We start from the raw sequence: 57,671 nt of genomic DNA, 5'->3' as shown, positions 1-57,671 counted from the left end.
GGGAATACAAAAATCCGACAATCATCCGAAGCCAATGGCCGTAAAAAAAGAACAACCGGCTCCGGGCCGCATCTGTTTTGCTGTCCAGCCAATTACGCCACAAAGCGTGCTCTTCATTACCTTCATTGCTGGTGTCATCCGTCGCCATGGAAGGCTCCACCTTTGGCCTATCCGAGATTTCGCATCAACGTCTGGGCGATCAGGCCCCATCCATCGATCAACAGAAACAACATGATTTTCAATGGCAGAGAAATAGTAATGGGCGGCACCATGATCATCCCCAAGGACATCAGAATTGACGCGACGACCAGATCGATGATCAAGAACGGCAGGAAGATCATAAAGCCGATCTGAAAAGCTATTTTCAGTTCACTCAACATAAATGCCGGCACCAGTTTTACCGGGGATAGCCCTTCCGGCTCTTGCGGCAGCGGATCCTTGGCCAACTCATAAATCAGACGCAGATCTTCTTCATGGGTTTGCCTGATCATGAAATCACGGATCGGCACCCAACCCTGCAACGCTGCGCCGTCAAGTCCCACCTTGTTTGCAAGAAACGGCTTGATCCCAGCGTCATAGGCTTTTTCCAAGGTCGGAGCCATGGCGAATAGCGTCAGGAACATCGACAGCACAATCAACACGATATTCGGCGGCGTCTGTTGCAACCCCAATGCCTGCCTGGTCAGTGACAACACCACAATGTTGCGCGTGAACGTAGTCAGGGAAATGACCAAAAAAGGTAGAAACGAAAGCGCCGTCAGCAAGACAACGATGCTGACCGGTGATTGGATCTGGGTGATGTGCAGGCTGCCCCATTCGGAGAAGTCATCCGCTGCTGTGGCGAATGAGGCAAAGCAACTCAGCACTAGAAACAGCAAATGGCGAGTCATATCGAATACATCAAGAGCGAGCATCCAATGCAGAAGATGAGGAGTGTTGAGACAGAATGGTCACTGTGGTTCCGTTAGAGGATTCAGTGACCAGAACCTGCGACGTTTCTGTCTTGAGCAGATAAACCTTGGTCTTGGTCGACAGTCGCAACGCACGTACGCATTGCAACTCGGCCGGGCCGGGCGAAGCGCTGGCAATCCCCACGTGACTTCGCGCATACCAGCGCATCACGACGTAGACCACTGCCAACAACAAAGCCGTGACCAGCATCACCTTGATCATCAAAACAAATGACAACGGATCGTCCTGTCGCAACGGTAATCCGAGGGGTTGAGTTACGGTTTCGGACGTCACAATATTTCCGTCAACTGAATACCGAAATTATCGTCGACTGCCACCAGATTGCCCCGGGCAACCGGTTTGCCATCCAGGCACAGCGACGCCGGTTCATGGACCTGCTCCAACAACTTGACCACATCGCCAGCCTTCAGCGCGAACAACTCATCCACGCTCATCGATGCGTTTCCGATCTGGACCACCAACTCCACGACCACGTGTTTAATCAAATTCATGTCCCGCTTGATCAGCGGAGATAGCTCGTCATTGGCCACGACTCTGGCCTCTTCCAGTTCAATTGCATCTACCGTTGAGGTCACGCTTAAGCTCCAGGTTATTTGATAGAAATTAGTTGCACGGCTAAGTGGTCGTTCTGTCTGGCCAGGTATCCGCCAGCCACTACTGAGCCTTCGGTCAGTTGTAACGAGACTGGATCGGCTAACAATGCACTGGACCGCAACGTATCCCCCGGATGCAGGTCTCTGATCTCACCGATGGAGAGGCTTGCCAAGGGCAAACGCACGGACAACTTCACCCGGGCATTACCCAATGCCTGCTTGCGTTCAATCAACGGTTTGCGGGGAACGGAAGGTTCAAGCGCAACATTAAGCAATGCCGCATCCAGCAACAGATACAGTGTCGATTGACCAACGCTCAGCTGCAGCAGCACCTGAGCATTGAGAACATCTGAGAATGGCCTGGACGGTTCGGCCGCCAAGTGGGAGATAGCGCTTTGCCCAAGGGCCTCGAGTACATTGTTGATCAAGGCCAGTTGTGCTTCGCGCAATAGGTGTCTGGCCGTCTCGTCTTCAGGCGTTTCATGGGTGAAGGGCCCGAACACCATCGACCTCCAATCACCCGCCAGGCAAATCGAGCCATTGGCTGACTTGGCACGCAGCCATACCAGTGTCGCCGCCAACTCACTGGAATCGCCCAGGGCGGTACAGCTCATCTCGCACGTGTGGCGTCCGTCACTAAAACACCACTGCTCGTACCAGTGCCGAGCCACAGGTGGTAATCGATCACATGCCATCCGCAAGCGAGTCGTACCGACAAATCCCAACATCCGCATAGATCAGCCTCCTCTCGTTCCGTTGTACAACTGCTCCAGCATCTCATTGGAGACCGTCATGACTCTTGAGCTGGCCTGATATCCGCGCTGGATAATCAAAATGTCGCCGAACTCTTGCGCCAGATCGACGTTCGATAACTCCAGATAACCACCCTGAATACGACCAAACTGCTTCTCCCCTGCTCGACCAAATTGCGCTTGCATGGAAGAAGGCGAGTGGTAAAGCGAATTAGCTCCCGCGATCAATGCGCTTTCATCAGCGAAATCCGCCAGCGCGAGCTGGCTTCCATCACGTTTCTCACCGTTGGCGTAGGTAAACTTGAGAATGCCCTGCTCATCGAATGCGAAGGTATTCAGACCTGCGATCGCACTGCCGTCGACCACCCGTGCGCCCAGCGTGTGGCTTGGTCCGCTGGCGACCTGCGAGGCCAGGTTAAAGCTACCCGGCGTTCCGAAATCCAGCAGAATGCTTTGAACCGCGCCATTGGCTGTCAGAGGAACAGATAAGGTATTGAAACCGGCAATGGGGCTGCCATCTGCCCCGAAGGCAACGGTACCGGTCTGTAACTGTGCGCCGCTCGCTTCAGATACCGTGACTCTCCAGCTATTGAAGGGTGTCGTTTGCGGTTCGAATTTGACACTCAGGGTGTGGCTTGCACCGGTCGCATCAAAAACCTGTATTGAGCTGATTTGATGGGTCGCGTCCGTAGGACCGCTACGAGCCAATGCCCCAACCATCTCGACTCGGGTGGTCGCCTGCGGTGGCAGGGTACGCTGGCGCTGGATATTGATGTCGAACAGGTTTCCAGCCGAGTCGATACCCGCGGTACGATGCTGACTGATGGTATCGACCAGAAAGCCGTCCTTATCGACCTGGAATTGCCCGGCACGGGTATATGACAGAGCACCCTGCTCATCGCGCAGAACGAAATAACCGGCACCATTGATTGCCACATTGGTGTTATTTCCAGTCTGGCGATTCTCGCCCGGTTTGATACGAACTTCCGTACCGGCAATGCCCGATCCAAAGCTCTGGCCATCCTGTCCGTTGACAGCGCGATAAAAGGTATCGCTGCCCCTGTAGCCGGGTGTGTTCATGTTTGACACATTGTTGGAGACGTTATCCAACCCCTTGGCGAAGGAAAAAAGCCCACTCATTCCATTAAAGAAAGCTTGCAGCATTACGCCCCCTGCCTGACAAGTTTGATTTGCGACAAACGCACGTCTGTCAGGACTGAACCGTCGGTTCGTTTGACGGACAGCACTGGCCCGGTCGACGAAAATGCAATCGCCGACACCGAGCCAATCACTGTCCCACCGGTGGTGATGCTGACTTCAACTTCGCGCCCCAATAGCCCCAAGGACTGCGACGTGGCATTCATGGACACCAGGTTGTTGGTGTTTTCGTTGGTGACCCGGGTCTGCTCAAGATTGGCGAACTGCGCCATTTGCGCCAAAAACTCGCGGTTGTTGATCGGTTCCAACGGGTCTTGAAATGTCAGTTCGGTCAAAAACAACTTGATGAAATCTTCCTGCCCCAAACGGCTCTGGGCTAATTCCGAGGTGGTGGAACTCAGCTCATTACCAATCGCTTCAACGGCCATTGCGTTCACCTTTGTTATCGTTCGAATGGGACGATGCGCGCCAGATCTCCTCCCCATTGAGCCAGATCTGCTGCGGGCGCTCGGGCATCGATGAGGCCCGACGAGATAACTCGCCAATCAATTCATCGCACTCTTGCGGCGTCAGCCGGTAGTCCCGAACCAGCAGCTCTAACCCTTTGCCCCTGGGCAGAAATTGAAAGTGCCGATCCGGCCATTTCCAGGTGAAATAGCTCAGAAGCTGTCGACTGGCAGAATCCTCAACTTCCTGCCGCTCACACCCAACTGGTTCGAACCATGATCCGTCCGGGCTTTTTATCAGGACGGTACCAGGCGAGAGGGAAATCCTCGAGGCAATCGGCAGAGGGTTCAAAGATTCTGAATAACCAAGCTCCATACCTTCTAGCGCAACGCCTTGCAGGCCCTGCTCCGCCAGGAGTAATTGGGGGAGATAAGAAAGATGCTGCCCGGCGTATGCACCTAGCGCATAAAGCTCAAGCGCCCCTGTGGCCCTGGATTCTGACGCCCCCCCTGAGCCCGGCCGTACAGTCCGCACCAGATCCGCCTCAGGAAATTCGGAATACGGTAGCCGTTGTTCCGAGATGAAGTGTTCGTTGCGCTGCCGACCCGCGCTTTCGTTCGACGTTGGCGAATGATCACGCAGTCCTATCTTCCGCTCGAAGTCCCGGGTCTGCGTTTCGCGAACGGGAGCACGTTGCTGATCAGGCGTCGCGGTCCACAGCGACACTCCAACTTTAACGGCCATATCCCGCTCCCTGAACCAACTGCGCATCAAAAATGTCGATGGCTTCGTGCTCGCGCACAGCCTTCTCAAGCAGTACCTTTACCCGGTCTTTTGCCTTACCAATCAGGTCTTCGTTTACCTTGCACTTGAGTAATTGCGTCATGGCCGAATGCGACAGGCGTCGTGCTTCAACGACGGGCTGATGCGCAGCTTCAAGCCGCAGGAAGGCAGCTGTCTGCGCCAGTAACCGTTGTTCATGTTGGGAAGGATCTAGCGCGGTTCCAATGCGCCCCAACACCTCAAAGCACATTTGAACGCTGTCGTAGCGAACCTGTTCCTCGCTCAAAAGGTGCTCGGCTTTTGCCAACTCACGGCGACTACGGTTGTAAGCAAGCTCTGCCTTTTCCCGTTGCATGGCTCGCAAACGAGATGCTGCATCCAATTGTCGTAACTTGCGCCATTCATCCTGCATCACTCACCCCTTTGCCCAGTCGCTGGACCAATTGGAGAACGGATTGCCAGGTACCTGATGACGGGAAATGCTCTAGAGGGGTTTGCCGCAACAACGCGTCAAACTCAGGTTTCAACTCAATCATTGTGTCCAGCAGTGGCTGTGAACCCTTTTCATAAGCCCCCAACTCAACCAGGTCTAAGCTGTTCTGATAGCTGCCAAGTGCTGAACGAAGGCGCTCAACCTGAGCTTTCTGCTCTTGGGTGTGCAGGGTGCCGACCAGTCGACTGATGCTGTGCAAAACATCTATTGCCGGCCAGTGCCCACGCGTAGCGACACTGCGACTCAAAACAATATGCCCATCGAGAATGGCACGCATATGATCAGCCACTGGCTCATTCATATCGTCCCCCTCGACCAGTACGGTATAGACCCCTGTGATGGAGCCTTGTCCGTTCAACGCACCGGCACGCTCCATCAAGGGTGGCAACAGGGCAAATACCGAAGGCGTGTAACCCCGGCTGCCCATGGGCTCGCCCGTTGAAAGCCCGATTTCACGCTGCGCAAGGGCAAAACGGGTGATCGAGTCCATGATCAGCAGCACATGTTTGCCCTGAGCCCGGAACCACTCGGCGATGGTCGTTGCCGTGTAGGCCGCCTGACGCCGTAGAACCGCCGGTTGCTCAGCCGCTGCAGCAATCACCACGGCTTTTTTCAAACCTTCCGGCCCCAGACTATCGCGAATAAAATCACCTACCTCACGGCCGCGCTCACCAATCAAGGCAATCACGATCACATCCGCCTCTGCATACTTGCTCATCATTCCCAGCAATGTGCTTTTCCCCACACCACTGCCGGCAAAGATGCCGATTCGCTGGCCGCGTCCCAGAGGTGTGAACACATCGACAGCTTTCACGCCTGTGACCAGCGTGGTGTTGATCGGCGAACGGTGCAGAGGATTGATCGGCGCCACGAAACGAGGCATCCGCGTCAGCCCTCCAGGGGCAGGCAAGTCATCCAGCGGCTTGCAGGTCGCATCCAGGACGCGCCCCAAAAGACTCTCCCCCACGGGAACCATGTAAGGGGCTCCACTGGCATGTACCTCGCTGGCCAGGCACAATCCATCCACTGGGCCGTAAGGCATCAGCAAGGTGTATTCGCTACGCAAGCCGACAACTTCAGCCGCAATTATCTCCCCACCTCGGGCGGGATGGATGTCCACCAATTCACCAAGCCGCACATCCAGACCGGTCGCGTGAAGCACCATGCCCTGAATCGAGCTCAAACGCCCCAGGCGCCGACAAAGGCGAGTCTGGGCTAGCTGTGTCAGCAGTCGACTCTCAAGCCCGTGCCACACATTCATCTCCTTGCCCGGTCAGCACTGATGCAGCTTTGGCCAACTGCGTTTGCACACCGACATCCAGTTGACCGCCCTCAAAGTCGATCAAACAACTTCCTGCAGAGGCCTGCGGATCGACCAGAAGCGAGGTCAACAACGCATCATCAGGTGCTAATCGAAGCAACGTTTCATAATCCGCGCGGGCAACACGAATACGCATCGGACCGGTCAATTGATACTCTTCGATTGCCTGCCTCGCCAGGTCGGCGACTAAGGAACGCGCATCGGTATGCTGACCCAACAGGCGCGTCACCACGGCCAGCGCAAGCCGTCCGACCAAGGGTTCCATGGCTGGCATCAACTGCTTCTGTTGCAATCTCAAGGCTTCGAACAGTTGCGCAAGTTGAAGGCGTTCTGTTTCGAGCGAAGCGCGCAAGGACGCTTCCTTCTTCAGCCATTGCTGCTCTTGCTGAGCCAAGGCGTCCGTCAGTTGCGCACGAGCCTGTTTGCCGCCTTCCAATAGTCCTTGCGCCAAACCTTTCTCGCGACTCTCCCGCTCTACTTCTGCGAGTTCCAACGCGAAGGTGTCACGCAAAGTCGCCTTAACGTCGGGTTGACGTTCCTCATCGAGCGGCATCTTCGTTCGGACATTGCCGTCAAGCACCGGCAGACGTCGAGTACCCAGGTTTTGGGAGGGTTGACGCAGCACCGTGGACGACATTGGTGGCTTAGGGGTGCTCATCGCCTGCCTCCTGAGCTTCCATCCGGGCTCTCAAGCTATCCATCAGCGCCGGGGGCAATATCTGCTTGGCGAATTGGCTATCCCATCGACGGATGTCGGTGCTGTTGGCCAGCCCCCCTAACACTTCACGACGTACAGCAGGCGTTTCCAGTTGAAGGACCAGTGCGCCCCAAAAGGGATGCGTCGCTTTCGAGAGCCGGGCTTTAAGTCGCGTATTGTCGGGCATCGTTCGGCTGGCCGACGGTGCTACCGCCAGCTCGTTCATCACGGCCTCAACAAGGGTTGGATCGTTCGTCAATCCCAACAGATTGATCTCCTCCAACAACTCCTCAACCTGGTGACGCTCGTCAGGTTCCAGCCTTGCAAGAATCCAGTCACGGTCTTCGGCATGAGAACAGGCAAGGCGAATAGCCGCTTTACGAAGTGCAGAGAACTCCATGATGTTAGCGCCCCTCCAGTAGCCAACGGCGTAAGTCGACCAGCAACTGCTCACGCTCGACTGATGTCAGTCGCGGTACCAATGCAGGGGTGGACACCGTTTTGCTACGTCCTTTCGCCCTGAGCACCAACAGACTGATCACCAGTGCCACCATCAATCCAATGCCAAGCCAGCGAGCCCATGGCAAAGACACATCCTCGTCGGCTAAGGGGGCATGACTCACCGACACCGGTTCCGCCGGAGTCTCGGCTACTGAAGTCATCTGCGGCACGGGCATATCGGGGATATACACCATCACCAATCGATCACCGCGTTTGAGATCCAGCCCCAATGCCGCTTCAAGCAAGGCCTGGATATCTTTCTGCTGAGCGTCCGTCACTGGTGTACTGAGCACTACTCCGACAGTAATACGTTCAATCCTGCCAGCCGCATGCTCGGTTTCGGCGCGCGCCTTACCCACCTCATAATCAATCTCCCGATTGTTCTGGGAGCGCTTGCTCGTGGATTCGCCACTGGAGTTCTCGGTGGACTCCGTACGTTTTTCACGACGTATCTTGTTTGAGAGCGGTTGTTCGCTGATTGATCTGACACGGTCAAAGTTCATCAGTACCCGCACAGACACATCGACGCCACGATGACCGAGCGGACGCGCCAGCAACTCTTCAGCTTTCAACTTCAGCGCCTGCTCGACCTGAGCAGTCAGTTGCAGATGCTCCGGAGCCGCCGCTGCGCCATCGGAGGCACTGAGCACTTGCCCATCTTCATTGAGCACCGACACACGCTCGAGAGTCATGCCCTCCACCGCTGACGACACCAGTTGCTGAATACCCCTGACCCGTTGAGGTATCAACGTCCCCGTGGAACGCAGACGTACAATCACTGACGCCTTGGGTGGTTCCTCCGCCTGCTGGTAGAGGCTGGTTTTCTTGAACGTCAAATGCACGCGGGCATATTCCACTTCGGAGATGCTCATGATCGTGCGCGCCAACTCTCCTTCCATGGCCCGTTGGTAATTGATTTTCTGACTGAACTCCGACATGCCGTAGTCGGCCTTGTCGAACAGTTCAAACCCCGTACCGCCGCGTGTCGGAATACCTGCCTCAGCCAGATACATACGCGCGGATGCCGCGTGATCGGCCAGAACTTCAATCACACCCTGCTGTGTATTGATCCGATAGGGCACATGGCGTTGACTCAATGTGGCCAGAATCTGAGCCTGGGATGCCTCGTCGGCATTTCTGTACAACGCAACGTATTGCGGCCGGATCACCCACCACACCGACACGGCCAGCAGGCCGACAATCAGCAAAGCGCCTATCAGAAAGACGCGGGTACGGCCTGCGAGGAACGAGGACACCGATTGATTCTCCATGGTTTAGATCTGCAGCCGTGTGAGTTCCTGGTAGGCATCTACCAGGCGGTTGCGCACTTCTACGGCCAGCTGCAGCGACAGCTTCGCTTGCTCCATGGCCATGACCAGATCGTGGGGTGCAATATTTTCGCCCAGCGCATAAGCCGAAAGCAGCTCGCTGGCTTGCCCGGTTTGTGCGCTTAGTTGGGTTGCGCCCGATTTCAACAAACCGACAAAATCGGTGCCCTGAGGTCCCATCGGCCCGTCCGCCAAGGCAGAGGCCGGTGAAAGATCAGTGGTTAATGCAATAGGCGCGATGGCGGCGGTCATATCACTTTCCAATTTCAAAGGCTTTGAGCGTCATTTCGCGCAAGCTGTTGTAAGAGCGAATATTGGCTTCATAGGCACGGGTTGCCGATACCAAAGTAGCCATCTCCCTGGCGGCTTCGATATTCGGGTAATGCACCATGCCATTCTGGTCGGCCATGGGATGGGCTGGATCATGAACCAATCGGGTGTCGCTACGCGGTTGGGCATGAACGAGGGGCTGCTGTAACCCCAGTTGTCCGGCAAAGCTGGTTGGAGGCGATACGCTGAGTAACGGCGAACGTTCGCCCGGACCTATCGCCACGTTGGCGATCGCCAGGTTGTAGCTCGCAACCTCTACCCGTGAACGCTCATAGGCCATACTCCCGCGAACAATCTCGCTGATGTTGTCCAGAGGCATCCTCAGCGACCTCCCCGGATAGCCAACTGCATCAGCGCGAACTGGCGTGACACGCCATCAGCCAAGGCCTGATAGCGGCCGCTCGCAGCGGACATTTGCGCAACTTCACCGTCCAGTGCCAATGGCGAGCCCGGCGTATAGCTTTGCAAATACGGCGTTAGTTCGCTGTCCTGCATCGAACGCAACGCCTGCCCAAACAACTCAGGATCGTTGTGCAGGCCACGCAAGGCTGCCATCGGTTCGAAGCTGTTGAGACGCATGGCCTTGCTTCCCGGAACGTTAGCCATGGCGATGTTGTGTGCCGCGACCTTCGCCTGCAATTGCTCCAGGCTCATGGCGAAGCGAACAGTCTCTATTGCAAGATTCATATCGACTGACATCAATCGTCCTTATTGAACAATGAGTTCGGCGTGCAGAGCGCCCGCCTGTTTGATTGCTTGCAACACAGTGATCACTTCTCGCGTGCTCAATCGAACCCGATTGAGGGCCTTCACCAGATCGCCCACCGTCGCGCCCTCGGCCAGTTTTACGGGGCCGTGTTCTTCTTCATTCACCGTCAGTTCGGTATCGGGCACAACCACAGTACCGACGCTCGGCCCGGTGCGCGCGACCCAGGACGGTTGCGAAACCTGGAATTTGGTGCTGATCACCACACTCAGTGAGCCTTGGGAAATGCTGACCTCGCCCAACCGAACGTTGGCGCCCGCCACCACGGTGCCAGTGCGCTCATTGACGACCACCCGGGCAGCATAATCCGGTGCCACTGAAACGTTCTGTACCCGCGAAATCAACCGAGGCACGGTCATTCCTGCAGTGACGGGGACCTCAACTTTGGCGGCATGCACCACTCGCACGCCGGGCACCCCCAACTCGCGGCTCAAGGCATCGGCAATTCGCTGCGCAGTGGTGTAGTCCGGCTCGTTGAGAATCAGCACCAGACTTCTCGAAACCTCATCACTTTCTGAAAAGGCCGAACGCTCTACACTGGCGCCTCGCGGAATACGCCCGACCGTTGGATGGTTTTTCTGCACCGAATTGGAGTTGGCCTCAAAAACGTACCCACCCACCGACATCGGTCCCTGGGCCAGGGCATAGAGTTTTTCGTCCGGGCCATACAGAGGCGTCATCAACAAGGTGCCCCCCAGCAGACTGCGGGCATCGCCAAGAGAAGAGACCTCCACGTCCAGCTTGTCCCCCGACTCACTGAACGACCGCAAGTTACCGGTGACCATCACCGCCGCCGAGTTGCGGGTATTGAGGTCACTTTCGGCAACGTTCACGTTAAAGTTTTTCAGGGTATTGACCAGCGACTGACGGGTGGCCCGATTGCGGTCGGTATCGCCCGTGCCGGCCAAACCAACCACCAGGCCATAACCGATGATGGAATAGTCCCGCACGCCTTGAATGCGTGTCAGCTCCTTGATCCGGACATCAGCCAGCGTCGGCTGCAACCAAAGAGCGAGCAACAGACCCGAAAGCAGTCGAGCAACAATTTTCATAAGATACGCAGCCACTTGAGCACCCGAAAAACGATGTTCTGCTTCTGCGCGTCGGTCACCACACCGTCACCGACGATGTCGATTTGTGCGTCTGCCAGGCGATAGGAAAGCACCGTGTTGTTGTATGCGATGTCATCCGGTCGAACCAGACCGGTGATTCTCACCTGCTGTTTTTCATCATTGACCATCACTCGCTGCTCGCCACTGACGCGCAGCAAACCCTCGGGAAGTTGCTCGATGATCCGTACGGAAACGTTTGTGCGAATTTGTCCGCTGCGGTTGGTCTGCCCAGCAGCATTGGTATCGCCCCTCAAGCCCAGGTTCGCTTGATGGGTATTACTGTCCAGACCCGTGCGCGCGACAATATCGGTATTGCTGTCGGCTCCCGTACCGGCCGCGCTCTGGGCCGTAGTGGACTCCACCACCAGAACCGTCAGGGCATCGCCTAGATGGTAACCACGGCGGTCGCCGGTCAGTGACCGATAGCCATCGGGATCGATCAGGCTCTGTGCGCAAGCCACTCCCGGCAGCAGCATCACCAGCAACGCTCTGCGGGCGCTATCTTTCCACATGAACCTCTCCTTTGCCGGCGACCACAGCCAACAGGCTCGACTCGGCTCCGTCCAGCATCACCGGTACCCGCTCCCCCAGAACACCCGGACGTAGCGCCTTGCCTTCGGTGCGCAGCATCAGGCCAGGGCCATAGACCACCACGGTCACCGGAGCATCGCGATACACCAGAGGCTCAGCCTTGAGATGACGCTTGAGCACCGGCATGCCGGCATTGACCGATTGATTCAGCCACTGCCCTGCAACATCGTTGGGCAAATCGTTCGGTGAAAGTTGCGCCGCCGCCAGGTCCACCCGTTCCAGACGCGGTTGAACCTCGGTCACGACCTGATCGGCTCGCCCATTGCGGCCATAGACCCACGCCTGCTTCCAGGCCTGGACCTTGAACCAAACCGTCACCACACTGGGCCGATCATGGCCGCACACCGTGCCACTGAATGCGACCGGCACCCGGCTGCGTATGCCTTGGCTCAACAACCTGACTTGCGGACGAACCATGGCCGGGAGCTCACCCATAGGCGTGAGCTGAAGTTCAACCTCAGGTGTAGCCAACTGCGCCTGAAGATTTTGGGTCGCCGTCGCCAAGGCATTACTTGACGCGACAGCATCGCAACCGGCACTGAACACCGCCTCGGCAAAACAGCCACTGCTTGCGACCCAAAGCCCGAACCCGGCCAACCAATGAGTATTCATGATGGTCAACGGCGCAGGTTATTGATGGTTTCCAGAATCTGATCGCTGGCTTGCAGCAATCGCGCATTCATCTGGTAGGCACGTTGAGCCAGAACCAACCCGCTCATTTCGTCGATCAGATTGACGTTCGACATCTCGACATACCCTTGCAACAGAACACCCTGACCGTCTCGACCCGGCTCTGCGTAGATGGCTTCGCCGCTGGTCAGCGTCGGGCGATAAAGACCATCGCTGAGCTTCGTCATTGCTTCGGCACTGGCGAATTTGGCCAATTGCACCTGACCGACGTTAATGACCTCCCCAGTCTCGGTAATGGTCGCCTGAACCTCACCGTTCTGTTTGATCACTAGGTTGCGCGCGTCCGGTGGTACCCGTAGATCGGCTGTCAGCGTTTGCCCGTCCGGCATTGCCAGCTGGCCTTCGCTGTCGAGGTGAAAACGTCCGGCGCGGGTGTACGCCAGCTCGCCCGTAGGTAATGCCACTTCGAAAAAGCCATCGCCCTGAATGGCCAGATCCAGCGCGTTACCACTCTCACGGACTGTCCCCGGGCTGAAGACCTGGCTCGGCTGCGAAGCCTGAATACCCGCGCCCGTCAGCAAGCTCTCGTTCATGCCACCGCCATCGTCACGTGTCCCGACTTCCCGGACCATGTCGTGAAAGTCCACCTGACTGCGCTTGTAGCCAATGGTCTGCATGTTGGCGACGTTGTTCGAAATGCTGTCGATCCATGCCTGGTTCGCGGCCAGACCGGAGCTGGCAATACTCAATGAATCAATCACAACCACACTCCTGGTCAGTCCTTGCCTAATTGGTTGATGCCGCTGTTGAGCATGCCGTCGTAAGCCGACAGCGCTCGCTGCATGGTTTCGACATGCCGCGACACTTCCATCATCTTCACCATGTCGGTACCCATCGCCGCATTCGAGCGTTCCAGCAGCCCCTGATGCACAACGAAATTCTTGGCGGGTGTGGTCCCGGTATTGGCCGCATACAGCCCGGCCCCAACGGCGAGCAGTTGCTGCGGATTGTCGACGCGCACGATGCTCAGGTGACCCACCGGCCGATCATCGACACTGACCTGGCCGCCAGCGTCGACCTTTAACACCCCGCCCGCCACCTGCAACGGACCTTCCTCTGCCAGTACCGGATAACCTGCCTTGCTGACCAGATAACCGGTGTTGTCGACCTGAAAGCGTCCATCGCGACTTAGCAACACCCCGTCAGGGGTCTTCAGCGCAAACCAGGCGTCCCCCGACAGCGCCAGGTCGGTGACTCGCCCTGTGGGTTGCAGCGCACCACCGTCGGTACTGATCCAGGTCTGCGCCTGGATGTCGTCGAGTCCGCCCGGTACGCCAATGCCGGCCACATTCGAAGTCATGACATTGAACGTGCGCTCAGACTTATAGCCATAGGTATTGGCATTGGCGACGTTCTGCGACACGGCTTTCAAGTTGTCGATATCACGCTGGATGACCCCAGCCAGTTGCATGATCAAGTCGCTCATGGGGACTCCAGGCTGGGGAAGCCGGGCAGGTCAATCATGCCTGCCGACGTGACGCGAGCGTGCTGCCCCACTTCGTTTACCGACAACACGGCCATGTGGGGCACGGCTCGAGACATGAAGGCCCGCAAGACCCGTCGTAACGGCGCCGCACACAACAACACCGGCTGTTTGTTACCACTGAGCTGCCGTTCAGCCTCCCGTGCGACGGTGGTGACAAATCGCTCCAGTTCCTGGGCCGGTAACAACGCCGATTGCAAGCCTTCGCGAGGACGTGCAGCGGCAAGCATGTAACCTTCCAGCTGCGGTGCGATCGTCAATACGTTCAGCTCACCGTTCTTATCCACCAAACGCTCATACAGTGCCGCGCCCAGACGTTCGCGCACCCGCTCGACGAGATCCTCGGCATTCTTGTGGCTACGCCCCGCGTCCACCAGCACTTCGAGAATGGTTTCAAGGTTGCGGATAGACACCTGCTCGCGTAGCAACAATTGCAGTACTCGCTGGATGTCCGAATAGCTGAGTACCTGAGGCACCAGTTCGTCGACCAGGCTGCCCAGGCCCGCACGTTTCTTTTCGATCAATCGCTCGGTCTCGGCACGGGTCAGAAACTCCGGTGCATAACGGCGTGCCAGCTCGGATAAATGGGTCAGCAACACGGTGTCGGGTTCAACCAGGGTGTACCCCGCCGTCCGCGCCTGAGCGCGCTGCGCAGTGTCGATCCAGAGTGCCTTGAGCCCGTAGGTAGGCTCCTTGGTCGCGCGCCCTTCAAGCACCAGCGTCACTCCACCCGGGTTGATCGCCAGCAATTTATCGAACTCCAACTCACCCGTGGCAATCACCGCCCCCTGCACGCAGACCTGGTAGGTGCCATTGGCCAATTTCTTGTCGGCATGCACATTGAGCTGCGGCAATGCAAAACCATAATCCTTGGCGAACTGCTTACGCAGATTGTCGATGCGCAAGCTCAACGTGCTGGTCGCGGCCAGGACATGAGCGGCGAGGTCCGTGCTTAAACGCAGTTCAAACGCATCGGTGTTCATCAATGCGTAGACGTCACCGGATTCGTTGTCTTGCCCTGTCAGCAGGTCGCTCTTCTGCGGATCCTCGCCCTCAGGGGTACTGCGCCGCAACTTACGGTAAGAGAACCAGGCCGCTGCAGAAAATCCGCAAAACAGCATCATCAGCGGAATCAATGGCAACCCTGGCATCATCGCCAGAAACAGCGTAACCAGTGCCACCACGACCAAGGTCTTGGGATAAGCCGACACCTGTCGTCCCAACTCGGGGCCCAGACGGGCATCGGTGGCGGCCCGGGTGATGATGATCCCGGCAGCCACCGCGATAATCAGCGAAGGGATCTGCGTCACAATGCCGTCGCCAACCGTCAACAACGTGTAGTGATGCAACGCATCGCCCCAGCTCTGGCCCTTTTGCAGAATGCCGACCGACAAACCACCGATTATGTTGATCGCGATGATCACAATACCGGCTATCGCGTCGCCTTTGACGAACTTGGATGCTCCATCCATGGCACCGTAGAAATTCGATTCACGCTCCAACTGGCTGCGTCGGCGCTTGGCTTCTTCCTGGTCGATGATGCCCATGTTCAGATCAGCGTCGATGCTCATCTGTTTACCCGGCAAGGAGTCCAGGGTGAAACGGGCAGCCACCTCGGCCACGCGCTGGGCACCACTGGTGACCACCACATACTGCACAACCACCAGGATCAGGAAGATCACAAAGCCGATAACGTAATTACCACCCACGACATGGGTGCCCACAGCAGCGATGACCAGTCCTGCATCCCCATCGGTCAGGATCAGCCGCGTCGCGGAGATATTCAGCGCCAGACGAAACAACGTGGTCATCAACAACAGCGAGGGAAAGGTCGAGAAGCTCAGTGGCTTATCGATGTCGAAGGTCACCAGCAACACCATCAGCGCGACGGCAAAGTTGGTCAGCAACAGCAAATCCAACAACCAGGTTGGAATCGGCGTGAACAACACCAGCAAAATTCCGATGACCGCCACGGCCAACAGCAGATCGCTGCCCTCGGAAATCACGCGGGACAAGAGTGGCTTCATGAGGCGAGCACCTTATTGCCAGGTAATGCGATCACCCAGCGATAAATACGCGCCACGTCGGTCTGAGTTGAATCCGGAATGACTGAGTCGACCCGCGCCAGAGCGTGCAGCGCTCGAGCCAAGGGCGGGCGACGTAAAATAGGTACCTGGTGTTTTCTGGCGACATGACAGATGCGTCGGGCGTGAAGGCCGCGCCCCATGGCCAGCACCTTGGGTGCGAGCATGCTCGACGGTCGGTACTGCAAGGCCACGGCATAATGCGTGGGGTTGGTGATGATGACGTCGGCGTCCTTGACCTGCCCCAGCGCAGAAGCCTTTTTCAACAGCGCCTGCTGGATACCTTTGCGCTTGGAGCGAACTTCAGGATCCCCCTCACGGCGCCGATATTCGTCTTTCGTTTCCCGACGACTCATACGCATCTGTCGACTGAATTCGCGCCGCGAATACCAAATATCAAACAGCGCCGCAGCTGCCATCACAGCCAATACCGTAAAACCCAATTGCATCAGCAATTGCTTGCCGGCCTGAGGCAGTTCGAGAGGCGATATCGTCGCCATACCCAACAATTGCGGCAACACGCTTTGGAACAGGTAATACAGGACCAGCGAGAACAGCGCCCCCTTGACCAGTACCTTGATCAGCTCGACAAACATGCGTCGCGAAAAGATCTTTTTCAGCCCCAGGATCGGGTTGAGTCGCTTGAAATCAGGCTTCAAAGCCGTCATTGAAAACACCGGGCCGCTGAAGATCAGATTTGTCAGGATCGCCATCAGGATCAGGGCACCAATCAGCGGCAATAACCCGTACACCACCTGCCGCAGGCTGTAGCCGCCCTGCTCACCCAAATAACCAAACCCTTGCCCCAGTTGCCCGGCGTTGCCCAGCCACCAGTGGGTATGAGTCGCGATCAAGCTGGCCAGCGAATAAGCGATAGCCGAGAAGACCATCAGAAAGGTCAACAACATGACGAAGGACAATAGATCGGGGCTGCGGGGTACCTGCCCTTTCTTGCGCGCTTCTTCGAGCTTGTAGGGTGTGGCCTCTTCGCTCTTGTCCTGTTGATCGCTCATTGAGCACCTGCCGGCGAAACGGCAAACCGCAAGGCGTTTTCAATCAGCAGCGGCAAGCGCTGCACGATCATCGGCAAGGTCAGGATGAAGATGAACATGCCAACGCCCAACTTGATGGGCAAGGACAGGAAATAAACGTTCGCCTGGGGCATGGAACGGGATAAGAACGCAAACGCGGTATCGATCAGCCACAGCCCGACTATCACTGGGACAACGATCATGAACGCCAGCAGAAACTGTTGCGTCATGACTGTCGCCAAAGACAAGGAAAGCGTGGAGAGCGACACACTGCCGGGCGGAACCGCCACCAGAAGCTGAGCGAAAACCCTGAGCAAATCGTGATGCAGATTGAGCACGATAAACAACACGCCCAACGACCAGCCCAGCAAGTCGGCCATCAGGCCGGTCATGTTGGAGGTACCCGGATCAAAGACACCTGCCGCATTCAAGCCGATTTGAGTGTCGATCAACTTACCGGCCATATCGACCCCGGCATGGGCGGCATGGAAACCGAACGCCATCAACACACCCAGCAGCAACTCACCCAGCAGTACAGGCAGCGTAAAGACAGGTGCAGGGGTGAGCGTCATGCTGCTTGCCAACACCGCGGACAACACCAGTGCCAGGATCAATCTGACGGTCAACGGAATGCGCGTAAACACCAGGACCGGTGAAACCACTACGAGCGGAATCAACCTGACCGACACAAGAAGCGCATTGAGAAAAAAGGAAGTCAGCACAACTCACACCCAAAACGACGCGCAAAACGCTAGAAGCTAGCGGCCCGAGTTAATGCACTGAGTGCGAATTGTTTGAGGACCGTCAGCATCCAGTTCCCGAAAACCAACAACATGACGACCGTCACGATCAGCTTGGGGATGAAGGTCAGGGTCATTTCCTGGATTTGGGTAGCGACCTGAAGGATGCTGACCAGAAGGCCAACGATGAGAATGGCGAGCAACAAAGGAGCTGCCACCATTGCGGCGGTCAGAAGCGCTTCTTTGAGCGCGTAAAGCATAAAGTCCTGCGTCATCCATATTCCCTGCTGCGCTGAACCGAGTGCACGTTTCGAGCACGCCTCAGATCACATGGCAAACCGCCATCAATCTGGCTATGGTAGCGACATTTGTTTAGGAGACGCAACAGAATGTTACGGAGTGGATACATAATTGGTGGTGACTGGTTTCATGACCCGGTAGTCCATTGTCAATCAGGAAAGGCTCAGCCCTTCCTGATTGAAATACAGGTCACGGTATGTTTTTGATAAAGGCAGGAAATTTCGCTCCCCTGGCTTTCAGCATGTCTATGACGGTATTTTTCCAGCGTTGCGCTTCGGAGTCTGGTGGCACCTGAACGATTTTCACCCTCTTTGCTAGGTCAATAGAGTCATAGGTATAACTGATCGAAAACCAGTTGTCTTCCAAGACGAAGGCAAATCGCCCGCGACCCTGCGGCAGGGTCACGAATTAATGACCCCAACCCCGATGCCTCCCAGCGCCACCAGTTGCTCGTTGCTGGCTTGGGCCTTGAGTCTGCACTCTTGCATGCACAGGGCCAGCTCAGAGTCGATGGCTGCAGGGAAGGACAGATAACGAGTCCACCCCGCCCCAATACCACAGCCCGCCATTGCGGGCTGTGGTAAGAGCATCGAAGGCTTACATCCGCTGTGGTGCCTTTGGCGAGCGCGTCGACACCAAGATGACCTGCGATTCCGCCGCTGCCGGCCAAGGCCGAAGCGCTGTCCTTCTCTTTATTTACAGTTATCGTTGTAACTTGTAAGTATTTATTACCTGCCCTGTAACTGCATCAATATCAACTTGAAACATCGCACCATCTTCAATGGATCTAAAGACTGCGCCAAAACTGGATTGACTTGTATTTCTTGGTGGTTCAAACCAGCAAAAAACACCTTCCCTCTGACGACCTGCGATATCTTGAATGTTGGAAATGCGAAATTTATCTGAGCCATCAGCGTTGATTACAATTAGCTCTTCCTGCGACTGCTCTTCATTCTTGCTTACTAACGCAACGATAGCACTCCTGCTTGGTAACAACTTGGGAAGCACGCCAAACTGAAAGCATTTAGATACTAACTGACCATTACATATCCAGTTAAGTTGAGTAATTGTTGAAGGCTGCCAACCCAAGCCAATCATCATTTCAACAGTCATATCTTCGCCAATGATATTTCCATCACTACGGAATTGTTTAAAGCTTCCGATTTCCACCATTTCATTCCCCTAATGGCAATTTCCAAGGAGAACCGACCATGCGTAAATTACGCTGACCAAGAAACTCTACTTGTGGGACCCCTCCCGAATAACTTCCTAGAGGACCTGTAAACCCATTATGCAGTCGTTGAGAAGCAGTTGTTTCCACAGTTATTGCATGCGATACATCACTTTTAAATTCTTCCAATATAACAAGTTTATCTCGTGCAAATGCTTGACTGGTTACGTTTTCAGTTGTAGCAAACCCACCAAATGCAGGCTTACCGGCCATTAGTGCTTCTGCCTGCCCTTGACTTACGACCATCGTATATCGAGTTCCTGCAGGCACCATTTCTGTCGTTACATCCTTACTTACCAACCACGCTGGCTGATTACCTGCAGCTTGCATTTCTGCATTAACAATTGCTGCGGACCTTGACTCAATAATCCCTGCACTGTTTGGAACATCAAATACAGGCACATCATCAGCAATTAATCGAAAGTCTTGCAAAGTTGAGAGCCGAGCGTTACCCACACTCCCATAACTCAACGTCTCGGACTGTACCACCCGAGAAAGTGCAAGATCAACCTTGTTAGACAACCAAGTCGACGGCGTGACCAGTCGTCCCAGGAATGTTACGACTGGCGCTGCCACTGGCACTGGCACTGACATTGCGGCCACCAGCACATCCTGGTTCGCCTGTTCAAAGGTACGCCCGCTTAACTCTGCCCATCCGATGGGAATGGCGTTCGCTGCAGCCCATAGAGTATTGACCCCAAGCGCAACACCGTTGTGAACAACGGAATTAAGCCCATACGCCATGTCAAGCGCCATGTTACCAGTGTCGAAATGAGTAGGATTGGTACCCATTAGATCCGTGTCGGCATATACGCCGGCAGAAAACAAGGGTTCACTCACATTGAAGACAGCTCGCCGCAAGTAATCGGGCAATACACCTTCATTTTTTTCAGCTTCACGAGCTAGATGGGTAAGCTCTGCCGTCGTCGTCGTGTCATATAATTGTCCGTTATCCAGCATCTCCTGGAACTGGTTGGTGGCAAGCGAAGCCATAGGGTTCCTAGAGAGAATATCGCTGTTTTTTGCAGCATAGCTAACCTGCTCCCTTCGCTTGAAAGCACCATCAACAACTATTTGCCGCTGACTCATGCGGCCCGACTCAGGACCAAAGAAATTGCCACCCGGCAGCGAAGCTTCGATCAAACCATTGGCTATTGCGTTACCAAAGGCATCTGCCGCTACGCTCGCATAGTCCAGCTTGCCCCCCTTACCAATCAAGGCCTGCACACTGGAACTGACCTGGGCGCCAATGACGCCGTTAAAGAAGTTGGATTTGAAGTTATCGGTATCCAGACCCAGCCCTTTGCTGATCCGGGCGGTGGCCACCGAAGCCAGCGCCGACGTGGCTATTGAACGCCAGCTGAAGCTGACATCCAGGCCGACAATTTTGCTGGCCCCGTAATTACCAAAAGAGTTCAGCACGGCTGTGGTAGCGATTTTGCCATAGCTTCCCGCCTGAGCCAGTTGCTGAGCAGTCTGCCCGCCTGCCACCAGACCACCGACTCCTGCTCCAACGCCTGCGGCCAATCCCCCCATGGCGACCTGCCCCCAGGAAAAACCATTGGTCACTCCCATGGCATTGCCGGCCAGTTGGGCAGCAGCGCTGCCCGCCATGCCGCCCACTACGGCGGCACCGAGGCCAGCCCAACCTGTTGCCGCACCACTAAGCGCGGCAAGACCGGCCGCAGCCGTAGAGAGCCCTGCCGCTGCCGCAGGTGCCATGACCGCCAACGCCGCCCCCGCCGTAAACACCGTCGCCACCACAGCTACCACCACCATGACAACACTTGCCAGCCCACCACTCTTCTTTTTCTTAGGCTTTGGCGGTTTATAAATCGGCACAGGAGTCAGGTCGCCTGTCACTTCGCTCTGATCGTAGGCCTTGAAGGTGTCGGCGTTGTTGGCGTTGCTGCCGGTAACGTTGGGAATGACCAGGCTGGTGCCGCGCACCAGAGAATCACTGACGTTCAGACCATTGGCATCAGCGATGAGGTACCACATGCTCGAATCGCCCCAGGTTTTCTGGGCGATGCTTTGCAGGGTATCGCCGTCCACGATCACGTAACTGCTTGGAGTACGCGCCACCTCATCAGGTGAGATCGATGCGATGGTGTCGAAGATCTCCGGCGTGCTGTTATTGCCGATGCTCGCCAGCACATTGCCACTATAGGTGGCATAGCGCTGGGAAGTGTTACCTTCCGAGCGCATGGTCAGCTGGCCATTACGATCCGAAGCGAAACGTCGATTAAAAGGAGTTGATCCGTTTGCAACTGCGGTAAGCAGTTCACCGCGAGCGCTGTAGCCCATGGTCGTTCTGCTATTGGTTCCGCTATTGATATTTGCCTGAATTATCAACTCTTTCCATGTATCGAATCCTGCATGAGTTGTTTGATTCTCCCCCCACATGGCGATACCGCCGTTCTTGTCATAGACGGTATATCGATAGTGAACAGCACGTCCCGCTGCGTCGTACCCGACGGTAGAGTCACGCTCCACGCCATCAACGCCAATCTTTCGTGTTTCATTGAAGAAGGTGTATTGATAGGCCTTCCAGCTGCTGCCGTTCCAACGGGTTACCAACTGATTGTTGAGCTTTGCGTCTCCACGATAGGTGTAGGTAGTACGGGTGCGTTCACTGCCGTTGACGTCCTCCTGGAAGACACGGTTATTGCGGACGTCAAACTGGGCACTGAATATCTGGGTAGCGTCACCCAGTATCGAGGCATAGGAAGTGTCAGGGTTGGTAGACAGATTTCGAACAGAAGCCCGCTTGGTGACCGAAAGCAATGAACCGAGGTCGTTATAAGTGTAATTTTTCAGTACGTACTCGTGGCTGGGGTAACCAAAAAAGTCGATGGTTGCTACGTACTCCTCGGAAGACGTGCGATTACCCGCTACATCATAGGTGTAGACTTTGCCCTTCCCTTTACCGTCAATGACACCAGCAGCTACTAGCCCGCCACTATTGAGGAAGCCATCCTCGATCAATACTCGTCCTTCCAAATCATATTTGAACCGGTTATCGAGCACCGTGCGTACGCCGGATTGGCTGGTGGTATCCAGCGTCACACGGCGACGATTGCCCAATTCGTCATAGCTATAGGTAAGGGCATCAATGCGGGCGGTAGCACTCAGCATGTCGCGTAAACCGACATGCTGAGTACCGGCAGGTGTCCTCACTCCTGACAGTCGTCCCAACGCATCATATTTGTAGAATGTCTCAAAGCTGGCGCCGCCGGCAGCCGCGCCAGACGTAATGATGGTGGAGTTGAACTCACGTACTTTATTCCCGGCCAGATCATATTCCGAGCCTGTAACCGCCCAATTCTCCGTCGGCCCCTCGATCACAAACTTGGTCAGGCCATTCGCAAAGTATTGGTAGGTTTTGTCAGGGCCATCGGCAACCTGCTCTTTTTCCAACTCACCAAAATCATTGTAGGTGTAGGTGTAGGTATGTCCGCCCCAGTCTTTATACCCAACGAGCCGAGAAACATCTCCCGCTGAGTATGTCCAGGTCTTGGTACTTCCCAGCTCGTCTTGTTCAAGGGTTTTGCGGTTTAGTGCGTCGTACGCATAGCTGAACATCACACCCGATTCGTTATTGCTATGGGTGATGTTGCCGCGCTCATTATAAACAGTGTATCGAGTGTTCCCCGCCACACCTGACATGTAGGACTGCCCCAAGCGACCATCTTCCACGTTTTTCAGGGTTTCCGCCGTCTCGACAGTGCCGTTGATTTCGGCATACAGACGACCAGCCTGGTCGTACTTGTTGGTCAGCAAGGTGACCTTGGCGCCGTTACGGATGATGCCGTGATTGATCTGCCGGTCCATGGCATCGTAGCTGTCGACCAACACGGTCCCCAAAGCGTCCTGGGTGGAGACGCGGTTGCCGTGGATGTCATAGAGGTATTGCCGCGAACTGCCCAGAGCATCGACGTCACGAGTCAGTTGACCCGCCTGGTTGTAGACGTGCTGGCGGGTGCGTAGCAAGGTGTTGGTGGCCACGCCGGTGTAAGGCCCGACCAGATCGGCTTCCTGGATCAGTCGGCCGACGGCGTCGTAACGCTTCTCGTGGATCAGACTGGCGCGGTAGCCGGTACCGTTCTCCCGCAGGATGTCGGCGACCGGCAGGGTCTCGGTGAGCACCTGGTTGGCCTGGTTATAGGTGTAGCTGGTGACGTAGCCACGCGCATCGGTACGGCTGAGCACGTTGCCCCAACGATCGGTGGTTTGCCGGATGATCGGGGTGCTCAGGGTCAGGGTGGCGCTATTCAGGGTGTCGGCGCTCAGGTTGGCTTCGAAGGCCGGCAGGTGTTGCTCGAAAGTGCGACCGAGCAAATCGTTGCGCATATAGTTGATACGGTCGTCGGTGGTCGTGCTCCAGTTCCCTAGCACCGTGCTTTTGCTGACTTTGCCGGAAAGGTCATACTGGAACGCAGTGACACTGGTATTGCCGTTGGATTCGAGCCGACCGGCCTGGTCATAGTTGAAGGTCTCTACAACGCCGCCATTGACCTCCTTGCGGGTGACTTCACCGAAGCGGTTATACAGTGCGCTTTCACGCGCAGACACCTTGGTGTCCCAATCCACGGTGTACCAATCCACTGTGGCGATCTGCTGGCCGAGCGTGTCGTACTCGAAGGTACGGCGGATGGTGTGACTCATCGCCATCGGCACGCCAAATACCGTAATCCAGGCGCTCATCGTGACATTGATCTGCCGGTTTTCCTCGAGGCGCCGGCCGGCGACGTCGACCTTGTAGTTCTCCGAGGAGCCGGCGGCGTTGATCTCCTGGATCTCATGGCCGGCGGCGTCGTAGCGGGTGAGGGTGGTCTGGGTCAGACCGGCCTGCACGTTGCCAGCGCTATCGGTGCCTGCCACGCGGACTTCCGCGATCTGCTGCCCGAAAGCGTTGAGCAGGAAAGTGGTGGTCGGTGAGGCGATGACAGTGGCGCTGGCAAAAGGATTGACGGCATCGCTCTTGGCTGTAGCCCTGGCGGGCTCGGTGACTTTGAACACTTGGCCAAGGACGTTGTAGTCGGTACTGACAACGTTGCCCTGGGCGTCAGTGACGGTCTTGACGTTACCCACGCCGTCATAGGTGCTGCGGCTAAGCAGCAGATCGGCAGTCACCAGCGTGGCGCTGACCGCTCCAGTGGTGGCGTTGATGCTCTGTTGCCAGAAGCGCGCGCCTTCCAGAGTGGTCTGGCTGAGTCGCCCCATGGCGTCGTAGGTGAAGCGGGTGCGGCGGTCGCTGGCGCTGGCCGTCGGGGCCACCGACAGGACATTCTCGCTCCAGTTGGTGAGCTTGGTGGCGTATTCGGTCTGCCGGGTCAACTGGCCGAGAGCGTCGTACTCCATGCGGGTGTAATAGCCAAGGGCATCCACACTGCCAATGCGCTGGCCGTCCAGATTGTAGTAATGCACGGTGCTGGCGCCGGTCTGCACGGTGGCGCCGCTGGCGTTGCGCGCTACCTGGGTCTCGCGCACCAGTTGGCCGAAGGCGTCGTAGCTGTAAAGCGTGGTTGGCGCCAGGGTGGTCAGGGTTGATGTAGCGACGTTGCCAGTGAAGGTGTAGAGGCTGACCAGGTTCTGCTGCACCGCGGTCTTGCGCCCGAGGGCGTCATAGCTTGTTGTCAGGGTTCGGTCCTGGGCGGCGCTGGGTACCAGAGTGGCGGGGGTGATGTCGGTCCCGAGGTAATACCCCTTGGCCGGCACAGCCTGGGTCAGGCCGTTGGCGTAGCGAACGGTGCGGGTGGTCTGTCCCAGGGCGTCGTAGGTATAGGCCGTCACGCCCTTGAGCGCATCGATGTCGTGGCTGACCCGACCCAGTAGGTCGTAGACTTTGTAGCTGTCAACGAAGTCTAAGGCCGCAACTCCGCTGTTGTTAACCCGTACGCGGTTGCGCACGGCGTTGCCGAAAGTGTCGTAGGTGACCTCGGTGCTGACCTGGAAGGTATTGGCGGTGCCGTCCGCGCTCTGTTGATACTTGCCGCTGAGCTTGTTGTACCAGCCCGGGCTGGTGGTGCGGGTCTGCCGGCCAATGGCGTCGTAGGCATAGGAAGTGGTGCGTGCCTGACTCAGGTCGTCCAGTGCTGGGGTGGCAGCTACGCTGGCCCGCAGGCGACCCTCGCTACGGCTGGTCACATTGCCCATGGCATCGTAGGTAGTGCTGGTGACCAGGGAGCCGGGGGCGAGCGTAACCTCGCCGGTCTCGGAGATGCTGGCTACATAGACCGGCGGAGTGATTTCCTCCACCAGACGGTTGAGCGTGTCGTAGTTATAGGTCCAAACGTGGCCGTTTTTATTGGTCAGGGTTTTGCGGTTCCCCACCGCATCGTAGGTGTAAGTCTCGACCTTGCCTGCAGCATCGGTAACGGACTTTTGTCGACCGACGGCGTCGTAGGCGAAGACAGTGGTGCGGTCATTGTTACTGTCCCGGCGCAGCAGCGCTTGCAGGTGTTCGGCGCTGAGAGGTTCGTTTGCGTCATGCACACCCACGGGGCTGGCCACCGACCAGTTCGCCTGACCGGCAGCAGCGTTTGCATTGACATTGAGTACCTGGCCGGTGGCGGTGTCGATCAGCTCCAACGAGTCCACTTCGATCAGACGGCTGGCGTCGCCGCTGCTGTCGGCACCGTAGTTGAACAGCAACAAGGGCACTGCACTGACACTGCCCTCGAAGAACTTGTTGCGGCTGGCGCTCGCATTGATCGGGTTGGTGCCGCTGATGGTGCCTTCGAAGGTCCGCCAGCCCATCTCCGGCGTCAGCTTCATCGCTGCAGCCGCACTATAGGTGTAGGTGCCTGCGTACGGGTTGCTGATCGCATTGCCGGCACTGTCATAAGTCACCACGCCAGCATATATATTGCCCTCCCCCGTCACCTGGCGCAGCTTGACGCGCACGGTGTAGGTCCTGGCCGGATTGATGGCGATTTTTTCCAGGGCGGTCAACATGCGGCTGTCGCCGCTCATGGAGAGCGTCCGGCCGTCACTGCTGCCAGCCGTCGGCAACTGGATGCGCTTGGCGTACTGAACGGTCTCGGTAAGCTGGCCGTTGGCGTCGTATTTATTTTCGGTAACAGCGCCTAGCCCGTCGATCACATAACGCTGACGGCCCACCGCGTCGTATATGAATCGAGTGTGGCGGTCACTGCTATCCGGACGCAGCAGCGCTTGCAGGTGTTCGGCGCTGAGAGAATCGTTTGCGTCATGCACACCCACAGGGCTGGCCACCGACCAGTTCGCCTGACCGGCAGCAGTGTTTGCATTGACATTGAGTACCTGGCCGGTGGCGGTGTCGATCAGCTCCAACGAGTCCACTTCGATCAGGCGGCTGGCATCGCCGCTGCTGTCGGCGCCGTAGTTGAACAGCAACAAGGGCACTGCGCTGACGCTGCCCTCGAAGAACTTGTTGCGGTTGGCATTCGCATTGATCGGGTTGGTGCCGCTGATGGTGCCTTCGAAAGTCCGCCAGCCCATCTCCGGCGTCAGCTTCATCTCTATAGCCGCGTTATAGGAGAAGGTGCCTGCGTACGGGTTGCTGATCGCATTGCCGGCACTGTCATAAGTCACCACGCCGGCATGTATAACGCCCTCCCCCGTCACCTGGCGCAGCTTGACGCGCACGGTGTAGGTCCTGGCCGGATTGATCGCGATTTTTTCCAGGGCGGTCAACATGCGGGTGTTGCCGCTCATGGAGAGCGTCCGGCCGTCACTGCTGCCGGCCGTCGGCAACTGGATGCGCTTGGCGTACTGAACGGTCTCGGTAAGCTGGCCGTTGGCGTCGTATTTATTTTCGGTAACAGCGCCTAGCCCGTCGATCACATAACGCTGACGGCCCACCGCGTCGTATATGAATCGAGTGTGGCGGTCACTGCTATCCGGACGCAGCAGCGCTTGCAGGTGTTCGGCGCTTAGAGAATCGTTTGCGTCATGCACACCCACGGGGCTGGCCACCGACCAGTTCGTCTGACCGGCAGCAGTGTTTGCATTGACATTGAGTACCTGGCCGGTGGCGGTGTCGATCAGCTCCAACGAGTCCACTTCGATCAGGCGGCTGGCATCGCCGCTGCTGTCGGCGCCGTAGTTGAACAGCAACAAGGGCACTGCGCTGACGCTGCCCTCGAAGAACTTGTTGCGGTTGGCATTCGCATTGATCGGGTTGGTGCCGCTGATGGTGCCTTCGAAAGTCCGCCAGCCCATCTCTGGTGTCAGCTTCATCTCTATAGCCGCGTTATAGGAGAAGGTGCCTGCGTACGGGTTGCTGATCGCATTGCCGGCACTGTCATAAGTCACCACGCCGGCATGTATAACGCCCTCCCCCGTCAACTGGCGCAGCTTGACGCGCACGGTGTAGGTCCTGGCCGGATTGATGGCGATTTTTTCCAGGGCGGTCAACATGCGGCTGTCGCCGCTCATGGAGAGCGTCCGGCCGTCACTGCTGCCAGCCGTCGGCAATTGGATGCGCTTGGCGTACTGAACGGTCTCGGTAAGCCGGCCGTTGGCGTCGTATTTGTTTTCGGTAACAGCACCCAGCCCGTCGATCACATAGCGCTGACGGCCCACCGCGTCGTAAATGAATTGAGTGCGCCGGTCACCGCTATCCGGGCGCAGCAGCGCTTGCAGGTGTTCGGCGCTGAGAGGTTCGTTTGCGTCATGCACACCCACGGGGCTGGCCACCGACCAGTTCGCCTGACCGGCAGCAGCGTTTGCATTGACATTGAGTACCTGGCCGGTGGCGGTGTCGATCAGCTCCAACGAGTCCACTTCGATCAGACGGCTGGCGTCGCCACTGCTGTCGGCACCGTAGTTGAACAGCAACAAGGGCACTGCACTGACACTGCCCTCGAAGAACTTGTTGCGGCTGGCGCTCGCATTGATCGGGTTGGTGCCGCTGATGGTGCCTTCGAAGGTCCGCCAGCCCATCTCCGGCGTCAGCTTCATCTCTATAGCCGCGTTATAGGAGAAGGTGCCTGCGTACGGGTTGCTGATCGCATTGCCGGCACTGTCATAAGTCACCACGCCGGCATGTATAACGCCCTCCCCCGTCAACTGGCGCAGCTTGACGCGCACGGTGTAGGTCCTGGCCGGATTGATGGCGATTTTTTCCAGGGCGGTCAACATGCGGGTGTTGCCGCTCATGGAGAGCGTCCGGCCGTCGCTACTGCCAATCGTTGGTATCTGGATCGGTTTGGCATAGCGCACCGTCTCGATCACATGACCATTGTTGTCGTACTTGTTCTCGCTGACATAACCCAGGGCGTCGACGGTAGAGCTCAAGCGGCCGGCAGCGTCGTAGACATACAAGGTGCTGTTGCCCGCCGCATCGATCTTGCGCGTGACCTGGTCGTTGCCGTTGTAGCGATACTGGGTGGTCAGGTTCAACCCGCTCGGGTCTTGGCGTTCACTGATGCGTCGGCCCAGTTTGTCGAATTCGTACTGTGTGATCTGCTGGTTTGGGCTGGCCACAGTACCGCGCATCACCTGCACTTGCTGGCCAAGGCCGTCATAACTGTAGCTGGTGGTAAGTTTCAGACCGTTGGGGTCTTGGGTGACCCGGAGTTGTTGGCCATTACGGTCGTAGGCGTAATCCGTAATGCGCTGCTCGCCCTTGCCTTCGGCCTCGACTACCCGCACTTGGCGACCCTGGCCATCAAAGCTATAGCGGGTAACGCTGTTGTTGGCGTCAGTGCGAGTCAGCACGCGATTGTCGGCGTCGTAGCCGTAGCGGGTGATCTGACCCAGAGCGTCGGTCACTGTGATCAGCCGCCCGGCCGCGTCATAAGCGTTAGTGGTGACCTGGTTCAGGCCATCCTGGGTGGTGATGAGTTGGCCGTCCTTGTTGTAGCTGAAACGGGTCACCGCACCGGTTCCATTGGTGACCGTCAGGGTCTGGCCGTGACGGTTCTTTATGGTCACCACACTGACCCCGTCGGGGGTGGTCACGGTCAGGCTGCGCGCGCTGTCGTTGTAGGCGTAGGTAGTGACATTACCCAGCGCATCGGTTTGCTTGAGCATTCGGCCGAAGGCGTCGTACTCGCTGGTTTGTCCCTGGTCGAGTGGGTTCTTGAGGGTAATCACTCGACCATTACTGGCATAGGTGGTGGTACTGCTCAGACCCCGGCCATCAGTCTGCCTGATCACCCGGCCGAAGGCATCGTAGGCGGTGGTGCTGCTGCGCGCCAAACCGCCGACATCTTCGATACGGCCTATCTGCTCACCACGCTTGTTGTAAGTGGTGTTGCTGATGACGGTGCTACCCGCGGAAATTGTACGAGTGACGGACGTTAGGTTACCGAAGGCGTTATAACCATTACGGGTCACGTACCCCTGGGCGTCGGTCGTGGACGTCAGCAGGCCACGATTGTCATAGTCATACACACGCCGATTGTCGCTGACCGCGTTACGGATCGCCTGCACCAGGGTTTTCACCTGAGCATTCAAGACACCACCCGACAATGCGGCATTGTCTGCGGCGCTCAATCGCCCTGTGAAATCAGTACGCTCGCGGGCCTCGCCAAAGCTGCTATATACCGTCTCACTAACCTCACCCAACGCATTGACAACGTGAGTCAGACGCCCCGCCGCATCATAGTAGGACAACGTCCGATTACCCAGTGCATCACTGGCACTGGCCACCCGTCCAGCAGCGTCATACCGATAGGTCAGGCCATACTGCGCATAAATCGCAGCGACTTCAGTGTCGCTCATGCCGGTCTTTATGCGTGCCGACGCTTCACCGAGCAGCTTGCCAATGGTTTGGCCAAAGGCGTCATAGCGGGTGCGGGTATTGCGCTCGTCGGTGCTTCCCTGGGCCTGGATCTCACGCACCAGCCGCCCAGCCAAATCGTACTCATACGCAGTGGTCGTGCCATCGATGGCGACACGCCGTGCCACACGCCCTAGATCATCAAAAAAGGTGGTCGCTGTTTGTGTTGCGCTCGCAGCCACAACGGTCTTGATCGTAGAAAATACCGTCGCATCTGAAATCGCGGCGGTATAGGCCATGGCATAACGAATCGTTTTTTGAGTATTGGCCGCTTCGTCGTACACAGTCTCGGTGACGAACTGCTTCTCATCGACGCTGCCGATTTGCCGACCTGCCGTATCGTAGTAATACCAACTCGACAGATCACCGGCGGAGGTTTGGCGCAAATCGCCGAGGGTACCGCTGGCCCGATTGGCGATCAAGGTCACGCTTGCGTAGCGAATGCTTTGCGTCAGCCGACCTGCCGCGTCATATCGGTTTTCACGCAGATAGCCTTCAGCATCCAGCTGGCCGCTCTGGTGCCCGCTGGCGTCATAGAAAAATCGTGTAGTGCGGTCACCTGTCTGTTGCTTGATCAGTTGGCCTTGACCGTCATAGGTAAAGGTGGTCAGCGTACCGCTGGCATCTGCGCTGGTACTCAGTCGACCTGCATTATCATAAGACAAAGTAGTCAAGCGATCAGCAGCAGTGCTCACCGGACGAACTTCGCCAACCAGTTTTTTGAGCACTGCGGTACCGTTGTACCAGGCTGCGGTATCGACCAAGGTAGCGTAACGTTTTTCCTGGACTCGCTGCCCGGCAGCGTTGTAGCTGTACTCGATGATAGCTCCGACGCCATCGACCAGCGCACTGACCCGACCAGCCTCATCGTAAAACGTATAGCTGCGCACGCCCGTCGCATCCTGGACCATAATCTGGCGGCCGGCGGCATCATAAACATACGAAGTGGAGCGCGGTGTCTGGCCTGCTGCTGTTTGCGTCAGGCTGAGTAATTGACCTTTGCTGTCGTAGGTTTGCGTAACGGTCAATCCAGCACTGTTGGTGACTACCACTGTGCGGTTGGTACCGTTATAGGCGGTGGTCCGGGTGCCAGCCGAGTCGGTCTGACTGATCACCCGGCCCTGGCCGTCGTAGGCTACCGAACTCAGGGTGACTTTCCGGCTACGGTCCGCCCCGCGCGCTACGAGCGTCTGCAACAACTGGCCATGCTGGCTATAAATATATTCGGTGACGCTTGTACTGCTATTTTGCGTACCTACACCGGCAGCATTGACCGCGCCGTAAGTTACCCGACGGCTCAGGTTGCCCCGGTAGTCATAACTCAGCTCGGTAAGGGTCGAACGGATTCGGTTTCGCGCGCCTGTCCAGGTCACCAACTGCGATTCTGTCAGTACTGCTTGCGGCGTGAGCCCGGTCAACGTGAACAACGCATCACCGTAGCTGATTTCCTGAACTCTCAGCCCTTCGGGGTTATAGCGGTACTCCGTGACCTGACCGCGCCCATCGACTGTAAAGCGCACCCGATTATCACTGTCGTAGGTCAATCGGGTGACCTGGGCGGTACTGGCTGGTGGCTCCGTCCAAAGCCCGGTGGTGGTGTTCAGGATCGCTGTTGCGCTGTAGCGGATTTCATTTAGCAGTTGGTTATCCGCGTTGTAAGTACGAGCAACGGTGGCGCCCGTCGCATCTCGCTCCAGCAGAGCATTACCGTTCGCATCGTACTGATAGGTGACGGCGTTGCCGCGCCCGTCAGTGATTTTGATAACGTTGCCATCCAGGTCATAGGCATAGCGCGTGGACAGGCGTTGACCATTGACCGCCGGAGTTTGCACTTCGATCAATCGGTCACTGGCATCGTAGATGTAGCTCCACTGCTGGCCTAAGCCATTAAGCACATCCGTACGCCTGTTAGCGATGTCGTAACTGAATGTGGTGGTACCCGAATTATCGGTAACCGTCTTGATTCGGTACTCGCCGTTAAGCAGCTGATAGGTGAAACTGGCCGAGGCTCCGTCGCTTTGCACAACACTGGCGATGCGGAAGCTGGCGGCGTCATAGGTATAATCGGTGTTGTAGTAGTAGCCATCGACATTACTGTTGTCGGCCGGGCTCAGATCAGTACTGACCTTGATCAGCCGCCCCTGGGCGTCATACCCGTAATAAACCTGCTGAGTCAGCGCGCCGCCCGCAGCGCTACGCGTATCAACGCGATTCAGCTTTCCGGACGCATTGTAGTTCAGCACCAGTTCCTGGCCGGAACTGTCCTTGACTGAGTTCAGGCGTCCATTGGCACCGTAGCCATAGTTGATTTCAGTGCCGTTAGCATCGGTGACCGACAGCAGCCTGCCATTGTTGTCGTAGAGCTCGACGAGGCGTCGCGAGCCGTCGGTCCAAACCATCTGACCGGCGTCGGCATCCCAGGTAACGGTGTCATGAGCACCATCGCCTTCAGTCGATTGATATCGACTGCCATTCCATTGATAGACAGTCTTATGGCCATCGCCAGTCGTACGGGTCAACTGGCTACCGGGGGTGTTCACGGTGCCGGTCAATAACAGACTGCGCTCGCCATCCCAACGCCAGCCATCCGCATCCCCGTCGCTCAAACCACCTTGGGTGTTGTAGGTACGGGTTTGCAGTAAATCCTGACCCAGGCCGGAAAGTTGCTCGTCGGTATAGCGCAGCATCAGGTTCCCGTTACTGACGTTAACCAGCGCCTGTCCCCCGGCCTGCCCCAGGTTACCCTGGCCACTGCCCCCCAGCGAATTCAATGAAGCATTGAACAGCCCTAATCCATTACCGGCGACGATGGCGACCATAATTTCCTTGACTCCCCCGACGAAGCTGAGCCGACCGCGCGGCTCAAAAAACTGCTGCCCGCCCAAACGGCCAAGCAGCGCTACTGTCAGTGCTTATGCCCGGTTTTTGGAAAAAGTTTAGGGGTAATAGAAAATATTTTATGAGGCGTTGAAATCAGTTGTTAACGCATGACAGGCAACGGTTATCAAGGCAATAATCGCTCGGCAGAACCGCCACATTACTTTCCGATCGCCGACAAAGAACCCATTCATGGCCACTGATAACACGTCCGCTGAACACCATCGCTTGGCGCGCCTGCTCGCTTTCCTTGGACATGACCCAACCAACTTTTCGCTATTGGTTGATGCCCTGTCATTGACCATCGACCTTGGCGACATCTTTTACGCCCAGCAACTGATCGATCATGTAAAAACCCAAGCAATCGAAGAGCCCAACGTATGTGCGCTGGCGGCACACGTCTCATTGCTAGCCGGTCAATATGCGGCAGCAGGTGCCTTCGGCGATAAGGCAATCGAGGGTGGAATCGAGCATTCGGCCGTTATCTTCAATACCGCCTTTGGCCATTTTCACAGTGGCGACTATGCATCAACCCATACGCTGCTTTCACGCCTGAGCAATGACCCACAAAGCCCTGCCTCTATGTTGATGATTCATGCACGCGCGCTGCATCAATTGGAAGAAACCGAACAGGCCGAGGTTCTGGTTGTTCGAGCCCGAAAGCAAGAACCGGAAGATACCGACATACGCGGCCTTCTTGCCCTGCTGCAGTACGAAAATGACAACTACTCCCCGGCATTGATCACAGCGCACGAGACGCTGGCCGACGATCCCGATCAACTCGACGCGTTGATCGCCTGCGCCTCAGTCCACTTCGAACAAAACAATATCGCCGCATCACGCAACGCCTGGCTTCACACTGTCACTGCGCATCCTGAATGCGGCCGAGCATGGTCCGGGCTGGCTCGACTGGAATTCAACGAACTGGAATTCGAACAGGCTGAAGGACATCTCAAAACAGCGGTCCAGTTCATGCCTGACCATATCGGTACCTGGCATCTTCTGGCCTGGATCTACATTCTGCGCAGGGACAGCATTCGAGCGCGCGAAGCACTCGAATGCTCTTATGCGCTGGACCGTACCTTTGGCGAGACCCATGGCGGACTGGCGATTGTCGATATCATGGATGGGATGAAGGATCGCGCCAAAAAAGGTATTCGCCGCGCGCTCAAGCTCAATCCCGGCGGCTTGTCGGCCCAGTACGCCGAGGCCCTCCTGCTTCAAGAAGCAGGCCAGCCAGAAAAAGCAGCTCAAGTGATCGATCGGGTCCTTGACCGGACCCGGCCCGACAGCAGCGTCACCGGTCGAATACTGATGGAAAACTGGCTAAAAACCCACCAGAACAAAGTCCCAGACCGTCATCCAGACCAACACTAAGTCATCGTACACGGGGAGGTTCAACATGCTGGACGCATCGGAATATTTGCACTTGGCTATCAATGCCAGTCAGAACAGTGACCACCACGCGGCACTGAATTATCTAAACACGGCACTTGAGTTAGAGCCGAAAAATGCTGCGGTACACTATTTTCGTGCTGCCGAACACGCCGAAATTGGCCTGCTGGAACGTGCGCATGCGGAAATGATCGACGCACTTGAACTCAATCCCGAAATGGATATCGCACGCTTCCAATTGGGCTTGCTGAGTCTTCAGCTGTCAAAGATGGATGAGTCCCGCGACGCATTCGACTCACTCCTGAGAACATCGCGAGATATGAGCTTACGGGAATTCTCAAGCGCATATCTGGAGTTGCTCAATGAAAACACGCAAGATGCGATCGCCCGGCTGACTCAGGGTCTGAAAGATTGTCCCAACCCGGCATTGAAGGCTGATATGGAGCGGGTACTGGCAAGTCTCTCAGCTTCCCCCTCTCTCAAAAGTCCCAATATGGCCGAACCCGCCGTATTCCTTGGCGCTTATCGCGACACTTTAGAGACTCCCTGATGAACAGAATCGATTCGACTCGCCTATCCAAAGTCCTGGCCGCGCTGGCCAAGCCTAAGGACCGAGTGACATCGAGCACAGCAAGCAGCCCAACCGCAGTCAACGTCAAAAAAGGTGCAAAAGACCTTGAAGTGCTGCGTGCACACTTGCAAAGCCGCCTTCAGGATCTCAAAAAAAATACCGAGAACTTCCATGAAATGGCACCGGTGATTACGGTGCAAGAAATCCTGCGCTGGGAGTTTGGTGACAGCATTCTGGAGCATCCTGAATTCGGCAACATATCAAAAAAAGTGGCTGCAACCATGTTGGAAAATCAACAGCTGGAAAAAGCCATTTACGGAATTGTTGATCGGATGGTGTCGCCTGCCCCCTGACTTGAAGCTTCGATGAGTCAGTAAACCAGCTTTCAGACTCTATTAGCGACACCTTATAGTCGAGGCCGTAACAGTGGCTTGATAACGGTGCAGTACCCATCGACAATAACTGGGTCGAGAAACAGCCGTTCCTGCCCACTCGATAACCGTTCCATCATGATACGTGCTTCCCTGCTGGCCGATGCGACGATTTTGCTGCAGGCCAGATAGGGGAGTTACTTTTTCAACAGAGTCGGCCAGATGCCGCCATTCTCAATATTGCGCTTCCTAAATTCGCAAGCAGAACAAATATGTAAAACGCATAAAACCCGCCGAAGCGGGATTTATTTTGCCAGTAGTTTTCGACTACTCCATTAGACTGCTATAAAAAATCCGTCCACTTCTCTGATTACGAAAATTCTTTCCGCTGCGTCCTGGTTTTTGCGTGGCGGCTGCTGGCCACGCTATCGACGAGAACGCTCTCCATCTTCTGACGTGCTATCTCGGCACCTTTCCGTCGCAATGGAACCTCGACAAATCTGTAGTTCAACTCGCTGAGCACAATCATGATGATTACTGATGTGAGCAAAAGCTCAGTAGTGAAGCCTTGGGAAAGCGCCAACCCTTTTTCCACGGCTACCCGGCTCCAAATTTCCGTACTTAAGTGATACGCAAACATATGGATGACATATAGCGCGTAGGAACGCGAACCCAGCCATTGAAGTAGGCTACTCAGCATCGACGGGCAATAAATGTAACCTTTTTGGTAGCTTGAAAGCCAAACCAGGATCAAAGCGTTTATCGCAATAAGACCTACGGCTATGGGGGCCGCTATTAGTTGGCCAGCAATAGCGCCTAGCATGTAAAGGAGAAACACGGTCAAAGTAAAACGCTTGAGGAGACTGGTGCCGAGTGCAGTAGGCTCAATATCCTTGTACAAAGTCGTGCGCGTAAACAAGCACAACAGAATCCCCCACATCATGGCATCCAGGCGAAATGAGAAAAGCATGCCTGCTGGAGGAGGAGCGAAGGCATTTCGATCTAGACAAAACTGGACAGCTATTAGCGCGATCAAGGCTATTACCCGCCATCGAGTGGAGGTTATCAATAGCAGAAAAAGGGGGAAAACGAAGTAGAACTGCTCCTCAAGCGCCAGACTCCAATAAACTGAGTTAGGGCCTAGAAGCAAGCCGTATTGGTTCGCGAGGTTACCGCTAAATGTAGCGACGGCTGTAAAGCTGCGCAGATTGTAAAACCACGACTCGAACGCATTCGATTGATTGAAAAATATCGAAAAGACGAGGGGGATAAGCACCCATAGCCATGCAGTAGGAAGAAGACGGTAAGCACGTCTGATCCAGAAGGATGCCGCCGCGATTCCAAATTTTCCTTGAGCTTTACTTTTGTCGAAGTAGTCAAGATATGCCTTGCTGACGACGTACCCCGATATACAAAAAAACAAGTCTACCCCTGTCCAGGGAGAATAGATGTTAAACAGCTTCTCCATGAATCCTGCATGGAACGGCAAGAGCAGATTTGAATGCGTTACCACCGTCATAACGATGGCTATCCCGCGCAAATATTCAATTTCAATATTTTTTCTAAGGCTCATCTATCTCTCTTATTTTTTGTGCCAATACAGGACTACAGCCAGATTTGGGTTGCCTGTTTTAGTAATTTGACCTTGTGAATCGCCGAGCTAATCAGGCCAGTCGCTTGGTGGCATCATGGATGGGCCAGTCAAAGGCTTCAAGGCCAAATGCCAAACTTTACTACTCGCTTGTGTGCCCAGGCCGCACAGATAGGCTGACTCGTTGGTCACATCGTCTTCCAGTATGCGCAAACCCTGGGGGCGCTTATAGATGTACCTCAAGGTACCGCACTGCGCCGTTATCACTACAAAATGGCCATGGCTCATTTGCTCAATTTTGTATGTACCAGAAAACATGACTTGCTCGTCACTGACGGAGGACGAAATGGTCGCCCGGCCATGCTGATCGAGCACAACAAGCGCATCATCTTCTCCCGATTGGCAAGCACTTAGGAAGGGTGACAAGGCGAATATGGCGAGGAGTTTGATGTGTTTCATGGGTTCGGACTGCTTAAGCATCTCGTGCCCGCTAAGGCGAAAGGAAGGCGGTAATTTCCGCTTGCAAGAGCGTGTGTTGCAAAGGGACTGGAATGCCAGAGGCCCCGATTCTAGCTTGCGGTACTGGTGGTTGCTATGGGAGTCAGATGTACGCTCAATGGCCACGAGTTGCCTAGGCAACTCCTGACCATATTTCATACCTGTAAACAATGTCTCCGGTTTAAAACGTAAAGGATGTCTCCGGTTTCTACCGGTACAACTCCGCCCGCCTCACAGGTTCAATTCCCCGTAAATACCGGCTTGCGCTTTTCGAAGAAGGCGCGTGCACCTTCAGCCTGATCCTTGCTCGCCGCGCAGTGCAGGAAAGCCTTGCGCTCTTCACGCAGTCCTTCGTCCAGTGTCCTCTCGTCGGCGCCTACGATACAGCGCAGCACACCGTTCACGGCCAGTGGCGCCTTCTCAGCCAGTTCCTGCGCCAGCGCCATCGCTGCTGCCTTGAGTTCGGCGACTGGATGAACGGAACGCACCAGCCCCATGCGCAAGGCTTCGTGACCGTCAATCCTGCGGGCACGCAACACCATATCGAGCGCGTTGTCACGGCCGATGCAGCGAGTCAGACGCACCGAACCGCCCCATGCCGGCACGGTTCCCAGATCCATCTCGGGCAGACCTATCTGCGTGCCAGTATCGGCGGCAAGACGGAAATGGCAGGCCAGGGGTAATTCGAGCCCGCCACCCAGGCAGTAGCCGAACAGGGTGGCAACCGACGGCTTGCCCAGGGACTCGATACGCGCCAGAACACGCAGGCGCTGGTCAAGCACGGTGTCCCAACCACCGCGGGCTGGAACCTCGCGCATCGCCTCCTTGAGGTCCATGCCAACGGAGAAATTGGCCTCACCTTCACCCGTGAAAAGCAGGGCACGCACACTTGGATCGGTGGCGGCCTCTTCCACCGCCGCTTCCAGAGCGTCGATGAAAGCGAAGCTCATTCGGTTGATCGGTGCGTCATTGATGCTGATGGACATAACGGCGCCGTGACGCGTGATCAACAAGGGTTTTTCGTTGGACATGATGGGTGATTCCTTTTTGTAAGGGGCGCGTACGGCGATCGCAAAGTTGTCGGCCGTCAAAAAATGCGCAAATGTTTTCGTCGCAGCGAAGCGTGTCAGGCCACTTCAGGAGGCTGTTCCGGTTCCGGGAAAATATGACCGCCTTCCATGGCCCATGAAGCGGGAATGTCGACCACTGCCACCACCACAGCATTCGCATCGGCCCCGGTGACTGCCATGTAAACGTCGGTGATTGCGCGCAGGATGGCGTGGCGCGTCGCTTGTGGTCGTCCCGCACGTATCTGGCCGCGAATTATCGCGGGGGTCGCGACTTGGCCGGCGGTGAATGCGCTTCCCGCTTCAAGCTCCTTGAACAGCACGTGCACATAGCTGGCCGGCGCGCCCGTCTCCTGGGTGTGAATGGATGTGATGGACTCGGCCAGCGATTGGCGTTGACGCTCGCTGAGCGTTCCCTTGACGGTCTGGCATTCATAGAGGGGCATGGAAAACTCCTTTGAAGACGTTATGCAACAGTCAGGTACACAGGGCTTACCGCTTCAGCCCTTCAGCTTGATGATCAGTTCGATCAGCTTGTTGGGCTTGAGCGGTCCTTTGTCGTAGGGCGGCAGCATCATCCTGGTGGCCGCGAAGAAGCCCTGACGATAGACGGGGCGCATTTTGGAAAAGGTCTGAAAGCCTTCGTAACCGTGGTAATGGCCCATACCGCTGGCGCCGACGCCGCCGAAGGGCATGTCGTGCTGAGACACGTGCAGCAGCGCGGTGTTGATGCACACGCCGCCCGACATGATATGGGTCACGTAGTAGTCCTGCAGGGCGCGGTCCCTGGTGAAGGGATACAGCGCCAGGGGCCTGTCGTGCTTGTTGACGTAACCAGCCACTTCTTCGCGAGTGGTATAGGTCTTGACCGGCAGCAGCGGGCCGAAGATCTCGCGCTGCATGATGACCATGTCGTCGCTGACGTCGAATACCAGGGTCAGCGGGAATTTTCGCTGGGTCTTGTCCGGCGTCTGGCCGGGGAAAAGATTGACCACCCGCGCGCCCTTGGCCACAGCGTCATCCAGCGTGGCCTGCATGCGGTCATAGGCGCGCTGGTCGATCATGGACGTGTAATCGGCATGATTGATGTCGGGGTAGCGCTCGGCTATGACCCGCTGGGCTTCGCGTTCGAAGTCCGCCTCGGAGCCGGCGGGAATGAAGACATAGTCGACGTTGGTGCAGATCTGGCCCGCGTTGAAGGCCTTGCTCCACATGATGCGATCGACGGCCAGGGTCATCGGGAAATCCGGCGCGACCACGGCGGGTGATTTTCCGCCCAACTCCAGCGTCACCGGGGTCAGGTTGCGCGCAGCATTCGCCATCACAGCGCGGCCGGTCTGACCCGAGCCCGTGAAGAAGAGATGGTCGAAGGAGATCGAGGAAAAAGCCGGGCCCACCGAACCATTGGCGCCGCGGTCTTCGAAGAACTGAAGCTGTTGCGGCGGGAAGTATTTCGGTGTGATGGACATCAGAAGACGCGTCAGATTGTTCGAGTTTTCCGACATCTTGACCATCGCCCGGTTGCCGGCGGCGAAGATGGCGGTGAGTGGCCCGAAGGACAGCAGCAGCGGAAAGTTCCAGGGTACGATCACGCCGACCACGCCCAGCGGCTGGGGAATGACACGGTTGCTGGAGGTGGGGTAAACCATCAGATCGATGTGGCGTTTCTGCGGTTTCATCCACTTCTTCAAGTGCTTGATGGTGGACTTGATATCTCCCAGCACGACGAAAAACTCGGCGAACAGTGTCTCGAAGGTGGAGCGGTTGCCGTAGTCCTGGTTGATCGCTTCGATCAGTGCCTGGCGGTTGTCTTTCAGCATCCGCGCCAACTTCTTGAGGTCTTCCACGCGCTGGGCATAGCTGCGCTCGGGCGTGGCGAGGTAGGCGGCGCGTTGGTGCTCGAAGCAGGATTGCATGGCGGGAGGAACGATGGGCTGGGCAATATTCAGGGCACTCATGCCGAGGTCCTTGTGTAGTGATTGAAAGGCGGCAAATGGGTTTGGCTACGTTTGTCGCGCAGCCGCCCCCCTTCTATTGCAAAGGATTCAATGCCTCAGGTGTGGCGCTCACGCGTCCTTGAAGTTCGGTGCTCGTTTTTCCAGGAAGGCTGCAGCGCCTTCCTTGAAGTCTTCTGCGCCGGTCAACCGGGCGACTTCACTTAGCAGTGTTGCAAGCGCCGCCTCGGGGCCTTTTTCACGGGCCAGGCGCACCGACGCAAGCGCGGCTTTAACACCGGACGGTGAGTTCTGCGCAATCAGCCGTGCGGTCTCGAAGGCGCGCGTCATCAGCTGGCTCTGCGGTACGACCTCTTGCACCAGCCCCATCCGGCAAGCGGACTGAGCATCGAACTCCTCCGCCGTCAGGATGTAGCGAAGCGCGTTACCGAGACCGATTTTTGCCGGCAAAAACACGGTGGCACCCCCGAACGGGAACAACCCGACTGCCACCTCGCGTTGAATGAACGTGACATCTTGCGCGGCGATAACGATATCCGCCGCTGCCGCCAGCTCCACCCCCAGGTTCATGCACTTGCCATGAACGGCAAGGACCACCGGTTTGCTCCGGCGGCGAACGGCCGGGTCGATTTCGAGCATATCCACCAACGATGGATCACCGATACGCAACTCTCCCCGTGCGGCGAGAGGCGCAGTGCTGACGATGTCCATGCCCGAGGTGAAGACCAGGCCATTGGCATGCAACACCGCACAACGCAGGCCTGGATCGTCTTCGTAGATCGCCATGGCCTTGGCCAGGCCGATGAACATGTCGCGGTCGAAGGCATTCATCTTGCGCGGACGGTCCAGGCAGATCGACAGCACATTACCGTGGCGCGTGATGACCACCCGATCCTCAAGGCGGTCGCCGGACGCGGCATGGGTTTCGCGTTTTTCGCGCTCGCGCAGTACCAGGATCCGCCGCAGGATTTTCCCTGCCGGGTTCTTCGGAATGGCGTCGATGAATTCGATGTCGCGCAGTTTCTTGTAGGGGGTAACACGCTGTGCGACGAAGTCGATCAGTTCGGCTTCGGTCACAGGTGAGCGCAGCACAACGAAGGCTTTGGGCACCTCACCGGATTCGGTGTCAGGGCTGGGCACGACGCCGGCATCCGCCACCGCGGGGTGCATCAACAACACACTTTCGAGTTCGACCGGGCTGATCTGGAAGCCTTTGAACTTGATGAACTCTTTGGCGCGGTCGATGATTCGCAGATTGCCGTGCTCATCGAACCGGCCGACATCTCCGGTTCGCAGCCAGCCCTGCGCATCGATCGTTTCGGCGGTTGCCGCCGGATTGTTGAAGTAGCCGAGCATCACGTTGGGACCGCGTATCAGCAGCTCGCCATCCGCACCTGGCGCCACGTCCTGGCTGCCGCCGATTTCCACGACCCGCACCTCAATGCCATGCATCACCCGGCCGACCGAACCTTCGGCCTCTTTCGGCATGCCTGGCTCGGAAACAGCGCCGGTGGTGGTTGATTCGGTAAGGCCCCAGCCGTTGAGCACCGGTACTTTCAATCGATCGGCGGCGCTCTTCAGCAGGTCGGCACTGATGGGCGAGGCACCGGAGATGGCCAGGCGCAGGCTCGACAGGTCGAAGTGATCGACCAAAGGATGCCTGGCAAACTGCAACACAACGGGAGCAACGACCGGAGCGACTGTGATTTTGTAGTCCTGAATCACGCGCAAAGTCACTTCCAGGTCGAGAGCGGGCAGCACGATCAAGCGCGCGCCCTGAGAAAGCGCCGAGCCTATGAAGCTGGTCTGTCCATAGATATGGAAGAACGGCAGCGCCGCCAGGATGGTGTCGGACTTGCGGAAAACCTGGGCGGCGGTCACCTGTTCGGTCGCCGCAACGTAGTTGCGATTGCTGAGCATCACCGCCTTGGGGAAGCCGCTGGTGCCACTGGAGAACATCAGGGCCAACAGGTCTTTTTGCAGATCACGGCAGCGCTCTTCGGCCAGAGGCTTGCCCACCAGCAACGAGGCAAACGGCGTGAGGCCCGCGGACTCACCCAGCACGAAAATTTCTTTGAGCTGCAATGTGGACAGGGTGTCACGTAGCCTTTCGAAGACTTGCGGGGTGACGATCACACGCGTGGCCCCCACCAGCTTGAGGAGTTCTCGCACGTCCTCTGGTGAGGACATGGGATTGAGTGTGGAGTACACGCCGCCGGCGAAGGCTATACCGTACAGAGCCACCGGGAACCAGACGCTGTTCGGCGCGATGATGGCGGTGACCTCCCCAGGCTCCAGACCGCGCTCTATCAGATTGCCGGCAAGCACACGCACATGCCGGGACAGTTCGGCATAGGTCAGTTGTTCACCGCTCAGCCCGTCGATCAGCGCCGGGTTGTCTGCGTAGCGTTGGATTCGCTCCAGGAATAGCCCGGCGAAGGACCCGACTGGCACTTCCAATGGCCTTTGCAACAGAAATGAATTCATGTTTTTACCCCGCTCGTGGTATTGGTCATCGCGTGTTCCGGGGCGCTTGGGTGCGCCTCGGATCATCGATCTCGTGAACAACAGTACGAGCGGGGTCGTGAGCTCGACAAACGACATTGGTTTTACTTGGATGACAAAATGTCACGTGAAAAGAAGATCCTCATCCCTACGGAGAGCGTGCGACAGCTGCCCGCGCTCAATGCTTTTGAAGCGGCTGCGCGGCTGGGCTCCTTTCAAGAGGCCGCGACGTTCCTGCACCTGACGCCTTCGGCAATCAGTCACCAGGTACGAAGGCTGGAAGGCGTATTGGGTGTGGCGCTTTTTGTTCGACGCAATCGGCAAATCGAACTGACCGAAAGCGGTCGCAAGCTGCAGCTGCACGTCAGCCGGGGGCTGGCCGAGATCTCTATCGGGCTTCAGGCGGTCAAGCAAGCCAGTGACACCAGCCCTTTACGCATCAGTGTGGCGCCCAGTTTCGCGGCGACCTACCTGAGTGCGGGCATGGCGCAGTTCGAGCATGAGAACCCGGATATCACCGTGCATATGGAATTTTCATCCAGAGTGGCCGATCTGGAAGCCCGCGAGCTGGACATCGCCATTCGCCACACCACGCAAACCCGATTCAACGTATTTTCCGAAAAACTGGCGGATGTCTCCGGTGCGCCTGTCTGTGCACCGCAAATAGCGGCAAGACTCGTTGCCGGGGAGCGTATCGAGAGTATCCCTCGCATTACGCTAGCCCAGGCACCTGGCATCTGGACGCTTTGGAATCAAGCCGCCGGACGCATGGACATCCCGCCACAGCGTGAGCTGCTTTTTGAAAGCCTGAGTGATGGCCTGCAGGCGGCCATTGACGGTCACGGATTGATGATGGCTCCGCTGGGGCTTATCGAAAAGCACCTGAAGAATGGCCAATTGGTCCTGCCTTTCAAGGAGAAGCTGGAGCGAGTGTCGGCCTACCGCTTGCTGTGTCTCAATGGCAATGAGATGTCTCCCAAAGTCTTGCGGCTGCGGCGCTGGCTGAAGGCTGTGATTCGCAACAGCGGCCATTTCGGCGACGGCCTCGATGTCGCCAGCCATCAGGTCCCGCGCGAAGATCGATAACCTTTCATTCGAACAACTGACGACGCCTGGCTCCCGGCGACATGGAAAACCAGCGCTGGCAAGCGCGATTGAACACGCTCTGTTCGCTATAGCCGAGCAGACCGGCAACCTGGGACATCGGCATGTGCCGCTCCGCCAGATAGTGATCGGCACGGTCACGCCGCAGGCGCTCGACGATTTCATCGAAGCTTCTCCCCTGCTCGGCCAGCCTTCGCTGCAACATACGCACGTGCATGCCCAGTTGCTCGGCAATCAATGGCAAACGGCAACGCTGTATCGGCATCATGCGCAAGACCAGGCGCTCGACCTGACTGACAACATCCGACGTCGCTTGCAAGTCGAACTGCTGGAAATACTGTTCCAGTGCGCGATGCAGGTAGGGGGCTTGCTGTTCAATCCGCTGATTGAGTTGTTCGTCACGAAGTACCAGGGCGTTGCAGGATTGACCGGTGCACACCGCGGTTTTGAAAAAGCGCCGGTACCGTGCTTGAGCCACTGAGTGATGGGCGGAAAACAGAACGGCCTGGGCAACGAAGTTGTCGCCATACAGCAACTTCATGCCGTTATGCGCCACCCCCATTGCCAGCTCCACCATTTGCCGTCGCGGGGTCGGTCCGGACAGGCGGATGTCGATCAACAGGCGCGGCGCGTGGTTCTCGCTCAGGTCCAGATCAAGCTGGATGCCCGGGCTGTGGTAGCCGATAAAACGGATGATTTGCTCCAACGCCTCCCCCGCCGTTGCGCACGTTCGAGCGATGACCGCAATCGGCCCCAGGACGTGCAAGTCCTGGTACTCGGCCATGCGCAGGCCAAAATCAGGGCAATCGAGCTCTCGTGCGGCAAACTCCAGCAACCCTACCAGCGAACGCAACGGTACCCGTGCTTCCTCGTCCATCAGCACGTCCGGATGGATGCGGAAGCGCTCGAGCATGAGGTCGGCTTGCCCGCCAAGCTGGCTTGCCACCTCACGGAATCCGGTCAACGAGCTTGTTCTGATCAATGTAGTCATGTCGTCAAAGATCAAATAATTGGCATGAGAGGTCAATAATTTTCTAGCGCCTTCAGCCAACAATCGGTCCCAGGTACCTTTGTTGCTTCCTGGTGAAGCAGCCCCTGTTCGCTCGCTCGGGATCATTGTGTGATGGAATTCGACTACGTAATCATTGGTGCCGGTTCAGCCGGCTGTGTCCTGGCCAACCGCTTGAGTGCAAATCCCGAGATCACGGTATGTTTGCTGGAGGCCGGTCCGGAAGACCGCTCGCCATTGATCCATGCCCCGGTGGGCGTCGCGGCGATCCTGCCGAGCCGACACGTCAACTGGGCATTTCACACGGTACCGCAGCCCGGCTTGAACGGACGTCGCGGCTACCAGCCACGCGGCAAGGTGCTGGGCGGAAGCAGTTCGATCAACGGCATGGTGTACATCCGTGGCCACCATGGTGACTTCGACGATTGGCAGGCGCTGGGCAATCCCGGCTGGTCGTTCGCCGATGTACTGCCGTACTTTCGCAAGAGTGAAATGAGTCACCGCGGCGCATGCGACTACCACGGGGCGCAAGGCGAACTCTATGTCGGCAGGAACCCGATGCATCCCGTCACGCAAGCTTTCATCGAGGCGGGGCAGATGGCCGGACACCGCCACAATCCCGACTTTAATGGCGTCGACCAGGAAGGCGTCGGCCAGTTCGATGTGACGATCCGCAACGGTCGGCGCTGGAGCACGGCCACCGCGTTCCTCAAACCGGTTCGACACATCCGCAAGAACCTCACGGTGCTGACGTCGGCCGCTGCCGAACGCATTGTGCTCGAAGGCAAAAAAGCCGTCGGTGTCGAGCTGCGCCTCAAGGGCAATCGCCAGACCATAAAAGCACGCCGGGAAGTCCTGCTCAGTGCCGGTTGTTTCGGCAGCCCACAATTGCTGATGCTCTCGGGGATTGGCCCGCAAGAGGAACTCAAGCCCCAAGGCATCACGGTGCAGCACGAACTGCCCGGTGTCGGGCAAAACCTGCAGGACCATCCGGATGTCGTGCTCAGCTACAGGAGTCAGGATACGTCATTGATGGGTGTCTCACTGCGCGGCAGTGTGAAGATGGGCAAGGCCTTGATCGACTATGCCCGTCATCGGCGCGGCCCTTTTGTGAGCAACTTCGCCGAAGGTGGCGGCTTCCTGAAAACCGATGCCAAACTTGCACGCCCGGATATCCAGCTGCATTCGGTGATCGCGATGATCGACGACCACAACCGCAAGCTGCACTGGGGCCACGGCTTCAGTTGCCACGTCTGCGTGTTGCGGCCCAAGAGCATCGGCAGCGTCGGCTTGCAATCAAACGACCCGAGTGCCCCACCGCGCATCGACCCGAACATTCTCGGGCATGACGAAGATGTCGAGACCCTGCTCACGGGGTACCGCATGACCCGAAACATCATTCAACAAGCGCCGATGGCGCGTTATGGCTTGAAGGATATGTTCAGCGAGGGCTTGTACGGCGACGAACAGCTGATCGAGCTGTTGCGCCAGCGTACCGACACCATTTATCACCCGGTCGGTACCTGCAAGATGGGCAACGACGAACATGCGGTGGTGGACAGCCAATTGCGCGTGCACGGCATCGAGGGGCTGCGGGTGGTGGATGCCTCGATCATGCCGACGCTGGTGGGCGGCAACACCAACGCCGCTTCAATCATGATCGCCGAACGCGCGGCGGACTGGGTGTCCGCCAGCAGGTGATCCTGCCGTCGAATCGACCTTCGGCGTTGTGGCCGGAGGTCAGCGGTTTCGGTACACAGGTTCCGGACAGTGCGGCAGTGGATTGAGGTGATTTGTTCCTGATCAGCTAAGGTAACTTGGTCAACCACCCGTTTGGGCAGATCAGCAATGAACTCATACCTCACCCTGTTCTTCGGTATGTTCACTACCCTGCTGGCAATCATCAACCCACTGGAGGCCATTCCGGTATTCCTGGGTCTGCTGCAGGGCAAAGACTCTGTCGAACAGCGCCGCGTTGCACGCAAAGCCTGTCTTTATGCATTGCTGTTGATGTTTTTCTTTTTGATTTTCGGCAACCTGCTGCTGCGTTTGTTTGAAGTTCCGCTGAGTATGATTCGGGTGGTCGGCGGGGTGATCCTGATGCGAATCGGGTTCGAACTTTTTGCGCCCTCGCCCGACAGCAGCCTGATTCCAAGCGGTGGCAAAGGCGACGAGGACGTAGCTTTCATCCCCATGGCCATGCCGATCATGTTCGGCCCCGGGGCCATTGCCACGGTGATTGGCCTGACCAGCACCATCAAGGACTCCGACCGCGCCGTACTGTCCTTCGCCGTCGTGGCGCTGGCGATCTGCGCCACCATGCTGGTCACTTACCTCTCTTTGGCCTACGCCAACAACATCCTCAAGAAGATTGGCCCGCAAGGCATCGATGCCGCGACCCGCATCGTCGGTTTCTTCGTTTCGGCGATGGGCGTGGGGCTGATCTTTCACGGGACGGTGGAGTTCCTTCAGTCGTATGGGGTGTTACTCAACGGTGTAGCGAAGTAGAACTGCAAAGCGCTCATGCAAAAAAACGGGCGCCTGTTTGGGGCGCCCGCACGGCTGATCAGTCACGGCGTCAATCGTGTCCGTTATGACCACTCTGCCGCATGGCTTTGAGAATGCCGTCCAGGTTGTAGGTTTCCGGTGCCTGCATGGGCGGGAAGTCCTTGTACGACATCAACTCCTTCTCCCAGAGCAACTGTCCGATCGGCAGCATGTTCCAGTTGTAGATATAGGCGTTACCCGGTGAGCCCAGGGCACCGCCATAGCCGGTGATGGACTTGGCGTCGGCACCGACCGTTGTTTCAAAAGGGTCGCGCTTAAGGTTGAGCAGTTGGGTCCAGTGGAAAGTGGTCGCGCCATACAACCCGCCCGTCGCGGTATCCGGCACCATGGTGTAGTACATCTTCCAGTTCTTGTAGCGCACCGCCGAAGGTTGCGAGCCGGTGTAGTAGAAGAAGGTGTCGCGCGCCGACTTGTCGGACTTGCCGGTCAGGTAGTCGGTTTGATCCACGCCATCGAGCTTGGTCTTGACGATGCCGGGGTAATTGCCCGCCATGATCTGCTCATTGAGCTCATTACCCTTCTTGCCGCCAGCGATATTGACCAGGGTCGGTACCCAGTCGAGCGAGGCGAAGATATCGGTCAGGACCGTGCCAGGCTTGATCATCCCGGGCCAGCGAATGACCAGCGGAGCGCGCATGCCACCCTCCCAGGTGGTCAACTTGCCGCCTTTGAACGGGGTTGTACCGCCATCCGGGAAGGTAATGGTTTCCGCACCGTTGTCGGTGGTGAAGACGACAATGGTGTTGTCCAGTTGGCCCATGTCCTCGAGTTTCTTCAGGACATAACCAATATTGTCATCCAGTTGCTTCATGCCTGCTTCGTTGGTGCCCCAGTCTTTTCCGCCGGGCTCTCCGACCATGGCGTCATACTTGGGTGGCAGCACCGTGGTGATGTGCATGCGTGCCGGGTTGTACCAGACGAAGAAGGGTTTACTGGTCTTCTTCGGATCGTTGCGGTCGAGGAAGTCGATGACCTTGGCGGAGATTTCTTCATCCACGGACTTCGAGCGTTCCAGCGTCAGCGGCCCTTCGTCCTTGCACGTGGTGTTCTTTTGCGTACCGTCGCTGGAGACGCAGGACATGACCGGACGAGGTGGCGTCAGGCATGTGCCTTCCCGCGGGTCGATGGCGCCAGGCACGTCCGGCAGCCCGTTGATCGGCGTGGCCTTGCACGGTGGGGCGATGCCCTGCACCTGCGGCGTCTTGTTGATATCGACAAAACTCACGCCCTGCATTGCATCGAGGTGATAGAGGTAACCCCAGAATTCCTGGAAGCCGTGGGATGTCGGCAGCGCTTCGAAGTTGTCGCCCAAGTGGTTCTTGCCGAACTCACCGGTGGTATAGCCCAGATCCAGCAAAAATTTGGACAGCGCTGGTGTGCCAGGACGCAGCCATGACGGGCTGCCGGGCAATTGCGGTGGGATCATGCCGGTTCGCAGCGGGTGCATCCCGGTAAAAAAAGCATTGCGCCCCGCCGTACAACTCTGCTCGGCGTAGTAGGTCATGAATTTCGCACCTTCCTGGGCGATGCGATCGATATTCGGCGTTTCACCCACCGCCAGGCCCTGGTGATAGATGCTCGGCTGCATCCAGCCGATGTCATCGGCCATGATGAACATGATGTTGGGTTTCTTGTCGGCCGCTTGAGTCACTGTCGACAGGCTGGCAGTACCGGCAAGACTGCTTAACGCCAGTCCCGTCAGTACAAGTTTTCTCAGTTTCATGAACTTGATCCTCTTCCAGTTGATTCACATAACTACCCATCTCGGATACGTCGTGCTCTCATCTCTCAAGGCTCAAAAACTTCAACTGCCCCATCCTTAATGCTGACGGTCATCCGTCACGGGTGCGGCTTCCTTAAATATGTTGAGCTTTGACCGCAATGGTGTTTGGCTCCAGTCATTTGCATACCCAGAATTCAGCCCTACCACTAACCGGATGGTGAGTATAGACGCGCATTTACAAGGAGCCGGCCACAAAGCCGCCCCTTCATGGATCACATCATTTCATCGCTTTACCTGCGCGACATCGCCGCAGAAAATATCGACGCTGCCATCTTCAGGTGCTGTACGCACGACGATGGAATATTGTCCGGAAAGCAACTCTGACGTTGCGATAGGCGCATTACGGTAAAAGCTCCAACCGTTGGACCCGGCTTCATTTTTTGTATTGACCTTATCGTTCATCGCATAGGCGACAGGGCCGGGTTGCTGACAGCTGCCTTTGTTGATGAAGGTGTAAATGCGCGGCGGCAGGAGGGTTCCGGTCGGAACGCCAGTGATATAGAAATCAAAATTGGTCTGGCTGCCTTCGGCTGTCAGGGTGGCGTTGCCCGTCTGGCCCGCATTGCGGTGGGTGGCCGCCAGAGGCAGATTCATTGAGTGGTTCGAAGCCGTGCTGCAACCGAAAAGACCTGCCATGAGTAGCGCGAGTGGAACGATGCGGGTATTCATAACAACCTCCAAAAGTGGAAGAAGTGCATGGGGGAACATTGGGTATAGCTCATTAATAAATGGGCTGTACCTCAATAAATCCGCATTGGAAAACTTCGCACCTGTCACCCGGCGATCAGGCAAAAAAATAGAAGAAACGCTGACAGTGTCATCTGTCCCTGGCGTTCACGCCTCCATGATCTTGACCAACAGACTTTCGCGCTGGCAAACGTCGGCCTCCACTGCCCTCACTTCTTTCATGAACACCTCTACCGCGGGTGGCAGCGAACGCTCCTTGAGGTAAATGAAGCCGTACCGGGTACGCAGTGCGAGGTCCTGAACGGGTAACGGCGCGATTTCTCCCGCCGACAATTCGCGCTCGAACGTCGACAGATTCCCCAGCGCCAGGGCGTTGCTGTTCTCGACGAACTTCACGATTTGCATGGGGACATCAATTTCGATGGCCGGTACGAAGTCTCCGCTCAGCGGATCATAGGCACCGGCGCAACCCAGCGTTGCCGGAAGCAAGTGGGTCGCCAATCGCAAGGGAATGCGCGAGGCCACCCAGGGGTAATCAAGTGTTTGTGCCAATGTCAGAGGACGGTCTTGCCCAAGCAGCGGATGGTCCGGGCGACAGAACAGGCGGCCTTCATGCTCCCCCAACAGTTCGCAGGTGAGCTCTTCCCGGCCTTGCAACGTACTGATTTCAGCGATGCCCAGATCCACCACGCCAGTTGTGACCTGATGCGCCACCTCCCGCCACCCGGCCACATGGGCCGTCACCTTGATTTGCGGATGCCGGGCATGCATCCGCGCGATGCCGGCGTAGCCGCTGATGATGCTGGGGTAAGGACCGAAAGCGACTTTCAGTGCGCCGATATCCCCGCCCGCCAGCAAGGCAATGTCACGCCGCAGATCCTGTTCTGCCACCAGCAGGCGCTGACTTTTCTCCCGAAGCAAATGACCAAATGCAGTCAATACAACGCCATCGGTGCGTCGATCGAACAACGTGACCCCGAGTTCGCGCTCCAGCATCTGGATGCTTTTGCTCAGCGCCGGTTGGGAAACACCCAGAGCCTTCGCGGCCCGGCCAAAGTGTGCGTGCTCGATCAATGCCAAAAACTGACGTAGACGGTTCGGCGTCATTTCATAACCTTTATGTTATCGAAAGCCTTTAAAACGGAATTTTTCGGAATTAACTCAATATGCTATTCATGGTTCGACGGGTCAAGCCGAGAACGCAGAACACTCGCGTTGCCTTGACGCCCTTGGACACTTCATCTGGCGCAGGAACCTTTCATGTACAACAAGACCCTCCATCTGGCACTGGCGATCACACTTGGCGGTGGCATCAGCCCTTGCGTTTTCGCTGCCGATGCAAACGGCACAGCTTCCGATCCGGCTCCATCGCAAAACGTGCACTTCGACAGCAAGGGCAAGGCGCCTTCGTCCTACACGGTCGACCTGCAGAACACTGTGCGCAAGACACTCCCCTTTGCAGACAAGCGCGACCTTGAAGAAGCGAAAAAAGGCTTCATCGCCGCACCGCCCTACAAGAAGATCATGGCCGACGCCGGGAACGTCGCGTGGAACATGGGGAGCTACAACTTCCTGAATGAAGGCAAGGATTACGACAGCATCAATCCGTCGCTGCAGCGTCAGGCGGTGCTCAACACGGCCTATGGCCTCTATGAAGTCGTTCCGGACAAGATTTATCAGGTGCGCGGGTTTGACCTGGCCAATATCACGTTCATCAAGGGCGACACCGGCTGGATTGTCTTCGACACGCTGCTGTCGAAGGAAACCGCCAGGGCCGCCCTGGACTTCATCAACGAAAAACTGGGCAAGCGCCCGGTCGTGGCGGTGGTGATCTCCCACTCCCATGCCGATCACTTTGGCGGAATCCGCGGCGTGGTCGACGAGGCCGATGTCCGCAGCGGCAAGATCCCGCTGATTGCGCCGCAAGGTTTCATGGAGCATGCCGTGGCTGAAAACGTCTACGCCGGCAACGCCATGAACCGGCGGGCGTTCTTGCAATATGGCTTGCTGTTGCCGCACAGCCCCTATGGTCATGTCGACATGGCCATTGGTAAAAACGCTTCCAGTGGCAACATGGGCCTGATCGAACCTAATCGCTTTATTACCAAAGATTTCGAGACTCTGACCATCGACGGTGTGGAGATGGAGTTCCAGAGTACGCCAGGCACTGAAGCGCCCGCAGAGATGAACACCTGGTTTCCACAATTCAAGGCCTTCTGGGCAGCCGAGAACATCACCGGCACCATCCATAACATCTATACCCTGCGCGGCGCCCTCGTCCGCGACCCGCTGGTCTGGTCGAAGAACATCAACAATGCCCTGTATCGCTACGGTCAGACGGCAGACGTCATGTTCGCCTCCCACAGTTGGCCACGCTGGGGCAATGAGCGGATTCAGGATGTGATGCGCGCGCAACGTGATGCCTATGCCAACCTGAACAACGCCGTGCTGCATGCCGCCAACCAGGGCGTCACCATCAACGAGATTCAAAACGTCTACAAATTGCCCGAAAGCCTGAAAAACAACTGGGCGACCCATAGCTACCACGGCTCGGAAGAGCACAACAGTCGCGCCGTGATCAACCGCTACCTGGGTTACTGGGATGCCAATCCGGCGACGCTGATGCCATTGTCTCCAAAGGATTCGGCACCCTTGTATGTGGAAATGATGGGAGGCGCCGACAAGATCATGGCCAAGGGCAAGTCCTTGTTCGATCAGGGCAAGTACCGCGAAGCCTATGAAATCCTCAACAAGCTGGTGTATGCCGAACCGCAGAACAGCAAGGCCAAGGACTTGCTCGCGGATGTCTATGAGCAAGTCGGTTATCAGAAGGAAAGTGCCGGCGTGCGCAATAGTTTCCTCTCGGCCGCGTATGAACTGCGCCATGGCATGCCCAAGGGCGTGCCGCCAAAAACGGGTGGTGCGGACATGATCCGCGGCATGAGCACCGAGTTATGGCTGGAGTACCTGGGCATTGCCCTGGATAGCAGCAAAGTCGCGAACCAGCACTTCATCTTCAACCTCAAGACACCCGATAACGGCGAGCAATTTGTTGTGGAGTTGAGCAACTCGACACTGACCAATATCAAGGGGCAGCAAGCCGGCAAACCCGACCTCACCATCACGCTTGACCGTGCTGACCTTGAAGGTGTGATGGCCAGGAAAACCAGCTTTGATCAACTTGTTGCAGCCGGCAAAGCCACTTTCGAGGGCGATCGTAAACCGTTCGAACTGTTGATGGCGGCGATCACCCCGTTTACCCCGACCTTTGAACTACTGCCAGGCACCCAACAGTAATCAACAAGGGCTGCGCTTCATCCTGCACCGGGGTGAAGCGCTGTGGCGCTCTACTTCGCGACCCTGAATAAACAATAACGAGCATGGATGGCGCTATTCACAAGTTGTTCCTTCCAAAATCGAGAATATGAACTACCACTTATGTGTGATCGACCCGTGCTGGTTCAATGCAGTTAAAGTTTCTCGACGATTGTTATTACCCTTATTTCGAAAATGTACACTTGCCGGGATCTAATCCATGCAAACCAGATCAGGAGCAATACCTGCCTTAACGTTATTGGCCCTATGCAGCCAGCAAGCCTGGGCCGGCGGCCTCATGCTTTACGAAATCGGCACCGATAACGCTGGCCTGGCCAATGCCGGTGCCGCTGCCCGCGCCCAAGGCCCCTCGACCATTGCCAGCAACCCCGCGGGCCTGAGCTACCTGCCCGGCACGCAAATCACCGCCGGCTTGCAGGTGCTGTACGGCGATTTGAGCTTCGACCGCGATGCCGACACCAACGTGCCGGGCAGCGGCAGTGGCAATGCCCTCGACCCGATCCCCGGCGGCAGTTTTTTCATCAGCCATGAACTGGACGACCACTGGAGCGTCGGCTTCGGTCAATACGCCGATTTCGGTCTGGCGGTCAATTATGACAACGACTGGTCCGGGCGCTACTTCGCACAGAACGCCAGCCTCGGTGGTTTGTCGTTGGTGCCCAGCGTGGCTTACCGCTTCAACGAGCAATGGTCGGTGGGTCTGGGCGTCAAGGCCATGTACGGCATGCTGCAAGCCCAGACCGCGATTGACCGCTCGCCGTTCGGCTTTACCGACCGCACCGACGGCCAATTCAAGTACAAGGACCAGGATTGGGGCTTCGGTGCAAATGTCGGCGTGATCTACGCCCCGCAAGCCGGCACGCGCATTGGCCTGACCTACACCAGCCAGGTCGATCTGGACTTCGAGGACAAGCTGGACGTGAATGGCGATGGCCGACTGCTCGAGCGCGTCAACAACACCAAAACCGAACTCGATGTGAAGGTGCCGCAAACCGTCACCCTGAGCCTGTTCCAGCAACTGGACCGGCAATGGGCCTTGCTCGCTTCGGTCAACTGGCAGGACTGGTCAGAGTTCGGCGACATCGCGGTGCAGGTCGACACCACGGCGCTCGGCGCCCAATCAACCACGGTCGACGCACATTTCAAGGACACCTGGCACCTGTCCCTGGGGGCGCAATACCAGGCCACCGAGCAATGGCTGTGGAACGTCGGCGTGGCGTACGACAGCAGTGCCGTGTCGGACCACAACCGCACCGTGACCGTACCGATGGCCGAGTCCTGGCGCCTTGCGACAGGAGCCACCTATGCGCTGGACAAGGACACCGACGTCAACCTCAGCTGGGCCATGGTCTGGCTCGGCGACATGCCGGTGGACCAGACCAGAAACGTTTCGGGCAATCGAATTTCCGGTCAATTCGACAATGCCTGGATTCAAGCCCTGAGCGGAAACATGACCTGGCGCTTTTGAGTGTCATGCCACACCAAAGCGACTTCATCCGAGGAGCACACAGCAAAATGAATCTGTCCCGAAACCTGCTTGTCGGTGCCGCCGTGGCCGGGCTTCTGCTCGGTGGTTGCACCTCCAAAGTCACTGAACAGGCGCAGTACTCCGGCTACCTGTCCAACTACGACAACCTGCAGGAGGTCACCACGCCCAGCGGCGGCACGGCGATGCGCTGGGTGAGTCCATCGTGGAACCCCAATGCCTATGACACGGTAGCGTTCGAGCGACTGGAACTGTATCCGGCGCCCAAACCCGATGAGCGGGTCAACCAGCAGACACTCGATGACATCCGGGACTACATGAGCAGCAGGGTCAAGGCGACGCTGGGGCAGAAATACCGGATGGTCCACCACACGAGTGCCGCGCCAAAAGGTTCGAAAACCTTGATCCTGCGCGCCGCGATTACCGGCGTGAGCGCCTCCAACGAAGGCATGAAATGGTATGAAGTGGTGCCCATCGCCGCTGTCGTCGGAGCGACACAGGCGGCCACCGGTCACCGCGATCAGGACACCGAGCTGTACATCGAGGCCGAGCTCATCGACGCGAAAGACAACCAGACCGTGGCCAGGGTCGTGCGCAAGGTGTTCGGCAAGCAGTTGTCCAACGAAACCCAGAAAATCACCGCCCAGGACTTCAAGGCGGCGATCGACAAGTTGAACGTCGATCTCTGGGCATTCATCCGCAGTTGAATCACTTCCCCGTAGAGGAATAGCTGACATGGCGTCCCATACATTACTTCGACTCACAAACTTGCACAGACCTTTAATCGCCGCAACGCTCATCGCCAGCGCGCTTGCATTAAGCGCTTGCGCAACGGTGGATGCCCAGACGACCGCCTACGTCGGGGTCGAGCACCCTGCTCCGACCCTACCCGCCGAAGTCCAGATATTACGCACGGAACCGACGCGCCCCAGTGTGCGTTTGGGCGAAATCCTGATCGATGCCAGTGTCGACCCCGCGCCTCCCATCACCCAGGTCGAACAGAAGCTGCGTGAAGAAGGCGCCAAACTGGGTGCAGACGCGGTGGTGGTGGTTTATGACCGGATCCAACCCGTCGCCGCTTACGTGACCGGTCCTCTGTGGAACCGCGACATCGATACGATCCAGGGCCGCAAGCTCAAAGGCATTGCCATCAAATACCAATGACGAGGTGCACAGCTATGAAAGCAATCCTGTCCTGGCTGACGGTCACGTTGGCGACTGTCTTGATCAGTGCCTGTTCCGCCGTGGGGTCGAACGATGGTGGTGCCGGTGAAATGGAGATTCGCTCGGGCAAGATCGAGCAGATATCGCTGACGCAGATGCAGACCAATCACGACAGTGGCGTCGGCGCCGTCCTTGGTGGTCTCGGCGGTCTCGGCATCGGTAGCCTGATCGGCAGTGGCACCGGGCGCGACGTCGCCATGGTTGCCGGCGCACTCGCCGGTGCGGTGGGCGGTAACTATGCAGAGAAGAAAAAGTACGATCAGCCGGTCGCCGCGCAACAGGTCATCGTGCGGGTGAAAAGTGGCGTGCTGGTATCGGTGACCCAGCCGATCAATCCGGCCCTGAGCAAAGGCATGAACGTTTACATCGAAGGCTCGGGAAATAATGCCCGGGTGCTGCCACAGGGTGGGTAGTGGCCTCGCCTTGAGCGGTAAACCCCATAGGCGGAAAATCATGGCTGCAGGTCCGGATTGAACCTGCACCAGCAAGATCGTCACCTTTCATGCGAGCATTATCATGCTGAGTGAATACGTTTCGCCCCAGACTCAAAAGCCGAAGTAGACAAATGCCGTTGCTGCCGCCATGCCCCACGCGACCAATGCCATGACCGTTGAATTTTGCGGTAATCCGGATTCGCTCAATCGCTGCAAACCGGGCTTCGCAACACCGACCTGTACGTAATAACCATGCCTGATTGCCTGGTAGGTATACCGCAGGCCAACCAACAGAAACAGAGTGATCAGGCCAAGGGCAAGCCCACGCCTGATAGCCGGTTTAGCCAAGGTTGCAAGGTGATCCTGTTCACAGGCAACACTGTTGAGTTGCACAACGGTAATTCGCTGATAGTCGGTCGAAGAGCGCTTTTGCCCCATCTGGATCGCCGCCTGTTGCTCCAGATCCAGCATCTGATACTTCCAGAGTGTTGACGATCCTTTTCGGCAAAAGGTAAACGCAGCAGGACTTGAGACGGAGATAATACAAGCGTCGTTGATATCCAGTTTTTCCAGCGTTTCCATGGCTGACCTGGTGAAGTCCAGGTCGAAGACCGAAGCGGCCCCGGTAGCAGATGCCGCGGCCGAAACCAGTAGGCTGCTCAAGATGCAGATGGCAGAAATGTTCACGACCTGGTGTCCCCTTTTCCATTTTTTGATTTCGCAGCTCAATTCCAGCCTGCTTTGTTGAGCTCCAGTACGCTGCTGGCACCCCGATTACCGATGGGTCATTGAGTGGAAGGAAAAAGGGAGGGCATCCATTGCCCTCCCCTCCGTGGTCCACGCTCCCTGCGACAGTACTGGCCAGGACCTCAAGTGGCCAGGATGAAGTCCGTTTGATCAACGGCCGCGCTGTTGACACCGACAAGCTGAATGGTGTCAGCCCCGATCCCTACCATCGTGTCTGCCCCGTTGGCCGTGATGGTCACGTTGGCAGCGAACGTCGCGCTGGTGATCCCGAACTCCGCGATGTTGA

50 protein-coding genes (1 of these 50 running past the window's edge) are annotated in these 57,671 nt (G+C 57.1%); 11 read left to right on the top strand and 39 right to left on the bottom strand.

Annotated features, from left to right (window positions below; genetic code table 11):
* The 28 genes from AC3WN7_RS15230 to AC3WN7_RS15095 form a co-directional block, all read right to left on the bottom strand.
* A protein-coding gene (locus AC3WN7_RS15230; RefSeq protein WP_102674635.1) for a sigma-70 family RNA polymerase sigma factor crosses the window boundary here: on the bottom strand, window positions 1–148 show its start. 566 nt of this gene lie to the left of the window's left edge; 148 of the gene's 714 nt are visible here — the first part of the coding sequence; it begins with the start codon at window positions 146–148; its stop codon lies beyond the left edge, outside the window.
* A gap of 19 nt (window positions 149–167) precedes the next feature.
* The gene (gene fliP, locus AC3WN7_RS15225; protein ID WP_256585690.1) at window positions 168–890 is read right to left on the bottom strand and encodes a flagellar type III secretion system pore protein FliP; all 723 of its coding nucleotides are present in this window, start codon (window positions 888–890) and stop codon (window positions 168–170) included.
* A gap of 10 nt (window positions 891–900) precedes the next feature.
* Complete coding sequence (locus AC3WN7_RS15220; protein WP_102674633.1) at window positions 901–1,245, bottom strand: hypothetical protein; 345 nt, start codon at window positions 1,243–1,245, stop codon at window positions 901–903.
* Window positions 1,242–1,547: a FliM/FliN family flagellar motor switch protein gene (locus AC3WN7_RS15215; RefSeq protein ID WP_102674632.1), complete on the bottom strand. Its 306-nt coding sequence runs from the start codon at window positions 1,545–1,547 to the stop codon at window positions 1,242–1,244. The genes AC3WN7_RS15220 and AC3WN7_RS15215 overlap by 4 nt, the downstream gene beginning before the upstream one ends.
* A 14-nt stretch (window positions 1,548–1,561) precedes the next feature.
* Complete coding sequence (locus AC3WN7_RS15210; protein WP_256585689.1) at window positions 1,562–2,179, bottom strand: FliM/FliN family flagellar motor switch protein; 618 nt, start codon at window positions 2,177–2,179, stop codon at window positions 1,562–1,564.
* Between the two features lie 123 nt (window positions 2,180–2,302).
* On the bottom strand, window positions 2,303–3,481 hold the full coding sequence (gene flgF / locus AC3WN7_RS15205) for a flagellar basal-body rod protein FlgF (RefSeq protein ID WP_102674630.1): 1,179 nt from the start codon (window positions 3,479–3,481) through the stop codon (window positions 2,303–2,305).
* Window positions 3,481–3,903, bottom strand: a complete 423-nt coding sequence (locus AC3WN7_RS15200; RefSeq protein WP_007988864.1) for a flagellar hook capping FlgD N-terminal domain-containing protein — start codon at window positions 3,901–3,903, stop codon at window positions 3,481–3,483. The genes flgF and AC3WN7_RS15200 overlap by 1 nt, the downstream gene beginning before the upstream one ends.
* Entirely contained in the window at window positions 3,893–4,666 is a 774-nt protein-coding gene (locus AC3WN7_RS15195; protein ID WP_102674629.1) for a hypothetical protein, read from the bottom strand. Before AC3WN7_RS15195 ends, AC3WN7_RS15200 begins: the two co-directional genes overlap by 11 nt.
* On the bottom strand, window positions 4,656–5,117 hold the full coding sequence (locus AC3WN7_RS15190; RefSeq protein ID WP_102674628.1) for a hypothetical protein: 462 nt from the start codon (window positions 5,115–5,117) through the stop codon (window positions 4,656–4,658). Before AC3WN7_RS15190 ends, AC3WN7_RS15195 begins: the two co-directional genes overlap by 11 nt.
* Complete coding sequence (locus AC3WN7_RS15185) at window positions 5,107–6,459, bottom strand: FliI/YscN family ATPase (RefSeq protein ID WP_102674627.1); 1,353 nt, start codon at window positions 6,457–6,459, stop codon at window positions 5,107–5,109. The genes AC3WN7_RS15190 and AC3WN7_RS15185 overlap by 11 nt, the downstream gene beginning before the upstream one ends.
* A complete protein-coding gene (locus AC3WN7_RS15180; protein WP_102674626.1) occupies window positions 6,437–7,177 on the bottom strand; it encodes a FliH/SctL family protein in 741 nt (246 codons plus the stop codon). Before AC3WN7_RS15180 ends, AC3WN7_RS15185 begins: the two co-directional genes overlap by 23 nt.
* Complete coding sequence (locus tag AC3WN7_RS15175) at window positions 7,164–7,616, bottom strand: hypothetical protein (RefSeq protein ID WP_102674625.1); 453 nt, start codon at window positions 7,614–7,616, stop codon at window positions 7,164–7,166. The genes AC3WN7_RS15180 and AC3WN7_RS15175 overlap by 14 nt, the downstream gene beginning before the upstream one ends.
* A gap of 4 nt (window positions 7,617–7,620) precedes the next feature.
* Entirely contained in the window at window positions 7,621–8,988 is a 1,368-nt protein-coding gene (fliF, locus tag AC3WN7_RS15170; protein ID WP_102674624.1) for a flagellar basal-body MS-ring/collar protein FliF, read from the bottom strand.
* A gap of 3 nt (window positions 8,989–8,991) precedes the next feature.
* Window positions 8,992–9,297, bottom strand: coding sequence for a flagellar hook-basal body complex protein FliE (fliE, locus tag AC3WN7_RS15165; protein WP_007988845.1), 306 nt, complete (start codon window positions 9,295–9,297; stop codon window positions 8,992–8,994).
* Between the two features lies 1 nt (window position 9,298).
* Complete coding sequence (locus AC3WN7_RS15160) at window positions 9,299–9,694, bottom strand: flagellar basal body rod protein FlgC (RefSeq protein ID WP_102674623.1); 396 nt, start codon at window positions 9,692–9,694, stop codon at window positions 9,299–9,301.
* 2 nt (window positions 9,695–9,696) lie between these two features.
* Window positions 9,697–10,074, bottom strand: coding sequence for a flagellar biosynthesis protein FlgB (locus AC3WN7_RS15155; RefSeq protein ID WP_102674622.1), 378 nt, complete (start codon window positions 10,072–10,074; stop codon window positions 9,697–9,699).
* Window positions 10,075–10,083: 9 nt separating this feature from the next.
* Entirely contained in the window at window positions 10,084–11,193 is a 1,110-nt protein-coding gene (locus AC3WN7_RS15150) for a flagellar basal body P-ring protein FlgI (RefSeq protein ID WP_102674621.1), read from the bottom strand.
* Window positions 11,190–11,765, bottom strand: a complete 576-nt coding sequence (locus tag AC3WN7_RS15145) for a flagellar basal body L-ring protein FlgH (protein WP_102674620.1) — start codon at window positions 11,763–11,765, stop codon at window positions 11,190–11,192. Before AC3WN7_RS15145 ends, AC3WN7_RS15150 begins: the two co-directional genes overlap by 4 nt.
* The gene (flgA, locus tag AC3WN7_RS15140; RefSeq protein ID WP_102674619.1) at window positions 11,752–12,456 is read right to left on the bottom strand and encodes a flagellar basal body P-ring formation chaperone FlgA; all 705 of its coding nucleotides are present in this window, start codon (window positions 12,454–12,456) and stop codon (window positions 11,752–11,754) included. Before flgA ends, AC3WN7_RS15145 begins: the two co-directional genes overlap by 14 nt.
* A gap of 5 nt (window positions 12,457–12,461) precedes the next feature.
* Complete coding sequence (locus AC3WN7_RS15135) at window positions 12,462–13,235, bottom strand: flagellar hook-basal body protein (RefSeq protein ID WP_102674618.1); 774 nt, start codon at window positions 13,233–13,235, stop codon at window positions 12,462–12,464.
* Between the two features lie 14 nt (window positions 13,236–13,249).
* Window positions 13,250–13,960: a flagellar hook-basal body protein gene (locus tag AC3WN7_RS15130; RefSeq protein WP_102674617.1), complete on the bottom strand. Its 711-nt coding sequence runs from the start codon at window positions 13,958–13,960 to the stop codon at window positions 13,250–13,252.
* Window positions 13,957–16,044 (bottom strand): flagellar biosynthesis protein FlhA, encoded by a 2,088-nt coding sequence (locus AC3WN7_RS15125; protein ID WP_102674616.1) that lies wholly within the window; start codon window positions 16,042–16,044, stop codon window positions 13,957–13,959. The genes AC3WN7_RS15130 and AC3WN7_RS15125 overlap by 4 nt, the downstream gene beginning before the upstream one ends.
* A complete protein-coding gene (locus tag AC3WN7_RS15120; RefSeq protein ID WP_102674615.1) occupies window positions 16,041–17,114 on the bottom strand; it encodes an EscU/YscU/HrcU family type III secretion system export apparatus switch protein in 1,074 nt (357 codons plus the stop codon). The genes AC3WN7_RS15125 and AC3WN7_RS15120 overlap by 4 nt, the downstream gene beginning before the upstream one ends.
* Complete coding sequence (locus tag AC3WN7_RS15115; protein WP_102674614.1) at window positions 17,111–17,854, bottom strand: flagellar biosynthetic protein FliR; 744 nt, start codon at window positions 17,852–17,854, stop codon at window positions 17,111–17,113. Before AC3WN7_RS15115 ends, AC3WN7_RS15120 begins: the two co-directional genes overlap by 4 nt.
* 29 nt (window positions 17,855–17,883) lie before the next feature.
* Complete coding sequence (locus AC3WN7_RS15110; RefSeq protein ID WP_007988827.1) at window positions 17,884–18,147, bottom strand: flagellar biosynthetic protein FliQ; 264 nt, start codon at window positions 18,145–18,147, stop codon at window positions 17,884–17,886.
* Between the two features lie 214 nt (window positions 18,148–18,361).
* Window positions 18,362–18,577 carry a hypothetical protein gene (locus AC3WN7_RS15105; RefSeq protein ID WP_102674613.1) on the bottom strand — a complete coding sequence of 72 codons (216 nt, stop codon included), beginning with the start codon at window positions 18,575–18,577 and terminating at the stop codon, window positions 18,362–18,364.
* A gap of 297 nt (window positions 18,578–18,874) precedes the next feature.
* Complete coding sequence (locus AC3WN7_RS15100; protein ID WP_146022406.1) at window positions 18,875–19,345, bottom strand: hypothetical protein; 471 nt, start codon at window positions 19,343–19,345, stop codon at window positions 18,875–18,877.
* A 1-nt stretch (window position 19,346) separates the two neighbouring features.
* Window positions 19,347–32,996, bottom strand: coding sequence for a hypothetical protein (locus AC3WN7_RS15095; RefSeq protein ID WP_492575309.1), 13,650 nt, complete (start codon window positions 32,994–32,996; stop codon window positions 19,347–19,349).
* A gap of 250 nt (window positions 32,997–33,246) precedes the next feature.
* On the opposite strand from AC3WN7_RS15095, the gene AC3WN7_RS15090 reads away from it, so the two are divergent.
* From AC3WN7_RS15090 to AC3WN7_RS15080, 3 genes are read left to right on the top strand one after another with little or no spacing between them, the layout of a single operon-like run.
* Window positions 33,247–34,431, top strand: a complete 1,185-nt coding sequence (locus AC3WN7_RS15090; RefSeq protein WP_102675591.1) for a tetratricopeptide repeat protein — start codon at window positions 33,247–33,249, stop codon at window positions 34,429–34,431.
* A gap of 25 nt (window positions 34,432–34,456) precedes the next feature.
* On the top strand, window positions 34,457–34,999 hold the full coding sequence (locus AC3WN7_RS15085; RefSeq protein WP_102675592.1) for a tetratricopeptide repeat protein: 543 nt from the start codon (window positions 34,457–34,459) through the stop codon (window positions 34,997–34,999).
* Window positions 34,999–35,373, top strand: a complete 375-nt coding sequence (locus AC3WN7_RS15080; protein WP_102675593.1) for a hypothetical protein — start codon at window positions 34,999–35,001, stop codon at window positions 35,371–35,373. Before AC3WN7_RS15085 ends, AC3WN7_RS15080 begins: the two co-directional genes overlap by 1 nt.
* A gap of 388 nt (window positions 35,374–35,761) precedes the next feature.
* On the opposite strand, the gene AC3WN7_RS15075 is transcribed toward AC3WN7_RS15080, so the two are convergent.
* From AC3WN7_RS15075 to AC3WN7_RS15050, 6 genes are all read right to left on the bottom strand, one after another.
* Window positions 35,762–36,964, bottom strand: a complete 1,203-nt coding sequence (locus AC3WN7_RS15075; RefSeq protein WP_102675594.1) for an acyltransferase family protein — start codon at window positions 36,962–36,964, stop codon at window positions 35,762–35,764.
* An 87-nt stretch (window positions 36,965–37,051) separates the two neighbouring features.
* Window positions 37,052–37,441: a hypothetical protein gene (locus tag AC3WN7_RS15070; RefSeq protein ID WP_146022468.1), complete on the bottom strand. Its 390-nt coding sequence runs from the start codon at window positions 37,439–37,441 to the stop codon at window positions 37,052–37,054.
* A 278-nt stretch (window positions 37,442–37,719) separates the two neighbouring features.
* Window positions 37,720–38,511 carry an enoyl-CoA hydratase/isomerase family protein gene (locus tag AC3WN7_RS15065; protein ID WP_102675596.1) on the bottom strand — a complete coding sequence of 264 codons (792 nt, stop codon included), beginning with the start codon at window positions 38,509–38,511 and terminating at the stop codon, window positions 37,720–37,722.
* A 95-nt stretch (window positions 38,512–38,606) separates the two neighbouring features.
* Window positions 38,607–38,993, bottom strand: coding sequence for a tautomerase family protein (locus AC3WN7_RS15060; RefSeq protein WP_102675597.1), 387 nt, complete (start codon window positions 38,991–38,993; stop codon window positions 38,607–38,609).
* A gap of 54 nt (window positions 38,994–39,047) precedes the next feature.
* Entirely contained in the window at window positions 39,048–40,505 is a 1,458-nt protein-coding gene (locus AC3WN7_RS15055) for a coniferyl aldehyde dehydrogenase (protein WP_102675598.1), read from the bottom strand.
* A gap of 108 nt (window positions 40,506–40,613) precedes the next feature.
* Window positions 40,614–42,989, bottom strand: coding sequence for a crotonase/enoyl-CoA hydratase family protein (locus tag AC3WN7_RS15050; protein WP_102675599.1), 2,376 nt, complete (start codon window positions 42,987–42,989; stop codon window positions 40,614–40,616).
* A gap of 126 nt (window positions 42,990–43,115) precedes the next feature.
* Here AC3WN7_RS15050 and AC3WN7_RS15045 point away from each other — a divergent pair, with 126 nt between their 5' ends.
* Window positions 43,116–44,093, top strand: coding sequence for a LysR substrate-binding domain-containing protein (locus AC3WN7_RS15045; RefSeq protein WP_256585796.1), 978 nt, complete (start codon window positions 43,116–43,118; stop codon window positions 44,091–44,093).
* 4 nt (window positions 44,094–44,097) lie between these two features.
* On the opposite strand, the gene AC3WN7_RS15040 is transcribed toward AC3WN7_RS15045, so the two are convergent.
* Window positions 44,098–45,057 (bottom strand): AraC family transcriptional regulator, encoded by a 960-nt coding sequence (locus AC3WN7_RS15040; protein ID WP_256585797.1) that lies wholly within the window; start codon window positions 45,055–45,057, stop codon window positions 44,098–44,100.
* Between the two features lie 177 nt (window positions 45,058–45,234).
* On the opposite strand from AC3WN7_RS15040, the gene AC3WN7_RS15035 reads away from it, so the two are divergent.
* The gene (locus AC3WN7_RS15035) at window positions 45,235–46,821 is read left to right on the top strand and encodes a GMC family oxidoreductase (RefSeq protein ID WP_102675601.1); all 1,587 of its coding nucleotides are present in this window, start codon (window positions 45,235–45,237) and stop codon (window positions 46,819–46,821) included.
* A gap of 147 nt (window positions 46,822–46,968) precedes the next feature.
* A complete protein-coding gene (locus AC3WN7_RS15030) occupies window positions 46,969–47,628 on the top strand; it encodes a MarC family protein (RefSeq protein ID WP_102675602.1) in 660 nt (219 codons plus the stop codon).
* A gap of 70 nt (window positions 47,629–47,698) precedes the next feature.
* On the opposite strand, the gene AC3WN7_RS15025 is transcribed toward AC3WN7_RS15030, so the two are convergent.
* The 3 genes from AC3WN7_RS15025 to AC3WN7_RS15015 form a co-directional block, all read right to left on the bottom strand.
* Complete coding sequence (locus AC3WN7_RS15025) at window positions 47,699–49,411, bottom strand: arylsulfatase (protein ID WP_173862164.1); 1,713 nt, start codon at window positions 49,409–49,411, stop codon at window positions 47,699–47,701.
* A 282-nt stretch (window positions 49,412–49,693) separates the two neighbouring features.
* Complete coding sequence (locus AC3WN7_RS15020) at window positions 49,694–50,140, bottom strand: hypothetical protein (RefSeq protein WP_095966591.1); 447 nt, start codon at window positions 50,138–50,140, stop codon at window positions 49,694–49,696.
* 165 nt (window positions 50,141–50,305) lie between these two features.
* A complete protein-coding gene (locus AC3WN7_RS15015; protein WP_102675603.1) occupies window positions 50,306–51,265 on the bottom strand; it encodes a LysR family transcriptional regulator in 960 nt (319 codons plus the stop codon).
* Between the two features lie 153 nt (window positions 51,266–51,418).
* Between AC3WN7_RS15015 and AC3WN7_RS15010 the strand changes: the two genes are divergently transcribed.
* From AC3WN7_RS15010 to AC3WN7_RS14990, 5 genes are all read left to right on the top strand, one after another.
* Complete coding sequence (locus AC3WN7_RS15010; protein ID WP_102675604.1) at window positions 51,419–53,455, top strand: alkyl/aryl-sulfatase; 2,037 nt, start codon at window positions 51,419–51,421, stop codon at window positions 53,453–53,455.
* Window positions 53,456–53,693: 238 nt separating this feature from the next.
* Window positions 53,694–54,962 (top strand): OmpP1/FadL family transporter, encoded by a 1,269-nt coding sequence (locus AC3WN7_RS15005; RefSeq protein WP_102675605.1) that lies wholly within the window; start codon window positions 53,694–53,696, stop codon window positions 54,960–54,962.
* A gap of 47 nt (window positions 54,963–55,009) precedes the next feature.
* Window positions 55,010–55,687 (top strand): DUF3313 domain-containing protein, encoded by a 678-nt coding sequence (locus AC3WN7_RS15000; RefSeq protein ID WP_102675606.1) that lies wholly within the window; start codon window positions 55,010–55,012, stop codon window positions 55,685–55,687.
* A gap of 28 nt (window positions 55,688–55,715) precedes the next feature.
* Window positions 55,716–56,144 (top strand): hypothetical protein, encoded by a 429-nt coding sequence (locus tag AC3WN7_RS14995; protein ID WP_102675607.1) that lies wholly within the window; start codon window positions 55,716–55,718, stop codon window positions 56,142–56,144.
* A gap of 14 nt (window positions 56,145–56,158) precedes the next feature.
* Complete coding sequence (locus tag AC3WN7_RS14990; RefSeq protein ID WP_007976931.1) at window positions 56,159–56,617, top strand: glycine zipper 2TM domain-containing protein; 459 nt, start codon at window positions 56,159–56,161, stop codon at window positions 56,615–56,617.
* Between the two features lie 132 nt (window positions 56,618–56,749).
* Here AC3WN7_RS14990 and AC3WN7_RS14985 read toward each other — a convergent pair whose 3' ends face one another.
* On the bottom strand, window positions 56,750–57,325 hold the full coding sequence (locus AC3WN7_RS14985; RefSeq protein ID WP_095966606.1) for a hypothetical protein: 576 nt from the start codon (window positions 57,323–57,325) through the stop codon (window positions 56,750–56,752).
* Window positions 57,326–57,671 lie beyond the last annotated feature (346 nt).

This window comes from Pseudomonas sp. FW305-70, from assembly GCF_058783925.1.
Note: the sequence above shows the minus strand (reverse complement) of the source record. Positions and strands in the feature narration are given on the sequence as shown.

Coding starts and splice junctions, on each gene's coding strand:
- flgF (WP_102674630.1), bottom strand. CDS start 3,481: ATGCTGCAAGCTTTCTTTAATGGAATGAGTGGGCTTTTTTCCTTCGCC.
- AC3WN7_RS15210 (WP_256585689.1), bottom strand. CDS start 2,179: ATGAGCTGTACCGCCCTGGGCGATTCCAGTGAGTTGGCGGCGACACTG.
- AC3WN7_RS15185 (WP_102674627.1), bottom strand. CDS start 6,459: ATGAATGTGTGGCACGGGCTTGAGAGTCGACTGCTGACACAGCTAGCC.
- AC3WN7_RS15000 (WP_102675606.1), top strand. CDS start 55,010: ATGAATCTGTCCCGAAACCTGCTTGTCGGTGCCGCCGTGGCCGGGCTT.
- AC3WN7_RS15015 (WP_102675603.1), bottom strand. CDS start 51,265: ATGACGCCGAACCGTCTACGTCAGTTTTTGGCATTGATCGAGCACGCA.
- AC3WN7_RS15200 (WP_007988864.1), bottom strand. CDS start 3,903: ATGGCCGTTGAAGCGATTGGTAATGAGCTGAGTTCCACCACCTCGGAA.
- AC3WN7_RS14995 (WP_102675607.1), top strand. CDS start 55,716: ATGGCGTCCCATACATTACTTCGACTCACAAACTTGCACAGACCTTTA.
- AC3WN7_RS15005 (WP_102675605.1), top strand. CDS start 53,694: ATGCAAACCAGATCAGGAGCAATACCTGCCTTAACGTTATTGGCCCTA.
- AC3WN7_RS15130 (WP_102674617.1), bottom strand. CDS start 13,960: ATGAGCGACTTGATCATGCAACTGGCTGGGGTCATCCAGCGTGATATC.
- AC3WN7_RS14990 (WP_007976931.1), top strand. CDS start 56,159: ATGAAAGCAATCCTGTCCTGGCTGACGGTCACGTTGGCGACTGTCTTG.
- AC3WN7_RS15035 (WP_102675601.1), top strand. CDS start 45,235: ATGGAATTCGACTACGTAATCATTGGTGCCGGTTCAGCCGGCTGTGTC.
- AC3WN7_RS15055 (WP_102675598.1), bottom strand. CDS start 40,505: ATGAGTGCCCTGAATATTGCCCAGCCCATCGTTCCTCCCGCCATGCAA.
- AC3WN7_RS15180 (WP_102674626.1), bottom strand. CDS start 7,177: ATGAGCACCCCTAAGCCACCAATGTCGTCCACGGTGCTGCGTCAACCC.
- AC3WN7_RS15150 (WP_102674621.1), bottom strand. CDS start 11,193: ATGAAAATTGTTGCTCGACTGCTTTCGGGTCTGTTGCTCGCTCTTTGG.
- AC3WN7_RS15175 (WP_102674625.1), bottom strand. CDS start 7,616: ATGGAGTTCTCTGCACTTCGTAAAGCGGCTATTCGCCTTGCCTGTTCT.
- AC3WN7_RS15020 (WP_095966591.1), bottom strand. CDS start 50,140: ATGAATACCCGCATCGTTCCACTCGCGCTACTCATGGCAGGTCTTTTC.
- AC3WN7_RS15125 (WP_102674616.1), bottom strand. CDS start 16,044: ATGAAGCCACTCTTGTCCCGCGTGATTTCCGAGGGCAGCGATCTGCTG.
- AC3WN7_RS15145 (WP_102674620.1), bottom strand. CDS start 11,765: ATGTGGAAAGATAGCGCCCGCAGAGCGTTGCTGGTGATGCTGCTGCCG.
- AC3WN7_RS15155 (WP_102674622.1), bottom strand. CDS start 10,074: ATGTCAGTCGATATGAATCTTGCAATAGAGACTGTTCGCTTCGCCATG.
- flgA (WP_102674619.1), bottom strand. CDS start 12,456: ATGAATACTCATTGGTTGGCCGGGTTCGGGCTTTGGGTCGCAAGCAGT.
- AC3WN7_RS15120 (WP_102674615.1), bottom strand. CDS start 17,114: ATGAGCGATCAACAGGACAAGAGCGAAGAGGCCACACCCTACAAGCTC.
- AC3WN7_RS15195 (WP_102674629.1), bottom strand. CDS start 4,666: ATGGCCGTTAAAGTTGGAGTGTCGCTGTGGACCGCGACGCCTGATCAG.
- AC3WN7_RS15070 (WP_146022468.1), bottom strand. CDS start 37,441: ATGAAACACATCAAACTCCTCGCCATATTCGCCTTGTCACCCTTCCTA.
- AC3WN7_RS15010 (WP_102675604.1), top strand. CDS start 51,419: ATGTACAACAAGACCCTCCATCTGGCACTGGCGATCACACTTGGCGGT.
- AC3WN7_RS15085 (WP_102675592.1), top strand. CDS start 34,457: ATGCTGGACGCATCGGAATATTTGCACTTGGCTATCAATGCCAGTCAG.
- AC3WN7_RS15080 (WP_102675593.1), top strand. CDS start 34,999: ATGAACAGAATCGATTCGACTCGCCTATCCAAAGTCCTGGCCGCGCTG.
- AC3WN7_RS15110 (WP_007988827.1), bottom strand. CDS start 18,147: ATGACGCAGGACTTTATGCTTTACGCGCTCAAAGAAGCGCTTCTGACC.
- fliP (WP_256585690.1), bottom strand. CDS start 890: ATGACTCGCCATTTGCTGTTTCTAGTGCTGAGTTGCTTTGCCTCATTC.
- AC3WN7_RS15060 (WP_102675597.1), bottom strand. CDS start 38,993: ATGCCCCTCTATGAATGCCAGACCGTCAAGGGAACGCTCAGCGAGCGT.
- fliE (WP_007988845.1), bottom strand. CDS start 9,297: ATGACCGCCGCCATCGCGCCTATTGCATTAACCACTGATCTTTCACCG.
- AC3WN7_RS15075 (WP_102675594.1), bottom strand. CDS start 36,964: ATGAGCCTTAGAAAAAATATTGAAATTGAATATTTGCGCGGGATAGCC.
- AC3WN7_RS15095 (WP_492575309.1), bottom strand. CDS start 32,996: ATGGTCGCCATCGTCGCCGGTAATGGATTAGGGCTGTTCAATGCTTCA.
- AC3WN7_RS15160 (WP_102674623.1), bottom strand. CDS start 9,694: ATGCCTCTGGACAACATCAGCGAGATTGTTCGCGGGAGTATGGCCTAT.
- AC3WN7_RS15030 (WP_102675602.1), top strand. CDS start 46,969: ATGAACTCATACCTCACCCTGTTCTTCGGTATGTTCACTACCCTGCTG.
- fliF (WP_102674624.1), bottom strand. CDS start 8,988: ATGGAGAATCAATCGGTGTCCTCGTTCCTCGCAGGCCGTACCCGCGTC.
- AC3WN7_RS15190 (WP_102674628.1), bottom strand. CDS start 5,117: ATGCAGGATGAATGGCGCAAGTTACGACAATTGGATGCAGCATCTCGT.
- AC3WN7_RS15050 (WP_102675599.1), bottom strand. CDS start 42,989: ATGAATTCATTTCTGTTGCAAAGGCCATTGGAAGTGCCAGTCGGGTCC.
- AC3WN7_RS15100 (WP_146022406.1), bottom strand. CDS start 19,345: ATGGTGGAAATCGGAAGCTTTAAACAATTCCGTAGTGATGGAAATATC.
- AC3WN7_RS15065 (WP_102675596.1), bottom strand. CDS start 38,511: ATGTCCAACGAAAAACCCTTGTTGATCACGCGTCACGGCGCCGTTATG.
- AC3WN7_RS15025 (WP_173862164.1), bottom strand. CDS start 49,411: ATGAAACTGAGAAAACTTGTACTGACGGGACTGGCGTTAAGCAGTCTT.
- AC3WN7_RS15090 (WP_102675591.1), top strand. CDS start 33,247: ATGGCCACTGATAACACGTCCGCTGAACACCATCGCTTGGCGCGCCTG.